A 45,308-nucleotide genomic window follows, 5' to 3' on the forward strand; every position below is an offset into this window, starting at 1 on the left:
GTAAACTAATTCAGTTATAACAAACGAAGTTGTCAACTAAAACCAGTACACATCAATGGCTTAGAGTTTCCATGAATTTCCTGCTTTGGAAACTGTCGTTTCCCGGTGTGGGAACGATCGTTTCCTTTAAAGGTAACTCTCGTTTCTCGGTGAGGGAACGCCCGTTTCCTAACGGGAAACATATCAAGAGAAGGGACCCAATGAAAATCATCTATTATAATGATAATATTATTTAGGCACGGATTGCACGAATTTCACGGTCTTTAATTGAATAGAACCGTGTTAATCCGTGAAATCCGTGCCTAAATGAAAATAAATAGTGTTTTGATTACATATTCGTGCAGTCAATTCTTTATTTATATCCGGCAGCTTTAGCTATCCGTTTCGGAATTTCCGTATTGTCAATCTTCTCACCGAACAGTTGAGAACCGGCACCGATAGCAAATACCGGCACATAACCGGCAGAGTGACCGCCGCTTACCCAGCCTACCATAGATATCTGGTCCATTACTTCTTTAGCGCGTGCAGCCATCGGCTCGCTTTTAGAGTACATGCTTTCGGCAAATACCACTTTATTTCTGACAAAGGATTGTTCGAACTCGTCACGCAGCTTCTTTTCCTGTTCCCAGGAAATAGGGAACTGTTTCCAGAAGCCCATTTCTTCACCCAGGAATTCTTTCATGTCTTCCCAAGTCACTTTGTTGCCTTTTGATTTTCTTAGTTCGCTGATACGTCTGGACAATCCGTCAGCAGAATGTTTTTGATATTGCAATGCTTTCAGGTTCAACGCATATTTGCCTGTACCTAGTACGATACCACCGGTTTCGTGGTCGGCCGTAACAACGATCAGTGTTTCTTTCGGATGTTTCTTGTAGAATTCGTAAGCTACTTTGATAGCGTCATCCATGTCCTTTACTTCATTGAATACGGTAGCGGCGTCATTACCGTGGCAAGCCCAGTCAATCTTTCCACCTTCTACCATTAAGAAGAATCCTTTGTTCTTGCCTTTGGTCAGGAAGTCGATTGCGCTTTCTGTGATTTGGGCGAGAGTCAAGTCGTCGCTTTTACGGTCGATAGCATAAGGCAGGCAGGATGGATCTTTGCCTTCTTCCTGTATCAGGATCATTTTGCCGGCATCCTTGCTTTTGGCTTTATAATCGCTGTAGCCACGTGCTACGGTGTAACCTGCTTCTTCGAAAATAGGGAAGATGTTGGGAGCGTCTTTCTTGTCATACGTCTTGTCCGGTTTCAGAAAACCACCGCCTGCATAGAAGTCAAAGTTTGCTTTTGTCAGGTCGACAGCGATTTCATAATTCATATTACGGTCTGCCTGATGAGCGTAGAAAGCGGCAGGAGTGGCGTGGTCTACGCTGACGGAAGTAGTGACACCTACTTTCTTTCCGGCCTTCTTGGCTTTTTCGGCTACGGTTTCAATCGGGTTTTTGTCTTCTCCTACAGAGATGGCACTGTTGTAGGTCTTCTTTCCGGTAGCCAGTGCAGTACCCGCAGCGGCAGAGTCGGTAACAGAGTTTGTCGCGGAGAAAGTGGTTGCCATCGTTGCTACCGGAAATTGGGTGAACAATAAAGGTTCAACGCCGATGCGCCCGTTTTGCAGTTCTGCCTGATACATCTCTGTACCATTTACCTGATTGACTCCCATTCCGTCTCCGATGAAATAGAATACATACTTTGCCTGCTGACCGTTGGCTGCAACGGAAATAAGGACAAAGAGCAGTGTGTAAATCAACTTTTTCATTCTTTTGTATCTTAATATTAGGGTTAGTGATGGACAAAGGTAATAAAAAACGGTGGAAGTGCCGAAGCAAATCCACCGTTTCTTTAGTTCGCCCAGCACGAACATATTCTAACGGGTGTAAGTCCCTAAAGCGCCCTGACAACGGGAAGTATATAGCCAACGGCAAGGGTGTCCATCGTGAGGTGGAATCTGAAGGAAGCCTGCGGCAAATATCTGGTCTGACGTACAGAAACTTGATATTAAGGCTTAAGGATGTGGATAAGTTTGCTAAACAAAACGAAGTCCTATAGTTGTCCGGAACATCCAAAGTAAATCAAGCAGACATAAGATGGAAAGAATATGTCCATAACTGGGGAGGTCTCACGGGCGAGGAAAAATAAATAAATACAGTCAAGCAGTAATAACGAACCGTGAGAAGTCAGCAGAGGTCATAGTAACCGACAAGGTAAAAAAATCGGCAGTCGGTGAAGGACTGAACTTTTAATCAAACAAGTACCATTTAATACTTTATGAAAGAGTCAATGCGGAAAATCAGTAAAACGAACTGCCCACAAATGGATAGGACAGCATCCGACGAGTATGTGGGAGTGCAGACTTTTATGGAGATAAAAGATGAGCAGCTTGTGGAAGTGCAATTGGAAGAAAACAATCTGTTGGAACTCCTTCTAAGTCCATCGAACTTGAATGCGGCATACCGCCAAGTCGTAAGGAATGGAGGAGTGGGAGGTGTCGATAAGATGGAGACGAGCGAACTGTTGCCATACCTTACCCTCCATAAAGACGAATTGTTGGAAAAGATACGCAGGGGGAAGTATCGTCCGTCCCCTGTGCGCAGGTTAGAAATTCCGAAAGACAACGGTAAAACTCGCCCATTAGGTATCCCGACAGTGGTAGACCGCTTTGTTCAGCAGGCAATCAGCCAAGTGTTGATACCGCTTTACGAACCTCAGTTCAGTGACAACAGCTTCGGCTTCCGCCCTCATCGTAGTGCTCACGATGCACTGCATAAGGTGCAGGAATATGCAGACCAAGGTTATCGCTACTGTATCGGTTTGGATTTGGAAAAGTTCTTTGACCGTGTTAACCACAGCAAACTGATAGAGGTCTTATCCCGAACCGTCAAGGACGGCAGTGTAATATCTTTGATACACAAATACCTTAATGCAGGAGTTGTAGTATCTCACAAATACGCGGAGACTGCCGAGGGCGTCCCCCAAGGTGGTCCATTGAGTCCTATATTGAGCAATATTCTTCTTAATGAGTTGGACCAGGAATTGGAACGCAGGGGGCACCCGTTTGTCCGCTATGCCGATGATTGTCTGATCCTTGTCCATAGTCTTCGGGCAACGGAGCGAGTCCGTGATAGTATTTCCGAGTTTATAGAAAAGAAGTTATTCTTGAAAGTAAACAAAGAGAAGACAGAAGTCGGTTCCATCTGCGGCAAGAAGTATCTTGGACACTCCTTCTACTGAAGAGCCGACCGTAAATGTGGTCTTAATCTTCATAAGAAAAGTCAATCCAAGTTCAAACGCACCATCAAGCACCTGACCAGCCGTAGTAGTGGTCAAGGCTACGCTTGGCTGAAACTCCACCTGACGCAATACATCCGAGGTTGGCTGACATACTATCGTTATGCCGATATGAAAGATTTTATAATCAAAACAGCGAAGTGGTACAATCGTCGTCTTAGAATGTATATATGGAAGAGTTGGAAGCGGGTACGTACACGTTTTGCCAGCTTGCAGAAGTGTGGCATCCCTCGTCGGAAATCTTGGGAATGGGCGAATACCCGTAAAGGCTATTGGCGCATTGCGGATAGTTGGATATTGCATAGAGCAATCACAACAGATAAGCTTGTAATGGCGGGTTATCCGTCAATGATAATTCTTTATACCCAATTGCATCGCAGTTAAGAGAACCGCCGTATGCCGAACGGCACGTACGGTGGTGTGAGAGGTCGGAAAACGAAAGTAGGAGGAAAACTTCTACTTCGTTTTCCTCCTACTCGATTGTCATTTGTATGACATTTATGCTTTTACGCGTCCTACGTAAGAACCGTCACGAGTGTCGATTTCAATTGTTTCACCTTCGCTGATGAACAAAGGCACACGTACTGTTGCACCTGATTCTACGGTAGCAGGTTTCAGTGTGTTGGTGGCTGTATCACCTTTCATTCCCGGTTCTGTATAAGTAACCTTCATCTGAACTTTGATCGGCATGTCTGCATAAAGTACAGTTTCGGTAGAAGCGTCAGAAACAACGTCCAGCACTGCACCTTCGAGCAAGAAGTCTACACCATTGATCAGGTCGTGAGCGATGGGGTGTTGGTCAAAAGTTTCCTGGTTCATGAAGATATAGTCTTCTCCTTCTTTATACAGGAATTGGTATGGACGACGTTCAACGCGTACATCTTCCAGTTTTTCACCGATATTGAAACGGCGTTCGAGAACATAACCGCTTACTACGTCTTTCAGCTTGGTACGCATAAATGTGTTACCTTTACCTGGTTTTACATGCAGGAATTCTATACAGAAATAGAGCTTTCCGTCCATACGGATACAAGTTCCGTTTTTGATGTCTTGAGCATTAATCATACTGCTGTTTTTCTTATTATATTATTGTTATTTAATTGTCTTCGTCGTAATTCGAGTGCAAAAGTAATCTAAATCAGTAAAAAACACAAAAACTTTTGAGCAAAAATGACTTATCGCTTGGTTAATTTAAAAAAAGTCTCTATTTTTGCAGCCCGATTACGTAGAATAATAACATAAAAACAAGATACAGTAATGAAAAGAACATTTCAACCCTCTAACAGAAAGAGAAAGAACAAACACGGTTTCCGTGAGAGAATGGCATCGGCTAATGGTCGTAGAGTATTAGCTGCTCGCCGTGCGAAAGGCAGAAAGAAACTGACTGTTTCTGATGAGTACAACGGACAGAAGTGGTAATCATCACTCAGAAACAAAAAAGGCGGAGTTTTAAACTCCGCCTTTTTTGTTTGCTTCTATTTTCATTAAAGTTGGTTATAACTTCCTTTTTATGATAAAAAGTACAGGACTCTTGGCACAGTAGTTAAATAGAGTATTAAATAATGTTTAATGGAATGCTCTTTGTCACTTTTTAGCTTTCTTTGTCACAGATCATAGACGGAATATATGCGACAGACGGTTGTGCTCAGAGAATCCGGAAGCCGCATCCTAGAATATAAGGTTGTTGAAATCTATAGGAGTGGGGAATATAGTTGCAACAATTGTGGTGATGACAGGTGTCCTTGCATTTATGCAGGGACATTTTCATTGCCCACTATTCCGAAATTCAACTAATTTGTAGTATCTTTGGCGCGGATTAACAGCAAAGCGTATGACAATCAAAGAATTCTTTTCTTTTAAAACAAATAAATATTTCTGGGTGAATATCCTTGTCATGATTGTGGCAGTGGTGCTGATTGTGTTCGGCGTGATGAAATGGCTGGATGTTTATACTCGTCACGGTGAGGCGGTGGTTGTGCCCGATGTAAAAGGGATGACTGTGGATGAAGCTTCAAAAATGTTCCGCAATCACGGATTGGTATGTGTCGTTTCCGATTCTAATTATGTGAAGAATATGGCAGCTGGCATTGTACTTGATGTCAACCCGGGAATCGGACAAAAAGTGAAAGAAGGCCGCACCATTTACCTGACTATCAATACACTGAGTATTCCTTTACGTGCTGTTCCCGATGTGGCGGACAACAGTTCTCTGCGCCAGGCACAGGCGAAAGTGCTTGCTGCCGGATTCAAGCTGACCGAGATTCAGTTGATGAACGGTGAGAAGGACTGGGTGTACGGCATTAAATATCAGGGGCGCTCATTGAATGCGGGAGATAAAGTACCTTTGGGAGCTGCATTGACACTGATGGTAGGAAACGGAGAAAACGAACCGTTGGAAAGCGACTCCATGGAAAATGTTGAAGGGGCAGATGAACCTGTTTCCTCAGAATCCCCTTCAAGTCAGGATGATAGTTGGTTTTAATTGATAAATAACGAAACAGATTCACATGATCGAGGAAGAACTTCCGGATGAACTGGAGAATGATTTGGATGATATAGAACCTGTCGGTGACGAATCCCAGCTTTACGAACATTTTCGGGTGGTCGTAGACAAGGGACAGGCGATGGTCAGAGTCGACAAATATCTGTTCGAACGTATTGTCAATGCTTCGCGCAACCGTATTCAGAAGGCTGCCGAAGATGGATTCGTCATGGCTAACGGTAAGCCGGTGAAGAGCAGCTACAAGGTTAAGCCGCTCGATGTCATTACCGTCATGATGGACCGTCCTCGTTATGAGAACGAGATTATTCCCGAAAATATCCCCCTTAATATCGTTTACGAAGATCCATATGTAATGGTAGTGAACAAGCCTGCGGGACTGGTAGTACATCCGGGACACGGAAACTATCACGGTACGCTTGTCAATGCGTTGGCATGGCACATGAAAGATATTCCTGAATATGATGCCAATGACCCGCACGTCGGCCTGGTCCACCGGATTGATAAAGATACGTCCGGTCTGCTGGTGATTGCCAAGACGCCGGATGCCAAGACCAACCTCGGAATACAATTCTTTAATAAGACGACCAAACGCAGATACCGTGCCCTTGTCTGGGGAAATGTGGAACAGGATGAAGGCACGATTGTAGGCAGTATCGCCCGTAATCCGAAAGACCGGATGCAGATGGCGGTTATGTCCGACCCGTCGATGGGCAAGCACGCGGTCACTCATTATCGGGTGCTTGAACGGCTGGGATATGTCACGCTGGTAGAGTGCATACTCGAAACCGGACGTACTCATCAGATTCGTGTCCACATGAAACATATCGGGCATGTACTTTTCAATGACGAACGCTATGGCGGTCACGAAATTCTGAAAGGTACTCACTTTAGTAAATACAAACAATTTGTAAATAATTGCTTTGACACTTGTCCCCGGCAGGCTCTGCATGCCATGACATTGGGGTTCGTACATCCCGTCACAGGCGAAGAGATGTACTTTACTTCCGAACTTCCGGATGACATGACCCAGCTTATCGAGAAGTGGCGAGGCTATATAAGTAACAGAGAAATAGAATGAAACGCACAATTGCTATCGTAGCCGGAGGTGACACCTCCGAATTTCATGTATCCCTGCGTAGTGCACAGGGAATATATTCCTTCATAGATAAGGAAAAGTACACACTGTACATTGTCGAGATGCAGGGGACCCGTTGGGAAGTACAATTGCCGGATGGTGCAAAAGCACCGGTAGACCGCAATGATTTCAGCTTTATGCTGGGAACGGAAAAGATCAGGTTTGACTTTGCCTATATTACCATTCACGGTACTCCGGGCGAAGACGGCCGTCTTCAGGGATACTTTGACATGATGCACATACCATACTCTTGTTGCGGGGTGCTGGCTGCGGCGATCACCTATGACAAGTTTACCTGCAACCAATACCTGAAAGCCTTCGGAGTGCGTATTGCAGAATCGTTGCTATTGCGTCAGGGACAATCGGTTTCCGACGAAGATGTGATGGAAAAGATCGGTTTGCCTTGTTTCATCAAGCCGAGTCTGGGCGGTTCGAGCTTCGGCGTAACAAAGGTTAAGACGAAAGAACAAATACAGCCGGCCATTGTTAAGGCCTTTGAAGAAGCCCAGGAAGTGCTCGTAGAAGCATTCATGGAAGGAACGGAGCTAACCTGCGGCTGCTATAAAACCAAAGACAAGACCGTCATCTTCCCGCCTACGGAAGTGGTGACACATAATGAGTTCTTTGATTATGATGCAAAATACAATGGTCAGGTAGACGAGATTACTCCTGCACGCATCTCGGACGAACTGACGAATCGCGTGCAAATGCTGACCTCGGCCATTTATGACATATTGGGCTGTTCCGGTATCATCCGTGTGGATTATATTGTGACTGCCGGCGAAAAGATCAATCTGCTGGAAGTGAATACAACTCCGGGGATGACCACTACAAGCTTTATTCCCCAGCAAGTGCGTGCTGCCGGACTGGATATAAAGGATGTGATGACTGATATAATAGAAAATAAATTTTAGGTATTAAGTATTAGGTAATAAGTATTAATTCCATGCGGTTTACAGCGCAGCCTAATACTTAATACTTAATACCTAATACTTATTTATAAACTTCATAGCTTATGGATACTACAGAGTTTGATGAGATTCGTCCTTATAATGATGAGGAACTTCCTCAAATCTTTGAGGAGCTGATTGCTGATCCTGCTTTTCAGAAGGCGGCTACTGATGCGATACCGAACGTCCCCTTTGAACTTTTGGCGCAGAAAATACGTGCCTGTAAGAGCAAGCTGGATTTTCAGGAAACATTCTGTTATGGTATTTTATGGAAAATAGCGGCGGACCATACGGATGGGCTGACTCTGGATCATACGGCTGTGCCGGATAAGAGCAAGGCTTATACATATCTCTCCAATCATCGGGATATTATATTGGATTCGGGCTTCCTCTCTATCTTGCTGATCGATCAGGGGATGGATACGGTTGAGATAGCGATTGGTGACAATCTGCTGGTTTATCCGTGGATCAAGAAGCTGGTGCGTGTCAACAAGTCGTTTATTGTACAACGGGCGCTGACTATGCGGCAGATGCTGGAATCTTCGGCACGGATGTCCCGTTATATGCATTATACCATTAGTGAGAAGAAGCAGTCCATCTGGATTGCCCAGCGCGAAGGACGTGCCAAAGACTCGAACGACCGTACTCAGGACAGCGTGCTGAAGATGCTGGCGATGGGTGGTGAAGGTGACTTGATCGACCGTTTGATGGAGATGAACATCGCTCCTCTTGCCATTTCGTACGAATATGACCCCTGTGACTTTCTGAAAGCGCAGGAGTTTCAGTTGAAAAGAGATATAGAAGGATATAAGAAAACCACTCAGGACGATTTGATCAGTATGCAGACCGGTCTTTTCGGATACAAAGGGAAAGTGCATTTTCAGACGGCTCCCTGTATCAATGACAGGTTGGCGCAGCTGGACCGTTCGTTACCGAAGCAGGAACTGTTCTCCAGCATATCTGCCTGCATCGACCAGAGGATTCATAGTAACTATCGGATCTATTCGGGCAATTACGTTGCCTATGACTTGCTGAAGGGTACATCCGAGTTTGCCGGTCATTACACTCCCGAAGAGAAACAACGATTCGTTACCTATATCGAGCAACAACTGGGCAAAATAAAGATTCCGAATAAAGACGAAGACTTTTTGCGTGGAAAATTGTTATTAATGTATGCCAATCCGTTGGTGAACTATTTAGCTGCTTGCCAATGAATAAAGTAAAGTTACATACACTCTGGCTTTTGGGAATGCTTTTCCTGATGACTGCCTGCGGGGATGATGATTACTATTATCCTTCTGTGAAGTTGGAATTTGTCACAGTGAAGGCTGGGGCGGATGGTCTGATACAGAGTCTGCTTCCTGACAAGGGAGAGCTGTTGACTGTTGCGAAAGACCGTACCGGATCAACCATTTCTCCGAACTCGGCTAGGCGTGTAATCAGTAACTATGAAGTAAATCCGGAGGATGCTACGGCTGTCATATACTCATTGCAGTCGGTGGTGACACCGGAGCCAAAGGGGGCTGACGATCCGGCTTTCGAAGGCGGACTGAAGTATGATCCGGTAGATGTGACCAGCATTTGGCTGGGGCGTGACTATTTGAATATGATTCTGAACGTGAAGATCAATATCAATAGTGGCAAACAGCACGTGTTTGGTATGATAGAAGAGAGCGTTGAGGCGGAAGGGGATGAGACAGTCGTAACCTTGTCTCTGTTTCATGATGCGAATGGGGATGAGGAGAACTATAATCGCCGTGCCTACATTTCTGTTCCTCTGACGAAATATGTGGATGAAGAAAATCCTCATCAAACCATAAGGATAAAATTCAAGTATCATACCACAGATAAAAGTGGTGTGGTGGTAGAATCAAGCAAGTATTGTGATCCGGGATTTGAATATGTTCCGGGCGTGAACTGATTAAGATAGTACATATGTTTAAAATGAATCAATTAGTCGTGGGATTATTTTTATTTCTCTCTTCTCTTTTCTCCTGTCAGCAGAAAGGAGACTTTAAAACGGTGAATGTAGAGGATTTCGATTCTATCATTCAGGATGAAGAAGTGCAGCGTCTGGATGTTCGGACACTGGCTGAATATTCAGAAGGACATATTGCAAAAACGATCAATATAAATGTGATGGATGACTCTTTTGCCTCGATGGCGGATTCATTGTTGCAAAAGAACAAACCGGTTGCGTTGTATTGCCGTAGCGGTAAACGGAGCAAGAAAGCTGCTGCGATCCTTAGTGAAAAAGGATATAAGGTTGTGGAGCTTGGTAAAGGATTCAATGCCTGGCAGGCGGCAGGAAAGGAGATAGAATACTAAGGTTGTTGCTGTACGGCTTTTTTCTATCTATTCTAGAATAAATGGTTGCGCTTTACATAAAATTCTGAAGGGATGCAATCGTTATCGTGCTAGTATACAGTTAAATAGATGTTGCTATATTCTCAATGTATTCTCATGCTTATGAGAAAAAGTTCTCACCGCAATGAGAAAAAATTCTCATACCTATGAGAAAAATTTCTCAAGGGCATGAGAATCTTTTCTCATAGGTGCGAGAATAAAAGCAAGGTTTCATTCACAGATGTTCCGTTTATTCCAATCCCTCAATCAATCTCTTCAAAACCACCGTAGCCGAGATTTCACGGTTGGCAGCTTCGGGGATAACGATAGACTGAGGACTTTCGATTACATCATCCGTAACGATCATATTTCTGCGAACAGGTAGGCAGTGCATAAAGAAAGCATTGTTGGTTACTGCCATCTGTCGGTCGCTGACTGTCCATTCACGGTCTTTGCTTAATATCTGACCGTAATTGTCGCCTGTATAGGCAGCCCAGTTCTTGGCGTATATAAAGTCTGCTCCTTCGAAAGCCTTCATCTGATCATATTCTACTTTGGCATTTCCTACGAATTGCGGCGCCAGCTCATATCCTTCCGGGTGAGTGATAACGAAATCATAGTCAGTGGCATTCATCCACTCTGCAAAGGAGTTGGGAACAGCCTGTGGCAATGGACGGGGATGTGGCGCCCAAGTCATTACGACTTTGGGACGTGCCGTCTTTTTATATTCCTCAATGGTGATTAAATCGGCAAAGCTCTGCAATGGGTGGCGGGTAGCTGCCTCCATCGAGAAGACAGGACGTCCGGAATATTGGATAAATTGATTCAGAATAGTCTCCTGATAGTCAAAATCGCGATCTTCGAAACGGGCAAAGGAACGTACTCCGATGATGTCACAATAACAACCCATCACAGGAATCGCTTCCAGCAGATGTTCCGGTTTGTCACCATCCATGATGACGCCACGTTCTGTTTCCAGTTTCCATGCACCTTGGTTGATGTCCAGCACCATTACATTCATTCCCAGATTAAGAGCAGCTTTCTGTGTGCTGAGGCGGGTACGGAGGCTGGAATTAAAGAAGATCATCATCAATGTCTTGTTTCGTCCCAACTCTACATATTTGAAGCGGTCTTTTTGAATTTCAAATGCTTCTGCAAGGGCTGATTTTAAATCGCCGATGTCCTGTACACAAGTAAATTTCTTCATTTTATCTATCATTAATCGTTATTGTCCAATTGATCATTTGTCGTTTCCTCACTTTACCATCTGGTCTGTCCGTCGCCTTCGATCACCCATTTGTAGGAAGTGATTTCCTCCAGTCCCATCGGACCGCGGGCATGCAGCTTTTGAGTACTGATGCCGATTTCGGCTCCCAGGCCGAATTGTGCACCGTCGGTGAAAGCGGTAGATACGTTGGTATATACGCATGCCGCATCTACTATCTTAGTAAACAAGGCGGCACGCTCTTTGTTTTCGGTCACGATACATTCGCTGTGCCTTGAACTGTTTTCCTGTATATGCCCCAGTGCGTCTTCAAAACTTTTCACCGTTTTGACAGCCATTTTGTAATCCAGAAACTCTGTTCCGAAGCTTTCCGGGGTGGCAGGTTGCAGCAACTCAGCCGGATAATGTCCTTCCAGTGCCTGATAAGCCTGTGTATCTGCATAGATAGTAACCTTGCTTTCTTTCAGTTGATCGCAGAGCGCAGGCAAATCCCCCAGACGTTTCTCATGAATGATGGTGCAGTCGAGCGCATTGCAGACACTGACACGGCGTGTCTTGGCATTATGGATAATATCCGCTCCTTTCCGGGTATCTCCGAACTCATCAAAATAAGTATGGCAGATACCTGCTCCTGTTTCAATGACAGGAATCCGTGCATTCTCGCGCACGAAATTTATCAGATTGCTGCTTCCTCTCGGAATAATCAGGTCTACATAGCCTGTCGCATTCAGTAATGCTGCCGTAGCCTCTCTGTCTGCCGGGAGCAGTTCTACTATATGCGGGTTGACATGAAACTTTTCAAGTACCTTGTGAATGACGCTGATGATGGCACGGTTGGAATCGTCCGCATCACTTCCACCTTTCAGGATGCAGGCATTTCCGCTTTTCAGGCAAAGGGAAAAGACGTCGAAGCTGACATTAGGACGCGCTTCATAGATGATGCCTATTACTCCGAAGGGGACACTGACTTTGGTCAGCTTCATTCCATTGGGGCGGGAGGTTTCCTTTAATATCCTTCCCAGCGGGGAGGGGAGAGTGGCTACATTACGTGTGTCGGCAGCGATGCCTTTCAGCCTCTCTTCCGTCAGTTTTAACCGGTCGTACTTCGGGTTACTCTTGTCCATCCGTGCCAGGTCCTTTTCATTTTCTGACAGGATAAAGGGTGTTTCGGCAATGGCAGCATCAGCGACCGCATTCAGTATCTGATTGATGGTGTCGTCACTCAGCAACGCCAATTCCCGGCTGGCAGCTTGTACAGCAGCGAAAGTTCCGTTTAAATTTGTAGTCATTTGCTCCTTTTTACGTTTTATATTTTTTATTCGATATACAGATAGTCGTAATGTACTACAGGCTTTTTGCCATGTTTGCCCATTGCTTCCCTGGCCTGTGCGGAATCGCAGTTCGCTTTTCCTACACCAACCTGATTGCCCAGGAAGTCCATGATGCGTACAATATCGTCCTTCTCAAATTCGCCTTCGATGTGGGTGATTCCGACCGGAAGAATGCTGGCTGCCTTCTCCGAACTGAGTATATCCGTGGCACATTCGTTAATATGAATTTCCCCTTTGGCGAATCCTTCGCTGTGGGCAATCCATTTCTTTACACTGGATACCGCCTCGGTGGAAGGGATAAAGCGCGTGCAAACCGTATCGTCCGGTTGTTGCAACAAGTCTACGAGAATATTATCCCGTTTTCCGTTGGCGATAATGACTGTAATCCCTTCGTCGGCTACCTTGCGGGCGATATTCGTTTTCGTCAGCATACCGCCACGACCGAAACTCGATTTGGTAGCCTGGATATAGTTGGATAAATCCTTTCCATGCTCGATCTCCCGAATGACAGCGGAGGCAGGATCGGAGGGTGAACCGTTGTAGATTCCGTCTATGTTACTCAGGATAATCAATGCCTGCGCATCCATCATGGAAGCGATCAGTCCGGAAAGCTCGTCATTGTCCGTGAACATAAGCTCGCTGACCGAAATCGTATCATTCTCATTGACGATGGGGATGACGCCGTTTTCGAGCATCACCGTCATACAGTTCTTCTGATTCAGATAATGGCGGCGGGTACTGAAGTTCTCTTTGGTAGTCAGTACCTGACCTACCGCAATGCCGTGTTCACGGAAAAGCTCATAGTAGCGGTTTATTAATTTAGCCTGTCCTACGGCGGAGAATAACTGGCGCTGGTCTACACTGTCGAGCTTTTTCTGCGGGTGTATCTCGCTGCGTCCCGAAGCAACAGCTCCCGAAGAAATAAGAATGATCTCTACTCCGGATTTATTTAATTCTGCTATCTGGTCAACGAGTGCCGACATACGGGTGACGTCCAATGTACCGTCACGGCGTGCCAATACGTTACTGCCTACTTTTACTGCTATTCGTGTAAACTCTTGTTTCATCCTTACTAACGATTTGAAAGCACAAATATAGAGCTTTTTGTCGATATGTTACAAAAACAGGCTGAAAAGAATTATCTTTGCAGCCTGACAGATAAAAGAAAAACAATGAAACATACGAATCCCCAAGTAGAACAAATGACCTCCTTTATCGTGATGGATGTATTGGAGCGTGCAAATGAATTACAGAAACAAGGTGTGGACGTTATCCACCTGGAAGTCGGTGAGCCGGACTTTGACGTTCCGGCTTGTGTGGCGGAAGCTGCTAAGGCTGCCTACGACCGGCACCTCACACATTATACTCACTCTTTGGGGGATCCGGAGTTGCGTCGTGAAATAGCCGCTTTTTATCAGCGTGAATATGGAGTCACTGTCGATCCGGATTGTATTGTCGTCACTTCCGGCTCTTCTCCGTCTATCCTTCTGGTCTTGATGTTGCTTTGTAACTCGGACAGTGAAGTGATTCTCTCCAATCCGGGGTATGCGTGTTATCGTAACTTCGTTTTGGCCGCTCAGGCAAAACCTGTCTTGGTGCCTCTGTCCGAAGAGAATGGTTTGCAATATGATATAGAAGCGATCCGTAAGTGCGTTACTCCGCATACGGCTGGTATTTTTATTAATTCGCCGATGAATCCGACGGGTATGTTGCTGGATGAGAGTTTCCTGAAAAGTGTGGCATCTTTAGGTGTTCCTATTATTTCGGATGAGATTTATCACGGACTTGTATACGAAGGATGTGCGCATAGTATTCTGGAATATACGGATAAGGCTTTTGTCCTGAACGGATTTTCCAAACGATTTGCGATGACAGGGTTGCGTTTAGGTTATCTGATAGCACCGAAATCCTGTATGCGTTCTTTGCAGAAGTTGCAGCAGAATCTGTTTATCTGTGCGTCCAGCATCGCCCAGCAAGCGGGGATTGCCGCATTACGGCAGGCTGACTCGGATGTGGAACGGATGAAGCAGATCTATGATGAACGCCGCCGGTATATGATCAGTCGTCTTCGGGAAATGGGATTCGAGATCAAAGTTGAGCCTCAGGGTGCCTTTTATATTTTCGCTGATGCACGTAAGTTCACTACCGACTCTTATCGCTTTGCATTCGATGTTCTCGAAAATGCGCATGTCGGCATCACTCCCGGTATAGACTTTGGAACGGGAGGCGAAGGATATGTCCGTTTCTCCTATGCGAATTCGCTGGAGAGTATCCGGGAAGGACTGGACCGTATCAGTCAGTATCTTTCTCGTTGCGGCTTCTGATCAGTTCAGTAGCGGCTTCGTACTGGTCTTCAGTGACCAGAACAGATACAGATGGAGCAATATAGGGGGCTAATGTCCCCATGATACCATCTTTAATGACGCAGCGGATGTCATTACTTTCCAACAATCCCTTGATAATTTCTGCTTCCCATGGAGAACCGGAGAATACTTCTATGGCCCTGCTATAATCTTCTTCTTTCATAATCTTATGCTATTTGAGGTTATGTATACAAATATAACAAAAAAGAAGGAAAGATTGATCTGCTTTCCCATATTTATTCGAGAGAAATTCTTTTTACGTCGATTTGCTGGTTCAGGAAGGAAGAGGCCGATTCGACAAACTTCTCTTCCGCTTCTGTGGTGTAAAACAGACAACTGCCGTTTTGGGTACATTTAGCATTCATCTCCGGATGTCTGCTCAGGTAGTCCTTCAGACTTTCGGCTACATATTCTCCTTGTGCGACAATGCGGATATGCTTCGGAGTGTATTTTTGTATCTTAGGGAGCAAGATAGGATAATGCGTACAGCCCAGAATCATCGTGTCAATTTCAGGATCTTTGGATAGCAACTGGTCAATGTATTTCCGGATGAAATAATCGGCCCCTTCGTTCTGTGATTCATTATTTTCCACTAGCGGTACCCACATGGGGCATGCTATTCCGCTCACTTGAATATCCGGGAATAGCTTATGTATCTCTAATGGATACGATTCGGACTTGATGGTACCTGCTGTTGCCAGTACTCCGATATGACGGCTTTGAGTAATGTCGCCTATACACTCAACGGTAGGGCGGATAACTCCGAGTACACGGCGTTCAGGGTCAATGCCGGGCAAGTCATTCATTTGTATGCTGCGCAATGCTTTGGCAGAGGCTGTATTGCAGGCCAAGATAACGAGATGACATCCCATTTCAAACAATTTATTGACTGCCTGCAAAGTGAATTCGTATACGATTTCAAAAGAACGTGTGCCGTAAGGAGTGCGTGCATTGTCTCCCAGATAGATATAATCATATTCCGGCAGCGCCTCTCTTATCTTGTTGAGGATAGTCAGCCCACCGTATCCGGAATCGAAAACTCCGATTGGCCCGGGTGTATGAGATAGATGTTGCTTCATGACGAGTGCGATTTTATATACGCAAAGTTACATGAAAAAAGGGAAAGAGAAAGAAGTATGATCTTCTTTTCTCTTTCCCTTTCGGTATTTTATAGCTTATAGCTTCTTATTTGATGCCGAGCTGTGTCTTTACCTTAGGAGTCAGATTAATACTTTGTGACTCATTAACGTAAGCAACCGGTGTTCTTGCAAGGTCGAAGATGTAGATTACGCCTTCGGCAGCACCTACAGCTTTAATTGCGTCGTCCAACTTTTTGTAGATAGGAGCCATTGCGTCAGCCTGAGCTTTTTGCATCTGCTGTTGAGCTTCCTGTTGGAACTGCTCTTGTCTTTGCATCATATCCTGCAGTTCTTTTTGTCTTCTCTCAGCGATGTTAGCAGGAAGAGAGTCCTTAGCGATAGCTTGCTGGAATTCCTGATATTTCTTGTTGAATTCTTCCTGAGTTCTTTGTAATTCGCTGGTCAGTTGTTTGTCTAGTGCTTCAATATCAGATTGTGCCTTAGCAAATTCAGGCATTGCTGAAACGATTTCTTGGGCATTAATATGACCGAATTTCAGATTTTGTGCAAATACACCCATTGGGAGTGCAAGCATCAATACAAGTGCAATTTTTTTTAGCATAGTTCTATAATTTATTTGAATGATTTTTAGTTATTTTCGATGCAAATGTATGAAATTAATTTGAATATCCTAATTTTCTCAGCACTTCATCACTAATATCAATACGTGGATTGGCAAAAATGATGCCTGCAGCAGAGGCTCTGTCGAGTACAAGGTCGTATCCGTGTAGTTGCGACAGTTCCTTTACAGCACCATATATTTCATCCTGAATAGGATTAATCAGCTTCTCCTGCATCTTAGCCAATTCGCCTTCCGGACCGAAGTATTTGCGCTTCAGTTCGGCAGCGGATTTCTCTTTCGCTACAATTTCATCTTCCTTCTTAGTCTTCTGAGCCGCAGAGAGAGTAGAGGACTGAGCTTGATAGTCCTGGAACATCTTCTGTGCTTCCTTGGCAATTACCTCCACTTCGCTTTGATATTTCTTCGTAGCTTCCTGCAATTGCTCATTAGCGCTTTGATATGCCGGAATATTTTTCAGAATATATTCCGTATCGATCAATGCAAATTTTTGTGCACTAGCTGCCATACTGATGGCAAACAGTAACATAATGGATAGAACAGACTTTCTCATGACGTTTAGTTTTTAGTTTTATATTAGAATTCTTGTCCTAAGATAAAGTGGAACTGGCTGCCGCCGTATTCCTTACTACCATTTATCTTGTCGAAACCGTAACCCCAGTCGATACCCATCATACCAATCATTGGTAAGAAGATACGAACACCGACACCTGCAGAACGTTTCAAATCAAACGGATTGAATTTTGAGATATCATGCCATGCGTTACCAGCCTCCAAGAAACCTAACACATAAATGTTAGTACTTGTTTCCAGCATCAACGGATATCTTAATTCGATGCCGAGGCGTGCATAAGCATACCCTTCTTTTCCATATGGTGTCAATGAACTGTTTTCATAACCACGCAATGCAATACTTTCTGTTGCATAACTTGAGTAACCAGTCATACCGTCACCACCTACGTCGAATGTACCGAATGGCGATTTCTTATATTTGTTATAGTGCCCTAACAACCCAAATTCTGTACGTGTCATCAATACCAGACACTTAGGATGTGCGATATAATCCATCAACGGAGTATATGTTTTGGCTTTAAATTTCCATTTGTGGTATTCAACCCATCTATGAAGTTTATTCATATTATCTTGGGTAATACCCCTATCATCTGTTGGATCGTAGAAATAACCTTTATAGTCTTTACCATCAAACAATGAGTACGGAGGAGTAAGCTGAACTGACAGCGAGAAGTCCGAACCTGTACGTGGGAAGATCGGGTTGTCAATAGAGTTACGTGCCAAAGTCAGTGAAAGGCTGAGGTCATTACATTTACCGTTGGTTACCGGGAAATACTGCCAGTCTTTCAGGTTGTAGCGTTGGTAAGCTAGCTCTGCAGACAAAGTAAAGTAGTCATCCGGCCATTTCAGACGCTTACCCCAACCTAGAGAAAGTCCCCACATCTTGATAGACTTGTCGGGGTCATAGTAGTTCTCATAGTTGTTGTAATTGCCATAGTTGTACATACCATAGCCACCATAACCGCTATACATACTATTGTAATAGTTGTTGAAATAGCTCGAGTTGTAGTAACGGCTGCTGATGTCAGTCTGAACTGAGAAGAAAGCCGATACGGAAAGTGAGTTCGGGCGTTTACCTCCAAACCAAGGATCGAAGAATGAGATACTATATGACTGATAGTATTTAGCATTCGTCTGACCGCTGATGGTCAATGTCTGTCCGTCACCTTGCGGCAGGATACCACGGTAGTTTTCACCCGGACGCAGCAAGTTGGCAACAGAGAAGTTGGTAAATTTCAGACTCAGCTTACCGATGATACCTGTTTGTCCCCAACCGGCAGAGAATTCTACCTGGTCATTGGCTTTAGATGTCAAAGGCAGACCTATATCAACTGTTCCGTTTACAGGGTCCGGCTGAATATCCGGCTGCAGTTTTTCAGGGTCAAAGTGTCCCATCTGCTGGATTTCACGTAATGAACGCATCAGGTCATCCTTGCTGAACAGCTGTCCCGGACGAATACGAAGCTCACGACGAACTACGTTTTCATACAGACGGTCGTTACCGCTGATGTTGATCTTGTTAATCGTAGCCTGACGGCCTTCATAGATTCTCATTTCGAGGTCGATGGAGTCACCGACGATATTTACTTCTACCGGATCAAGATTGTAGAACAAATAACCGTTATTGTAATATAAGTTACCGATTGCGTCGTCATCTGTAGAGGTACGTTCTCCCAGCAACTTCTGGTTGTAAACATCACCCTTCTTCATGCGGAGCAGGAAGTTCAGCTGTTCCGAAGGATACAGTGTGTTACCTACCCATGTTACATTACGAAGGTAATATTTCTGACCTTCGTCTATATCCATATATACATCTACCGTCTTTTCGTCGTATTGTGCTACACTGTCCTTTACGATCATTGCATCACGATATCCCAGCTCGTTATACTTATCTATGATCAGCTGCTTATCTGCTTCAAAGTTTTCCGGAACAAATTTCTTGGTGCGGAACAGATTCAGAAGTTTGCCTTTTTCATTGGTCTTCTTCATTACTTTCTTCAGCTTGGATGTTTTGATGGCCGAGTTTCCGGTGATATGGATAGCGTGCACTTTAATCTTTTCCTTCTTGTCGATATCAATGTCAACAATCACCTGATTTTCGTTAGATGGATCGTCCTTTTGCGCGATAATCACTTCTGCATTCTTAAAGCCTTTATCGTCAAAATAACGTTTGATCAATGTCTTTGCACGGTCAACGGTATTCGGAGTGATCTGCATACCTTTTACCATACCCAGTTTGCTTTCAAGGTCTGTACGTTCTGACTTCTTCACACCATGATAGCGTACATCCGCAATACGGGGACGTTGTGTCAGACTGATTTTTAACCAAATCTTGTTGCCTTCTATCTTTTCGGCAGTAATCTGTACGTTAGAGAACAAACCATGTTTCCAGTAGCGCTTGATTGCTCCGGTAATCTCATCACCCGGCACGGTAATCGTCTGTCCAACGGACAGTCCGGATAATCCGATTAACACATAGTCTTCATAATTCTTCACGCCTTCAACCTTGATGTCTGCTATCTCATACTTTTTAGGCGTTCCTGAGTATAAGATGACTGGCTTAGAGTCTTCGTCAGTGTTGGTATTCTGCGTAAAGCCCGTGGCTGCAAAGCAGAACAGGCCGATAAACGTTACGAATATAAAGGAAATACGATAATGCATTTATGTTATAATTTGAAGTTTCGAATTATGTTAGCTGATTTGTTCACTCGTTTTGCCGAACCGGCGCTCTCTTTGCTGATACTCATAAATGGCTTTACAGAATTCTTCTTTATCGAAGTCCGGCCAGAATGTATCACAAAAATAAAGCTCCGAATAAGCACATTGCCATAGCAGGTAGTTGCTTAGTCGGATTTCTCCTCCCGTGCGGATCAGTAAATCCGGATCGGGCATAAAGTTTGTGGTCAGATGAGCAGTTATGTATTCATCTGTTATTTGTTCGGGAGATATTTCTCCCGTTTTTGCAAGCGTTGCAATCTGTCGGACTGCTTCAGTCATTTCCCAGCGGGAAGAGTAGCTGAGTGCCAGTACCAGGCAGGTTCCTGTATTATTAGCTGTGTGTTCTATACATCTTGACAGACCTTCCTGCACTTCTACAGGTAATTTCTTAATATCACCAATAATGCGGAAACGAATATTGTTCTTCATCAACGTTTCTTCTTCGATAGAATCCAGCAATAGATTCATTAAAGCTGCTACTTCTTCCTGCGGACGATTCCAATTCTCGGTGGAGAAAGTATATAAAGTCAGATATTTAACCCCCAGACGTGCAGCATCCTCGATAATTTTATGTACCGTTTCTGCGCCTGCATGGTGACCGTAAGTTCGTTCTTTTCCCCGCTGTTTAGCCCATCTCCCATTCCCATCCATAATGATGGCTATGTGCTGGGGAATCCGATTTTTGTCTATTTTCTCTATATAGGACATGTTTTGATTATAAGGTTCGTATTTAACTACTTCTTATTACTGTATTAGAAATCCGAGTTTATTAACTCTACCACGCCAGATTTTGTCAATACCTTGACCACCTACCATCCATATATAATGGTTTCTGTCAACTACCATCGTGTAGTTTGCTTCTTTTCCCTTGAAGCTGAACTCGGAATAAGGATATTGTATTACTCCTCCTTCAAGTTTCACCGGAGGAAGAATTCCGGGAAGCATGAACATTCTGTCTACCCCTTTCCATACAAGTAATGTCGGGGAGGTATAGAATTTCTGGAATCCCTTAGCATCATCTTTAGTTTCTTTTCCACAAATGTAAAATGCGTCGTTATAATGTATAATAGACGGGTCTACTAATTTCGGACAGTTGTTATTTGATGGAATCTCCATTGGAATCCAGGCTTTGCCATCTTCTGAAGCCCAAACGACTGTAGCTGTGTCTTTTTTTGAATCTAATCCTTGAGTATTACCCACAACGATTGCATTCAATGTTCCGCTTTCAGTTGCATATACATCGGCTGACAGATTGTTTGTCGGGAACTCAGCAGGAACTACTTCTGTGCTTGTCGTTATATTCCAACCAGTCTCCTTCTGTTCTGCAAAGCTAAAGTATTTCTTGTTATCTTTCTCGATTACGCTGGCTATACCGTTAACGTTTTTATGATTACTGCCATCACTATTAGAGAAACTGGTGATCAAATTAGTAACTGTCGCTCCATCTGGAGTGAGGACATTATCTTCTGTCCAAGTCAAGCCGTCATTGGAATTATATATTTTCTTATTTTCTGTGAGTAAATACAACTTGTCTGCAAAGCGGATAATAGATGTAACGTCAGCACCTTCAGGAAGGTCGGCATTCTTTGAATCCCAACTTTGACCATAGTTCAAACGATCACTAGGAGAGCCTGCCGGTATCGTCGTACTATATACTTTATCACTATTTTGGGTAAACAGTAAAATGTTGTCCCCTAGCGTCACAAGCTTCTGTTTTTGTGCAGTAATTCCTGCTGGATTCTCAGCTATAGGTTTATCTCCCCAACTGAGTGAATCGGGAACCATCGTATGCATCCGTATATTAACTTTATACTCATTCTGAACCTCCATATTCGGTGCCCATACCTTCAGTACCAGAAAGTTGTTTTTCTCGGTTGCATTTACATACTTAGTCAGGTCAATAGAGTCGTTAATATTAACGATTGAATCCTGATCGTTCTGATCTTTCATCGTCACGATACCGGATGCTGTTGTCAGCGTCTTGATCAGAATACTATTAATGATCGTGTCAGCATTGACAGGCAGTGAATCCACATTATATATTAAACGACTAACTTGGTCAATTGTGAATTTATAGTTTACCCCATAACCTATAGTGTCAAGTTCAAATGCGCGTATAGTCGCATCCGGACTATAATTGACTTCGTTATCATTGTCAAGGCAAGACGTAATAACGAATGACACCATGAAAAAACTCGCAATGATTGATAAAAACTTTATTCTCATTTGAAAGATTGTGTTTATTTACAAGTTGCAAAAATAGGAACATTTTTTCCGATATAGAACATTAAGGGGAAGTTTTATATAAAATTATAGATAATAACGCTGTTTTTATCGACGTAGAACCCCTTGAATAGAACTATTTTAGCTATTTCTCGAAAACATAATGCCAAATCTGTCTGTCGAAGTGTTTTTCAGTCGAATAACTAAAATTATCGCTTATTTCAGGTGCTTTAACACCGGAATTCAGCTTGCACGGACATTTCTCAATATATACTTCATCCCATAGTTCGGCATCAATAAATGATTGGAGCAGCTGACTTCCTCCCTCTACCAGTAAGGACTGTATTTTTTGTTGATATAGCACTTTCATGATCTGTGGCAGAATATCCTGTGTGAATTCAATCGTGCGGTATGTGACGTTCTTCTTGTCCGGATGTTTTTCTGCTGTAAATACGATGGTGGGTACTTCTCCGTCAAACAGACGCAGGCTGTGGGGAAGAGACAATGCACGGTCCAAAACGATGCGTACCGGATTCCGGCCGTACCAGTTGCGGACTGTCAGCGACGGATTGTCCAACAATGCTGTCCGCCTGCCTACCATGATTGCATCAGTTTCCGCTCTCTTTTTATGTACAAGCATGGAAGTAAGAGGGGAGGACAGTACTACGGGATTGCCGTCTGTTCGTTCTACATCAATGAAATGATCAGCCGATTCTGCCCATTTTAGTGTGATAAAGGGGCGGTGCAGCGTATTGAAAGTAATGAAGCGCCGGATCAGATACCTGCATTCTTTCTCCAGTACGCCTACTGTCACTTCTCTTCCGGCGTCCCGCAACTTCTGAATTCCTCGTCCGGCGACCTGTGAGAACGGGTCTTGACAGCCAATTACAATACGGGGAATCTGCTTCTCGATAATCAAGTCGGCACAAGGAGGCGTCTTTCCGTAGTGTGAGCAAGGTTCCAGGCTGACATAAATGGTGGAACGGCTTAATAAAGACTTGTCTTTGACGGAACGAATCGCGTTTACTTCGGCATGCGCCTCTCCGCAGCGGATGTGATATCCTTCGCCGATAATACGTCCGTCACATACGATAACGGCTCCTACCATCGGGTTCGGAGCAACATTGCACAGTCCGTTTTTTGCCAGCTCAATGCAACGTCTCATGTATTTTTCTTCTTCCATTTTGGTGCTCTTCGCTATATTATTCTTACTTTTGCACTCCGAAATCGTAAAATATGAACCGCATCACTACTTACATCCGTCAGTCACTACAGGATATTTATCCGCCGGAAGAGGTCAAAGCTCTTTCGATGTTGATCTGTTGCGACATGTTGGGGGTGGATGCGCTTGATATTTACATGGGCAAAGATATAATTTTATCTGCATGCAAACAGCGTGAATTAGAAAACATTATATTCCGTTTGCAGAAAAATGAGCCAATACAGTACATACGGGGATATGCTGAGTTCTGTGGAAGGAACTTCCGGGTAGCTCCCGGCGTGCTGATCCCTCGTCCGGAGACGGCCGAACTGGTGGCCCTGATTGTGAAGGAGAATCCGGATGCACGTCGCCTATTAGATATAGGTACGGGAAGCGGATGTATCGCCATCTCTTTGGATAAAAATCTGCCGGATGCGAAAGTGGATGCCTGGGACATTTCGGAAGAAGCGTTGGCTATTGCCCGTAAAAATAATGAAGAGCTGGATGCTCAGGTCACCTTCCGTCGACAGGATGTTTTTTCTGCTGACGGAATGCAAGGGACATCTTACGATATAATTGTCAGTAATCCGCCCTACGTGACGGAAACTGAAAAAACAGAGATGGAGGCCAATGTACTTGACTGGGAGCCGGGACTTGCCCTGTTTGTTCCCGATGAAGACCCTCTGCGTTTCTATCGCCAGATTGCGGAACTGGGACGAAAACTACTCCGTCCGGGCGGCAAACTCTATTTTGAAATCAATCAGGCATACGGACAAGACATGATACGCATGATAGAAATGAACCAATATCGGGACGTTCGTGTTATAAAAGACATATTTGGAAAAGATAGAATACTTACAGCTAACCGATGAGTGCACAATTAACAGATGAAGAGGCGTTGAATCGTGTTGCCTCTTATTGCTCCGCTGCAGAACATTGCCGGGCAGAAGTAAATGAGAAATTACAGCGTTGGGGAATAGCCTATGAGACCATAGCGCGTATCCTTGAACGGCTGGAAACCGAAAAGTATATTGATGACGAGCGCTATTGCCGTGCTTTTGTGAACGATAAGTTTCGTTTTGCCAAATGGGGTAAGATGAAAATCGCACAGGGACTCTACATGAAGAAGATTCCTTCCGATGTGGCATGGCGTCATCTGAACGAAATTGATGAAGAGGAATATCTCTCCATCCTGCGTGACTTGCTGGCTTCCAAACGGAAAAGCATTCATGCGAAAGATGATTATGAACTGAACGGAAAACTGATGCGATTTGCGGTGAGCCGTGGTTTTGAACTCAAAGATATACGCCGTTGTATCGAAATTCCGGAGGAAGAGGAACAATTCAGTTAAAAAATAAACGGATTCTTCTTTCTATTCTCGTTCAATTTCTGTACTTTTGCGGCAAATAATTAATAGTTAGTTTAGTTATGAAAAACTTAGAGAGACTATTTGCGGAGAAACTTTTGAAGATTAAGGCTATTAAACTTCAACCCGCTAACCCTTTTACATGGGCTTCTGGATGGAAATCCCCCTTTTACTGTGACAACCGTAAAACTCTGTCCTATCCTTCTCTTCGTAATTTTGTGAAGATTGAAATTACACGTCTGATATTGGAACGATTCGGACAGGTGGATGCGATTGCAGGTGTGGCTACAGGTGCTATCCCGCAGGGAGCATTAGTGGCTGACGCGTTGAATCTGCCGTTCGTGTATGTTCGTTCTACCCCGAAAGACCACGGATTGGAAAACCTGATTGAAGGAGAACTTCGTCCGGGTATGAAAGTCGTAGTGGTTGAAGATTTGATTTCTACAGGTGGTAGTAGTTTGAAGGCTGTGGAAGCAATTCGTCGCGATGGTTGTGAAGTGATCGGTATGGTAGCTGCTTATACGTATGGTTTTCCCGTTGCTGAGGAAGCATTCAAGAATGCCAAAGTACCTTTGGTGACGTTGACCAATTACGAAGCAGTGCTTGATGTAGCACTTCGTACCGGTTATATCGAAGAAGAAGATATTGCGACATTGAACGATTGGCGTAAAGACCCGGCTCATTGGGATGCAGGGAAATAATATTGTATTATTTGATCGGAAATTTTAGTAAGAAAGAACCATTCGGACAATATCTGTTCGGATAGTTCTTTCTTTGATTTTATACGAATAAAGAATTATGGCTAATTTTGAAAGTAGTGTAAAGGTAATACCTTACAGTCAGGAACGTGTGTATGCCAAGCTATCGGACTTGAGCAATCTGGAATCGGTAAAAGACCGTTTACCGGAAGATAAAATACAGGACTTGAGTTTTGATTCGGATACACTGAGCTTTAGCGTTTCGCCTATCGGCCAGCTGACCTTGCAGATTGTTGAGCGTGAACCTTGCAAATGTATTAAACTGGCAACTACCAACTCTCCGCTACCTTTTAATATGTGGATTCAGCTAGTTTCAACAGCAGAGGAAGAGTGCAAGTTGAAAGTGACTATCAGTATGGATATCAATCCGTTTATGAAAGCGATGGTACAGAAACCTCTTCAGGATGGTCTGGAGAAGATGGTTGAGATGCTGTCGATGATTAACTATTAAACAGGTAATAAGTAATAAATAATAGGTAATACCCGCGGAGTATCAACGTAACTACGATTATTACTTACTACTTATTACCTAATACTTAAATATTATGGCGCAGAAACTTTGGGAAAAATCCGTGCAGGTAAATAAAGACATCGAACGTTTTACGGTGGGACGTGATCGTGAGATGGATCTTTATCTGGCTAAACATGATGTACTCGGTTCTATGGCTCATATTACGATGCTCGAAAGTATCGGTCTGTTGACCAAGGAAGAACTGGAACAGTTGTTGGCTGAGTTGAAGACTATTTATGCTTCGGTCGAAAGAGGTGAGTTTATAATAGAAGAAGGAGTAGAGGATGTGCATTCGCAGGTAGAATTGATGCTGACCCGCCGTTTGGGAGATGTCGGTAAGAAGATTCACAGTGGTCGTTCACGGAATGATCAGGTTTTGCTGGACCTCAAACTCTTTACCCGTACACAGATTCGCGAGATCGCGGAAGCGGTGGAACAACTCTTTCATGTGTTGATTCTTCAGAGTGAGCGATATAAAAATGTCCTGATGCCGGGATATACCCATTTGCAGATTGCGATGCCTTCATCCTTTGGATTGTGGTTCGGTGCTTATGCCGAAAGCCTGGTGGATGATATGCAGTTCCTACAAGCGGCTTTCAGGATGTGCAATCGCAATCCTTTGGGCTCTGCAGCAGGATATGGCTCCTCTTTCCCGTTGAACCGGACGATGACAACCGATTTGTTAGGTTTTGATTCGCTGAATTATAATGTCGTTTATGCACAGATGGGACGTGGCAAGTTGGAGCGTAATGTTGCTTTTGCATTGGCTACCATTGCCGGAACGATCTCCAAGCTGGCTTTTGATGCTTGTATGTTCAATAGTCAGAACTTCGGTTTCGTGAAGCTGCCGGATGATTGTACTACCGGTTCGAGCATCATGCCTCATAAGAAGAATCCGGATGTGTTCGAACTGACACGTGCTAAATGTAATAAACTGCAGTCTCTTCCTCAGCAGATAATGATGATAGCAAACAATCTGCCATCCGGTTACTTCCGTGACTTACAGATTATTAAAGAGGTTTTCCTTCCCGCTTTTCAGGAACTGAAGGACTGCTTGCAGATGACGACTTATATCATGAATGAGATTAAGGTGAATGAACATATCCTTGATGATGATAAATATCTGTTTATTTTCAGTGTCGAGGAAGTGAATCGACTGGCTCGTGAAGGTATGCCTTTCCGTGATGCGTATAAGAAAGTCGGTCTTGATATAGAAGCCGGAAAATTTACTCATGACAAACAGGTGCATCATACACACGAAGGAAGTATCGGTAATCTTTGTAATGATGAAATCTCCGCATTAATGCAACAAGTGGTCGATGGCTTCAATTTCTGTGGAATGGAGCAGGCTGAGAAAGCATTATTAGGGCGATAAAATATTTTCTGCCAAACTTTTTTGATCGAAAGTTTGGCAGAAACAAGGAAACTCATTATCTTTGCACCCGTTGAAAAAATGCGGAAATAGCTCAGTTGGTAGAGCATAACCTTGCCAAGGTTAGGGTCGCGAGTTCGAGTCTCGTTTTCCGCTCTCTTTGAAAGGATGCTCGAATGGTGGAATGGTAGACACGAAGGACTTAAAATCCTTTGGCCATTGCGGCTGTGCGGGTTCAAGTCCCGCTTCGAGTACGAGTATTCCTGATTAAAGGCTCTGTAAATCATTGATTTACGGAGCTTTTTGTGTGTTTCTACCGCCATATGCCCTGCTGATAAAGGGGCAATTACAACCTCACCGAATATATTTGATAATTATTGTCATTGAATTTATTTTTAATGTTAAAAAAGTATGTGATAGATCTACTGAGATTTAATTTCATACCTTGATATATTATTTAGATAGTATGTTGATATTTTGTTTGGTGAATACCTTCATATATGCTGGTTGTTTTACAATATTTCTTATGCATTAAATAGATGTTAAATCCAGTCTTTTCCTTCGAACTATCTTTTTTTGTGTGATGTTGTTTATTTTGAGAACGTTTTGATACAATGTAAAAGATATTGCGCAATTGAACAGGGTGAATAGTATCTTATTATAAATCGGGAGTAAACTCTTTTGGGAATGTTTTTGTGTTTTCCATGTTTTTACGTTTTTCTCCCTGCTGTAAGTGTGGAGGAGGATGCAAGGGAGTTTACATAATTCAATATATTATGGACTTACATTCAGGATTGCCCTATTGGGTTGTTAAAAATTCATTGTTAGATTACTTTCATCCCTTGGAGGATGATTTTTCAACAGATATTGTAGTTGTGGGGTCTGGTATAACGGGTGCTTTGATGGTACACGAGCTTTGTAGTGCCGGTTTAAGATGTTGCATGGTTGACAAACGAAGCATTGCAACTGGAAGTTCCATTGCAAGTACCGCTTTACTGCAATATGAAATTGATGTTCCTCTTTGTGAAATGGCAGAAATTATTGGAGAGGATAATGCTGTTTCTGCATATCGCGCATCTTTGGCATCAATTGCTGATATTGAAAAGGTATTAAAGGAAACAGGAGTAGATGCTGATTTTGAAAAACGACCAAGTCTTTTTTATGCTAGTATTCCAAAGGATATAGAATTAATTGAAAAAGAATATGTGATACGAAAGAAGCACAATTTGCCGGTTCGTTTGCTGGGAAAAGAGGAGATAAAAAAACTGTATAATATAGAGGTTCCAGGCAATGCACTGTTAAACCGAGTATCGGCGCAGATGGATGCTTACAAAGCGACTACTGGTCTTTTGCTCTACCATATGAAAAAAGATGGACTGGAAATTTTTACTCATACCGGTGTAACAGAATGTGTTGAAATGCCTGAAGGATATATTATAGAAACAGATAGAGGGCATAAAATAGAGTGTAAATATGTGATCATCGCAGCCGGATTTGAAGCAGGGAAGTTTTTATCTCGGGAAATTATGGATTTGACTTCAACTTATGCACTTGTGTCGCATCCGGTAGATTCTAAAGATTTGTGGCCTGAACAGTGTTTAATTTGGGAAACAGCTGAGCCATATTTGTATATACGGACTACAAGGGGAAATCGTATCATTGTCGGTGGTGAAGATGAAAAGTTCAGTGATCCGGAGCGCCGTGATGCGTTACTCAGAAAGAAAACTCTTGTATTAGAAAAGAAATTTAGGAGATTATTTCCAAGTATTCCTTTTAAAACAGAAATGGCGTGGTGTGGCACTTTTAGTACAACAAAAGATGGGCTACCCTTTATCGGTAATTGTCCAGATAAGGACAGGATGTTTTTTGATTTGGGATATGGTGGCAACGGCATAACCTTTAGTATGATTGGAGCACAGATTATCTGCAAGAAGTTGCAAGGTATAGATGATGAACGCGGTAGGATTTTCGGTTATGAGAGAATTGAAAATATTGGTAATTTGCAGAGAGTAAAAGTCAATAGTAACTCAAATCTCCTTCTTGAAGGAGGGAAATTTTGGGAGAGTTGCTATTGACTTTTGCTGTACTCTCCCATGTTTAGAATTATATTCATATAAATATTGCTTTCTGATGTAGCTAATATTTTTGAACTCCAGTACCCAGCCATTGCGGCATTCGTGCCTTGCCGTAGAAATAATAGAACAGCAATCCTATCCAGCTGGTAAGAACGATTAAGATAATAGCTATCAGCCGTCTTTCTATTGGTGCATGGATACGCCATATTTCCAGTGCGGCTTTGATAGTCAGTACTAATCCAACAATCCATATTACAAATCCAACCATAGCTTATTAATATGTAAGAAGTTACTATTTATAGAATGATATACGATTAAGAATCAGTCAAGTTTTTTACTTACATCTTTTTTCACTTCGTTATATCCTTCCTTGATTTCTTTCTTGGTTTTCTCTGCGCTGTTTTGAACGTCTTTTTTGGTGTCTTTCCACGCATCTTTTACGGCATCAGCACCATCTTCGATTTTATCGGATACTTTGTCCACTGCATCATTGACGTTTTCTTTCACTTTTTCAACTTGTTGTTTCGCTTTATCCTGTTCTTTTTTATTACGACAGGACGTGAAGGATATTATAGTTGTAACTACAAAAATTGCAAATAATAATTTTTTCATATTCTTTTAAATTAAAATTGTAAAGTCACTTTGAGAATAAATTGGTGGATTCTTCAGGCAGATTCCTGTCTGCCTGAAGAATGACACAAACTTAACGATTCTGAATGCCTATTTCTTTTCAGTTTTTTTGCTTGAAGTCGAAGACTTGCACTCTTTAGCTTGGGCGGTCTTTTTAGTGCCCTTTGCCTCTTCCTGTTTCTTTTCAGTTTTCTTGTTCATAATTCAAAAGTTTTAGTTAATAATTTAGGTTTATTCAGAAACACTCTAGTGTTCTTAATTGGTTTACTAGAATCTGTTTCATTTTTTTGCATCAGCAGCTATTGTATGCATTTTGCCTTTAAGGTCATCTGCCTTTTCAGCTAGGTCGAAAGTTTTGTCTGCAACTTTATCGGCTACGGCAGCACCTGTATCCAATACTTTTTCCTTTGCAGTATCTAACATTTCTTCGGCTTGCCCACTTATTTTATGAAAGGCATCACATACTTTTTTCTTTAGTTTTTTGGCTTTAGAAGTTCGTGAAAAACGATAAACGAGGGCGCCAATGACCGATCCTATACCAAGACCGAGCCATAAATCAGAAGTTCTATTTTCCATAATTAAGTTGGTTTTAGATAGTTAAAAATAGAGTTTGGTAATAAGTAAGAAACTGTATGTAAGTTAAGTTCTTAAAGTCACATACTTATTAGTGGGTTTATATGTAAATATATAGATATATAATTAGTATTTTATAAAGGAAAAATATTTTGCTTGTTGAATGGAAAAATATTTATTCATATCGCTAGAATATTCTTCTTTACAGTCAGCTTGTTTGCTGTCTCATACTTGATAAACAATAAATTATTGTTCCTATGATAGAGCTGACTATTAATCTGATCCATAAATTTGAACTTATACTTTTCATGGCTGTAGATTTTATTGATGAAACAATATTTAAAACTCATTTTTTTAGAAAAATATGTAGGTTTCCTCTATTACACTTCCCCGATTTATTATATTACTTTTGTTATATCATCCGAAATGTACTTAAGCTCCTACTGTATGAAAAAAACACGGGATTAAAAAAAATAGTTCGAAGTTTCAAAATGGAATTAACATCATTTTTTATTTTATGGAAAATTGAAAAGAGGCTTATGGATTTTAAATGCATAATCGAAGGAATAAATATATGATTGAAATTGTCCTAATAATAAGATGATCCCTGTTCGTGTATATTTATGATCTGATGCTGGAAAATCGTACAAAAAATGACTAATATAATTTTGAAAGAACACTTATCTATTTCCGATGTTTTTATTGGGGAGTATTTGGGGTATTATGCGGTATTTCCGATAGATGAGATAGTTGTGTTTTTTAAGTTTCTGTTTTTAACATATAATTATTAATTTATTCAGTTGCTGTTTAAATAATATTTTCATATTTTTGCAAATATATTTTTGAGTGTTTTGTGAAAGGAATGAAGATAATTGTAAAAAATAGAAAACTTTTAGTGTTTATAGTTCTTCTCATTAGTAGTGCTGTGAGCAAGGGGCAGATTTATAAGTACATAGGGTTGGAAGACGGTTTGAACAACCAGAAAATCTACCATATTCAAAAAGACCGACGCGGATATATGTGGTTTTTGACTCAGGAGGGGGTAGATCGTTATGACGGTAAACACATCAAGCATTATACTTTCTCGGATGACAGTATGAAGCTGGACTCACGGATAGCTTTGAACTGGCTTTATATGGATCAGGAAGATGTATTATGGGTAATCGGGCAGAAAGGACGTATTTTCAGGTATGATTCACAACATGATAAATTTGAATTGGCTTATGTACACCCTGAATTGATCCGAAATAAGTTTCAAGCATTTCTTGATTATGGTTATCTGGACAAGAATGATCATATTTGGCTATGTTACAAAGATACAATTACCTGGTATAATATTCGTACTGGAACAACACAACATATGCCAAAGCCTGTCGATGGTGCAATATCTACTATTGAGCAGGCTGATGGCGGTCATTTTTTTATCGGTACGGGAAGCGGTTTGTTTTGTGTCGGGATAGAAAAGGGAGAACTGAAACAAATTCCTGATGAAGTAGTAAAAAGCATCGTTACACCTGTTCACGAACTGTATTACCATACTGTGTCAAAGCAATTATTTGTGGGTAGTTATAAAGAAGGGATACTTATATATGATATTGGTAAACCCCAAAAAATCACTCCTTGTTATGCACCAAACAATGTGGAAGTTAATCAGATTGTTGCTCTGAACGCTGATGAGTTGTTGATAGCTACGGGTGGAAAAGGAGTATATAAGCTGAATGTAAATACTTGTAAGAGTGAACCTTATATAACGGCTGACTATAGCAGTTATAATGGAATGAACGGAAACAATATCAATGATATCTATGTGGATGAGGAGGAGCGTATTTGGCTTGCCAATTATCCTACTGGTATTACCATTCGTAACAATCGTTATGGAAGATATGATTTGATAAAGCATTCTCTTGGCAATAACCGGTCGTTAGTGAATGATCAGGTGCATGATGTGATAGAAGATAGTGACGGTGACCTTTGGTTTGCAACTAGTAATGGAATTAGTTTTTATCAGACCGATACAAGAGAATGGCGTTCTTTTTTTAGTTCTTTTGATCCGGTGCCGGATGATGAGAATCATATCTTCTTGGCGTTGTGTGAAGTCTCTCCTGGTGTGATATGGGCTGGTGGTTTTACGTCTGGAATTTATAAGATAGAAAAGAAGAAAGGGTTTAAAATAAGCTATCTTTCGCCTGCGGCCATTGCAGGAATACGTCCTGACCAATATATTTATGACATTAAAAAGGATTCGAGCGGTGATGTATGGTCCGGTGGATATTATCATTTGAAACGCATTAATCTTGAGACTAAAAATGTTCGTTTGTATCCGGGAGTAAGTTCCATCACCACCATTCTGGAGAAAAATGCCCGTCAAATGTGGATTGGTACAAGAATGGGACTCTATCAGCTTGACAAGCAATCCGGTGTTTACCGGTATATTGACTTGCCTGTTGAATCTCCTTATATATGTGCATTATACCAGAGAGAAGATGGTATCCTGTATATTGGTACTCGTGGAGCAGGTCTTCTTGTTTATGATATCAATAAAAAGAAGTTTATTCATCAGTACCGAACTGATAATTGTGCACTGATTTCTGATAATATTTATACGATTATTCCGCGTCAGGATGAAAATCTCCTGATGGGTACGGAAAATGGTATTACGATTTATTCACCTAAAGATCATTTTTTCCGTAACTGGACACGGGAGCAGGGACTGATGAGCGTAAATTTTAATGCCGGTTCTGCCACAACTTACAGTAACAGTACGCTTGTCTTTGGTGGCAATGATGGTGCTGTTAAGTTTCCGACAGACATAGAAATACCTGAGCCATATTATTCGCGTTTGTTATTACGGGATTTTATGATAGCTTATCATCCTGTCTATCCTGGTGATGACGGATCTCCCTTGAAGAAGGATATTAACGAGACTGATTGTCTGGAATTGGCCTACGGTCAAAATACTTTTTCGCTTGATGTGGCTTCCATAAATTATGATTATCCTTCTAATATTCTTTATTCATGGAAAATCGACGGTTATCATAAAGAGTGGACCCGTCCGAGTCAAGATAATCGGATTGTTGTTAGAAATCTGCCTCCTGGCAGTTATACGTTACAAATTCGTACTGTATCTAATGAGGAGAAGTATAAAACTTATGAAACAAGGAGTATTCAGATCATTATTACCCCTCCGGTGTGGGCCAGTATGTGGGCAATGGTGGGGTATGCAATTCTGGTGGTCTTGATTATGATTATCATATTCCGTGTTATCATGTTGCATAAACAAAAGAAGATTTCTGATGAGAAGACACGTTTTTTTATTAATACTGCTCATGATATACGTACGCCGCTGACATTGATAAAAGCACCGCTGGAAGAAGTTGTTGAAAACCATATGGTGGCAGAGAAGGCATTACCCCATATGAATATGGCCCTAAAGAATGTGAATACATTGCTTCAGCTGACAACCAACTTGATAAACTTTGAACGGATCGACGTATATTCGTCTACTCTTTATGTTTCTGAGTATGAATTGAATTCTTATATGAATGATGTTTGTGCTACTTTCCGCAAATATGCTGAGATGAAGCGTGTCAGATTTGTTTATGAGAGTAATTTTGATTATTTGAATGTGTGGTTTGATAGTGACAAAATGGGGTCTATCTTGAAGAATATTTTGTCAAATGCGTTGAAGTACACGCCAGAGAATGGTAGCGTGTGTATTTGTGCTTGCGAGGAAGGGAATACTTGGAGTATTGAGGTAAAGGATACAGGAATTGGTATTCCTTCATCTGAACAGAAGAAATTATTCAGAAATTGTTTCCGGGGTAGTAATGTAGTCAATTTGAAAGTGACCGGAAGTGGGATTGGATTGATGCTGGTATATAAACTGGTTAAGTTGCATAAAGGAAAGATCCATATTCAAAGTGTTGAACATCAGGGAACATGCGTGCAAATTACTTTCCCGAAGGGAAATACCCATTTGCATAAAGCAAAGTTTATCTCTCCAAAAACGCCGAATGAACGTATGGATGCTGTTGTACTGGGGGGAACTTCTGACTTGCCGGTCTTGGAGGCACCTCAGATAAAAACCTCTTTACAGCGTATTCTGGTAGTGGAAGATAATGATGATTTGCGTAATTATCTTGTGGATATGCTTATGGCAGGGTATAATATCCAGTCCTGTTCCAATGGCAAAGATGCGCTTGTCATTATAAAGGAGTTTAATCCAGATCTTGTTATATCCGATATAATGATGCCTGAGATGAGTGGAGACGAACTGTGCTCAGCTATCAAAACGAGTGTGGAAATGTCTCACATTCCAGTCATATTGCTGACTGCGTTAGGGGATGAGAAAAATATACTCGGAGGACTGGAAATCGGAGCAGATGCCTATATAACCAAGCCATTCAGTGTGGGTATACTAAAGGTGACTATTAAAAACATATTGGCAAATCGTGAATTGCTCCGTCAGGTCTATAATAGTATCGAAAATAAAGAAAAGCATTTACCTGTCAATTGTACTAATACTTTGGACTGGAAATTCATAGCTTCAGTCAAGGAATGTATAGAGAAGAATATGGGAGATTTGGACTTTGGGGTAGATGTACTCAGTAATCAGCATCATATGAGTCGAACAAGTTTCTATAATAAACTGAAAGCGCTGACCGGTTATGCTCCGGCTGACTACATCCGGATGATCCGTTTGCAACGTGCAGCACAATTATTAAAGCAGAAAGAATATACAATAACGGAGATTGCTGAAATTGTCGGGTTTTCGGATGCGAAGTATTTCAGGGAGGTATTTAAGAAGTATTATAATGTCAGTCCAAGTAAGTTTGTGAATTCGGATCAGGAATAGAGTAGACGAGATATCGTTTTATACCATTGTTGTTTCTTATAAACTTTTGGAGAGGATTATAGGACGCTAAATTCGAAAAAGAAGAAGATGTCAAAAGCAAGATAAATGTATCATCCTGCTTTTGACATCTTCTTTTTTTAATAGATTATTTATAATAACTTGTTGGAGCCGAGTATGATCAGCATTGTATATCCCAAGATAAGTCCTATAATTCCCATAATGATACCTACCTTTTCCATATCTTTTTGCTGAATCATTCCTGTGGCATGTGCCAGGGCATTAGGTGGTGTACTAATTGGTAATATCATTGCCAGCGATGATCCGATGGCGACTCCAATTAATAAAGTCTCTACACCTCCCAACGATGACAGGTTTTCACGCATGCTGATTCCGGCAATGGCGAGAATAGGGACGAGTAATGCTGCAGTGGCTGTGTGTGAAATAAAGTTGGCCATAGCATAGCAAATCAGTCCGGAACCGACAATCATCAGTACAGGGGGCCATGTGCTGAATGGGATGGCTTCGATCATATGCTTTGCCAGTCCGGTCTCTTGCAAGGCTACGCCCAATGCGAAGCCGCCGGCTACCATCCAGAGTACACTCCAGCTGATCTCTTCCAGGTCACGTTTGGTAATAACGCCTGTTATACAAAAAACAGCTACCGGAATCATTGCCACTACATTGGAGTTTACTCCTGTAAATTTGTCGAACATCCACAATAGAACCGTTATAGCAAAGGTGATATAAACCACAATGGAGCGCCAGTCTTTCTTTGCTTCACCTTCAATTTGCAGTTCGATGCTCTTTTGTTTGAATGGAAACAGTCGTAAGAGGATAAACCAGGCTATAAACAGTACAATAATAGTGTAAGGCAACATAAAGCTCATCCATTCTCCAAAACCGATATTCAGATTTAATCCTTCCGGATCATTCAAATACTTTAAAGCAATGGCGTTAGGTGGTGTACCGATAGGAGTTCCCATACCACCTACATTGGCAGCAACGGGAATGGCCATAGCCAATCCGATTTTCCCTTTTCCATCTGCCGGGAGTGCTTTTAATACGGGAGTAAGGAAGGTAAGCATCATGGCCGCCGTAGCCGTATTACTAAGAAACATGGAAAAGACAGCTGTAACGAGGATGAATCCCAATAGCACATATCGTGATTGTGTTCCGAAAGGTCTCAGCATAACTCGTGCCAACAATACATCCAGTCCACTTTTGGTTGCTGCGATGGCAAGAATAAATCCACCTATAAACAGCATGATGATAGGATCGGCAAAGCAATGCAGGATAGACTTATATTTGACTGTCTGTCCCAATTCCTCCGCAGGAGTATTTTGGGTTAAGAACCATAAACTACTGTCGGAAACGGTAAGTAATAATAGTACAACAATAAGAACGGAAGTGGTCCATGCCGGGACAGCTTCGAACACCCACATGAGTGTGGCGAAAATGAAAATGGAAATAAGTCTTTGTTCTATAACGGTCAACCCTTCTATTCCAAAAGTATCAATGGGAAGGAACCATAAAATAAGAGAGAGGGTAATAGCTATGGTTAACTTTATACATCGGGCCACTGTCTGATTCTTTGCTAACCGTTTAGCTTTCTTTAAGTCCTGATAAGCTTCTACTAGGTGGAAGCCGTGAAAAATCTTGTACATAATATTAGAATGAGATAAAATTAAAAAACGTTTGCAAAAATAACTTTTTATTTTGTATTTAGTTAGTCTGACGTTAAAGATTTCTTTTATTCAACATATTTATTAAAATTTTATGCAGATGACTTGCTGTATTGAAAAAAGTAGTATTTTTGCCGCCGCTTTTGGAAAATGCATTTATAAAGTTTCCAATATTCAGTATTATTTTAATCAAAAAAACATGAATTATTCTTGCAGAAAAACCATCGTTCCTATTATAATAGGAACATTACTTTCAGGCGCCTGCTCGAACGATGAACCAACCGGGGGAAAAGGCCATCAACAAACTTATTCAGTGGTATTAAAAGGAATTACGGTAGCAGGAGAAGAATCTTCTGAAGAGCTCAAAGATGTATCGGTTTTCCAGTTTAGTGACGGGAATTTATATAAAGAGGAACAGCTGACTCCCGGGCAAGGCGGACAGTCGGAGATTTCTGCGGTCAGCGGATCTCGACTTTATTTTCTGACCGGACTGGAGATTCCTGCCGGAGAGAAAGCTAAAAGTGAAGAAGAATTTCGTAATACGATTATCGGTGAAGGATTGCATGATAATTCTGCGCCGGATTTCATGGCGGCTGTAGTCGAATTGGAGAGCGGAGTAGTGACACGCAGCAATGCGGAGGTCAATGTAATTATGAAACGCGGTGTGGCGCGCATTGATTTGAACACAACAGCCGACAGCAAAACGCAGATAAAGGAAGTCATCGTAGAGAATGCTCCTGCCGAGACTTTACCATTCCTCGAAAATGTCCGGGCGTCGGATAAAACGGTGAGCTATCGGAAGGAGTTCTCTTCTGCATTCGATGGCAAGCAAGAGGGGGTATTCCGTCTGTTCGAAAGCACACGTCCTGTCAATATCATCTTGCGTGGAACCTATGGTGAAGTCCCTATCAGGTTAAAAGTCGAATTACCAGTTGTCGAACGCAATAAAGTATATGAATTGGCAGTGCTCAATGTGGGAGCTGAAGTGACAGGCGTTTTTGAGATCAAACCGTGGGAAGAAGGGGAAACTATTGTCGGAAAGCCTGATACGAACCAACGTCTTTTGCTTAATGCGTCGAAATCCAGGATTCCGGAAGGGGTGAAGGTAGACTATGAGAATAATATACTGGAAGTGCCTGCTACAGGTGCTGATGACATGACGCTGGCGTTCGTTACAGACACTCGTATCGATATTTCTTCTACAGAAGGTGCCGGTAGCGGAACAAGTGTAGGCAATATGTCCGTGTCGGAAGAGGCGGAAGGTATCGTGTCGTCATTTAATGTATCGGTTGCAGCGCAAGGCAGCGGTCGCCTGGGCTATACGGTTTTGGTGCATTTGAAAAATGCCTTGTTGAGTGGAACATATGATTACGTGGAGATACGTGTGGCTCCGAGTGACAAACAGATTGAAACTGTGGAAATCGCAGGAAATGTATGGATGGCATTTAATGCGCGTAGCCACGATCTGGAAGATCAGATTTATCCGTTGGACGGGGCTACGGTCGAAGATATGTATCATAAAAGTTGGATTAACATGGTGGGTGGTCTGTTCCAATTTGGACGTTTATATATGTACGTGCCTTGGCAGGGGTATAATCCTTCCAACAATTTAGGTAACCAGACAGCTGATGCACCTTGGGTGAATGATACACATATGCCTTGCCCTGAAGGATACCGGATACCGGCTGGTAACGAATGGCAGTCTCTGCTTCCTGCAGACCAAGAGATTCCGGGTAGATATAAGGCAGGAAATGGAGAAACAATTGCCGCTACACTTCACATTGGAGAAGGAACACTGATAACTCCGTCCAGTGGTGTGACGGGAACACAGCATTATGTGAAGTTTACTTCGGAAGACACCGGTCGCAGCCTTATTATTCCTTTGGCTGGCTCGAAGGGAGATAAGTCGTCATCCAATAATCCGGCTTTCGGGAAAAGAGCTGTGTTGTGGACAAACGAACGTAACGGTCTTCCGGGCGGTTATGCATGGGCTTACTGGTTGCCGTTCGAAGGAGCCGAGTCAACCGTTATTAAGAAACAGCGGTTACAGATGGAAGCATTTGCATCCGTACGTTGTGTAAAGAAATAGAGGAGGCTGTTTATGAAGATGCTAAGAATCATAATGATATTACTGGGCGCATTATTGCTTGCCAACTGTTCGGGTGATTTTGAACAGGAGACCGGCATTGTTCCTTCCCATTCCGGACAAGTGTCGTTTTTGTTTGGGTTGCAGCAAGATGATGCGTCCGTGGTGCAGACACGCGGAAGCAAACCGGAGCAGATCACTCGTATGTGGTATGCTATTGCCAATGAACGTGGAGAGATTATTAAGCCCTTATATCAGAAGCTGGAAGAAAACTTCTCAAAATTGACTATCGAAGGATTGAGTATGGGGGATTATACAGTCGTTTTTCTGGCTACTACGAGCGAGGAAGAAGATGAGGCTGTTAAAGAACCCGAAAAACTGTCCGATGACTGGTTGATAAATCATGCGGAAAATGCGCCGTTAGATGCGGTTTACTTTTATAAGAAAATAGAATTGCATATCGGCAGAGATCAGGCTTCGGTGTCGCATACAGTGGTCTTGGAGCGTTCTGTAGGGAGAGTGGATGTCGATTTGAATGTATCGTCCGATTATATGTGGAGATTCATTCGTAAAATCGATATAACTTTCGACGATGCCGAAGGAATATATGCGACTCTTGGTGCAGACGGGAAATATTCCGGAACCAGAAAGATAGAATCTTATGACATTACCGGGAAATACTCGTTTTACTCATTGCCCGGCACAAAAGCATTATCCGGATTTGTGACGATTGAGTCCGATCGCAGTGATGGAACTCAGTTTGTCCGTAAATACCGTTTCACGGATTGTAAGATTGAGGCAGGCCGTGTATCTCATATTAGTATTGATTATCTGCATCCGGAAAATCAGGATGGTTCACTTTATGTTCGCAAGGAGGACTTCTTTCGGTTTCGCACGGATACGATGTTTTTGGCCAGTGAGCCACGTGAGGTCTTTTATGACAGTCGCCGTCGTTCTTTTTATGCGAATGCTCCGTTGCAGGTTTCCATTTCAGACGAACATCAGTTGCTTGTCAAGTTCTTTTCTCCTGTAGGTATTCAGGATGTGAAGATTATGTGCCGTTTTAATAAATTTAGCATGGAGTTCTTCGAACTGGCACATTTCGAGCAGATTTATCCGTTTATGGAAGCGTCATTCCCCTTGCCGGTTGTAGATTCGGAACGGACATTCACTACAAGTAGTGGACGAAAGATAGTGGTGCCTGCACAGCCCGGACTTTCCAATGACGATGTGACGCTTGTTATTCGTACAGAAGACCCGTTTATGAAGAAAATAGAACAGATAGACAGTCGTTGGTTTATACGTTTTTCTTCTTATTCGGCTGACAATGGCCATGCGTATTGGCGTCATATGAATCCGTTATTGTGCCGTCATGGAGTGGCGTTGGCTGTCAATATGGCTTTCATGTTCTCTTCCGAAGAGTTTAATATGGAAATGAACAAATACGAAGGTTTGTTGAAAGACAATGGAGGAAATCCGATCAATCTGGATGCGTTGCGTCAAAGAATCCGTAATCATGGCGGGCTTGTGCTGGGTTGTGTTGCCGGTGTCGGCGGATTAGGTGGAGGCAATACATACGGCTTGGCTAATTATTGTTATACCGGTGTTTATTTTGATGCGACTCCTCCGGATGCCCATCCGCATAATTATCCCCGTCAGGCCATGTTTCATGAATACGGGCATTGCCTTGGGTATAACCATAGCAGTACGATGACATATGGTGACCAATGGACGGTGTTGTGTGCAACGGTTTTTGTGAACATGGGAAAGAATGGCAAATTGCCGGTATGTTCGAAAGAGATAATAGCACAGTTACCGATGTAATCTGAAATCTTTTTCCTTCTTGCTTATTGCAAGTACAAGAAAAGCCCCGAACCATCACGGTCCAGGGCTTTTTTCATCATTATAAACATGTATATAAGCAATACTAAATTTAAACACGTAAGACATCACGCATACAAACGACGCTAACTGCCCATTATGGGCTGTCAACATTTGCAAATATATATATTTATAGATTAAGAAAGAATATCGCATCGTCACGAGTGAATATTCTGAGTAAAATGATATTAAATCAGTAGTAATTTCAAATGGTTCCGCCATCACAACGAAACGACATTTGTAATAATTTCAATATTAAACATGTCTAACTTTGTACTTTGACAAACTTTCAATTATGACTAAGACTGCAAAGATATGGCTTTTTTAATAAATATGCAATAATTATAATGTCGTAAATTCACTTCTGTCATTCGTAAGGGGGAGGCTGTTGAGCGGATATTAAATCGGAAAAATTGTCTGTCGTTGATAAATGTGAGATTTATAGGTATATGGATTGTGATAGGATTTTGTATGAAAAGATGATTGGTTTAGTGCAGGGCTATATATCTGCTTACTCTTCTCGTTTATAATTTGAATATTAATATTGGGACTTCTATTTTTCTTGTTTTTGGGGGGTGTATAAATAATACATTAAAAATGGAACATAGAATGCCAAGAATGGCACTTGTGGTAGTTGTTTTAAATCTTTTACTTTGCGTGATTTTATGTGATAAAAAAGAATTTATAATTAACTATGAAGATTATGAAGAAAAGATTGTTGTATTTGTTTATGCTTATTAGTTCGGTGAGTCTATTTATGAGTTGTAGTGACGATGACGATGTGAAATATCCGGTTGACAGTGAACTTGCAGGTGCATATAAAGGAACGATGGATGTATATTATGTGGGAGTATCTACTCCTATTGTTTCTGATATGGTTCAGAAGGTTTATATCTCAAAGGCTTCGGATACTGCTGTAAAACTGGAACTGAGAAACTTTACTATTACCGTAGCAGGTGCTGAGCTTCTTATTGGTGACATTACTGTGGATAATTGTGCTTTGGCAAAAAGTGGTGATGCTTATAAGTTCTCCGGCAATCAGACATTAAGTCTTGTTGTGGGATCATGCAATACATCCGTTTTGGGTACAGTTGGTAAGAATGCTGTAGATATGGTTATTGATGTAGATGTAGAAGGCGGAATGAAAGTTAAGGTCAATTATAAAGGTACTAAACTGTCAGGAAGTGAAAACACGGAGGCTAAAATAACCGATTTTACTATTGATGACGAAGTTATAACAGTAGCACCGGTTATTGATGATGCAAAGAGTGCCATTACGTTTAAAGTTAATGATGAGGCTACTGAGGAAGACTTGAAAGCCTTGGTACCAGTCATTGCTGTTTCAGAAAAGGCTACCGTAACTCCGGCAAGTGGTGTTGCTCAGGACTTCTCCGGAGGAAAAAGTGTTGTTTATACTGTAGTTGCTGAAGATGGAACATCAAGAAAGTATACTGCTTCTATTGAAGGTGTTCAGAATATCATGAAATATTCTTTGGATGAATGGTCTGAATTTGATGCAGGTAATAGTTATGAAAATTATTGGACTCCGGAGCCTGCAGGATTCCTGGCTACTTCCAATGGTGGTGCCAAAATGTTGAATGGATCATCTTCGGCAGTAAAAGTAGGCTATCCTGTGATGGAAGAATCTGAAGGATTTAGTGGTAAGGCTGCCAAATTGGTGACATTGGATTCTAGAGCACATGCTTTAGGCAGTATGGCACCTATCACTTCCGGCTCTTTATTTACGGGTACGTTCAGTCTTAATATGCTTGCTCCTTTGAAATCAACCAAATTTGGTATTGCTTATGACAAGGAGCCTAAATTATTAAAAGGCGTATATAAATATAAAGCAGGAACGAACTATATAGATGGTTCTGTCAAACCAGCGCAGGAGGGGCTTAACATTATCGACGAATGTTCTATTGCTGCGGTATTGTACGAGGCAAAAGATGCAGCCGGCAAAGATGTGACACTCACAGGAGTAGATATTAATACTTCAGAATATCGTGTGGCAGAAGCTCGCTTGAAAGATGGTACGGATAAAGATGAATGGACTACATTTGAACTTGCATTTGAGTATTTGCCGGAGAAATCTTATGATAGTACTAAAGAGTATAAGTTAGCCATTATATGTTCTTCCAGTAAGGAAGGTGATAAGTTCAAAGGCGCAGCTAACAGTACGCTGATCGTTGATGAATTGGAGGTTATTGGCGAGTAATGAGATGTATAGCTAGAATAATAGGTTAGTTATATGAAAATTTGAAAACTATAATATCTTGAATATCGAAAAAGGGGGGACTTGAAATCCCTCCTTTTTGGGTATATATTTGTTGAGTATGCTGTAAATATGAACCTTAAAAAGTAGATAAAAACAGCTTTTTTGCAATATGATCTTAAAAATAGATCATAAAATACAAAGAATGGACCTTGTGATAATTAATATAAATATGTTACTTTGTACCCGATTTTGCGATCAAATAGATTATTAACTAAATAAGAGAATTATGAAAAAGAGTTTGTTGTATTTGTTTATGTTTGTTTGTTCAGTCAGCTTGTTTTCAAGTTGTGGTGATGACGATGATGTTAAATACCCTGTTGATAGTGAGTTAGCTGGTGCATATAAAGGAAAGATGGATGTATATTATGTAGGTGTAAGTACTCCTATTGCTTCTGATATGGTTCAGAAAGTTTATATATCAAAAGCTTCTGATACTGCAATTAAGTTGGAATTAAAGAATTTTGTTATAAATGTAGCAGGTACTGATATTACTATCGGTGATATTGCTGTGGATAATTGCGCTTTAAAACAGGATGGTGAAGCTTTCCAGTTTTCAGGAAGTCAAACTTTAGAATTGGTTGTTGGTTCATGTAATACTTCTGTTTCAGGTACGATCGGTAATGGAACCATTGATATGGTTATTAATGTTGATGTAGCTGGCGGAGGAATGAAAGTGAAAGTTAATTATAGGGGTAGTAGATTATCTGGTAATGAAAGTGTAGAAGCTAAAATAACCAGTTTTACCTTTGATAGTGAATTGGTAACAAGCCAACCAGTGATTGATGAGGAGAATAAAACTATAACATTTAAGGTTAGTGAGGATGCTACTCCTGAAGAACTGAAAACTTTAGCTCCTACTATTACAGTTTCTGATAAAGCAACTGTTACTCCCGGCTCTGGTGTAGCTCAAAATTTTGCAGGAAATGTTGTTTATACAGTTGTTGCTGAAGATGGAACTACTAATCAATATACTGTTTCTATCGCTGCTAAGACAAGTGTTTTGAAGTTTTCATTTGAAGAATGGGAAAATGTTCCAGGTAGTCCTTGGGCTAATGAATATGATAAACCTCTTCCTACAGATGTGCTTGCAACTAGTGCTGAGGGCGCTGCCATGCTGAAACTTATGGGAGTTACAACTATGCCTGTTTACAAGACAGATGATAAGAAAGAAGGTGAGTATGCCATAAAGCTAGTGACTATGGATACAAGTGCTAAAGCTAATGCTTTAGTTCCGGCGATTACTTCAGGATCTGTATTTACTGGTAAATTCGATATGGATTTTCTTGAACAGGGGAAATTATATTGCACAAGATTTGGTGTTTTATATGATAAAAAACCAGTCGTTTTCAAGGGATGGTATAAGTATACTCCTGGGGAGAAGTTTATTGATGGTACAGATGTTAATAATATTGTAGAGGTTAAGGATCGGATAGATGAGTGTGCTATTCAAGCTGTATTATATAAAGTTGATACTGATGATGAAGTTCTGACTGGTTTTGATATCAACACTTCAGAGAAACGTGTCGCTGTGGCTGCTTTATCTGATAAAACTGCTAAAGTAGATTATACTTACTTCGAAATACCTTTTGAATTTTTGAAAGATTATGAAGAAGGGTAAGCCCCCGATAAAGTACCCGTTGTCTTTGTATCTTTAAGTCTCGATCTTTGC

General features: G+C 41.8%; 36 protein-coding genes, 2 tRNA genes and 2 pseudogenes. 23 read left to right on the forward strand and 17 right to left on the reverse strand.

What is annotated here, in order from left to right; translation table 11 throughout:
* Positions 1–352: 352 nt before the first annotated feature.
* On the reverse strand, positions 353–1,756 hold the full coding sequence (locus KTR07_RS22380) for an alkaline phosphatase (protein WP_008766999.1): 1,404 nt from the start codon (positions 1,754–1,756) through the stop codon (positions 353–355).
* Positions 1,757–2,265: 509 nt separating this feature from the next.
* Between KTR07_RS22380 and ltrA the strand changes: the two are divergent.
* A pseudogene (ltrA, locus tag KTR07_RS22385) lies at positions 2,266–3,669 on the forward strand (group II intron reverse transcriptase/maturase).
* 114 nt (positions 3,670–3,783) lie between these two features.
* Here the strand turns inward: ltrA and efp are convergent.
* The gene (gene efp, locus KTR07_RS22390) at positions 3,784–4,350 is read right to left on the reverse strand and encodes an elongation factor P (RefSeq protein ID WP_008766998.1); all 567 of its coding nucleotides are present in this window, start codon (positions 4,348–4,350) and stop codon (positions 3,784–3,786) included.
* A 192-nt stretch (positions 4,351–4,542) separates the two neighbouring features.
* Between efp and rpmH the strand changes: the two genes are divergently transcribed.
* From rpmH to KTR07_RS22425, 7 genes are all read left to right on the forward strand, one after another.
* Positions 4,543–4,704, forward strand: coding sequence for a 50S ribosomal protein L34 (gene rpmH, locus KTR07_RS22395; RefSeq protein WP_005678985.1), 162 nt, complete (start codon positions 4,543–4,545; stop codon positions 4,702–4,704).
* 412 nt (positions 4,705–5,116) lie between these two features.
* Entirely contained in the window at positions 5,117–5,767 is a 651-nt protein-coding gene (locus tag KTR07_RS22400) for a PASTA domain-containing protein (protein ID WP_008766997.1), read from the forward strand.
* A 25-nt stretch (positions 5,768–5,792) separates the two neighbouring features.
* Positions 5,793–6,866 (forward strand): RluA family pseudouridine synthase, encoded by a 1,074-nt coding sequence (locus tag KTR07_RS22405; RefSeq protein WP_080974011.1) that lies wholly within the window; start codon positions 5,793–5,795, stop codon positions 6,864–6,866.
* Positions 6,863–7,837 carry a D-alanine--D-alanine ligase gene (locus KTR07_RS22410; protein ID WP_008762649.1) on the forward strand — a complete coding sequence of 325 codons (975 nt, stop codon included), beginning with the start codon at positions 6,863–6,865 and terminating at the stop codon, positions 7,835–7,837. The genes KTR07_RS22405 and KTR07_RS22410 overlap by 4 nt, the downstream gene beginning before the upstream one ends.
* Positions 7,838–7,938: 101 nt before the next feature.
* A complete protein-coding gene (locus KTR07_RS22415) occupies positions 7,939–9,087 on the forward strand; it encodes a hypothetical protein (protein WP_008762650.1) in 1,149 nt (382 codons plus the stop codon).
* The gene (locus KTR07_RS22420) at positions 9,084–9,794 is read left to right on the forward strand and encodes a NigD-like protein (RefSeq protein WP_008766996.1); all 711 of its coding nucleotides are present in this window, start codon (positions 9,084–9,086) and stop codon (positions 9,792–9,794) included. Before KTR07_RS22415 ends, KTR07_RS22420 begins: the two co-directional genes overlap by 4 nt.
* A gap of 14 nt (positions 9,795–9,808) precedes the next feature.
* Positions 9,809–10,201: a rhodanese-like domain-containing protein gene (locus KTR07_RS22425; protein ID WP_008762652.1), complete on the forward strand. Its 393-nt coding sequence runs from the start codon at positions 9,809–9,811 to the stop codon at positions 10,199–10,201.
* Positions 10,202–10,469: 268 nt separating this feature from the next.
* Here the strand turns inward: KTR07_RS22425 and KTR07_RS22430 are convergent, their stop codons facing one another.
* Genes KTR07_RS22430 through proB form a run of 3 tightly spaced genes read right to left on the reverse strand, consistent with a single transcriptional unit; the run spans position 10,470 to position 13,842 of the window.
* Positions 10,470–11,426: an acetylornithine carbamoyltransferase gene (locus tag KTR07_RS22430; protein ID WP_008762653.1), complete on the reverse strand. Its 957-nt coding sequence runs from the start codon at positions 11,424–11,426 to the stop codon at positions 10,470–10,472.
* Between the two features lie 53 nt (positions 11,427–11,479).
* Positions 11,480–12,733, reverse strand: coding sequence for a glutamate-5-semialdehyde dehydrogenase (locus KTR07_RS22435; RefSeq protein WP_022472033.1), 1,254 nt, complete (start codon positions 12,731–12,733; stop codon positions 11,480–11,482).
* Positions 12,734–12,759: 26 nt separating this feature from the next.
* A complete protein-coding gene (gene proB / locus KTR07_RS22440) occupies positions 12,760–13,842 on the reverse strand; it encodes a glutamate 5-kinase (protein WP_011108944.1) in 1,083 nt (360 codons plus the stop codon).
* 105 nt (positions 13,843–13,947) lie between these two features.
* Here proB and KTR07_RS22445 point away from each other — a divergent pair, with 105 nt between their 5' ends.
* Complete coding sequence (locus KTR07_RS22445; RefSeq protein WP_113747941.1) at positions 13,948–15,099, forward strand: pyridoxal phosphate-dependent aminotransferase; 1,152 nt, start codon at positions 13,948–13,950, stop codon at positions 15,097–15,099.
* Here KTR07_RS22445 and KTR07_RS22450 read toward each other — a convergent pair.
* The 8 genes from KTR07_RS22450 to ribD form a co-directional block, all read right to left on the reverse strand.
* Positions 15,068–15,301: a DUF2007-related protein gene (locus tag KTR07_RS22450; protein ID WP_008766993.1), complete on the reverse strand. Its 234-nt coding sequence runs from the start codon at positions 15,299–15,301 to the stop codon at positions 15,068–15,070. The two genes, KTR07_RS22445 and KTR07_RS22450, sit on opposite strands and share 32 nt — an antisense overlap.
* A 73-nt stretch (positions 15,302–15,374) precedes the next feature.
* Positions 15,375–16,217, reverse strand: coding sequence for a glutamate racemase (murI, locus tag KTR07_RS22455; protein ID WP_008766992.1), 843 nt, complete (start codon positions 16,215–16,217; stop codon positions 15,375–15,377).
* Between the two features lie 106 nt (positions 16,218–16,323).
* Complete coding sequence (locus KTR07_RS22460; protein WP_008762659.1) at positions 16,324–16,839, reverse strand: OmpH family outer membrane protein; 516 nt, start codon at positions 16,837–16,839, stop codon at positions 16,324–16,326.
* A 55-nt stretch (positions 16,840–16,894) separates the two neighbouring features.
* Positions 16,895–17,410: an OmpH family outer membrane protein gene (locus KTR07_RS22465; RefSeq protein WP_008766991.1), complete on the reverse strand. Its 516-nt coding sequence runs from the start codon at positions 17,408–17,410 to the stop codon at positions 16,895–16,897.
* A gap of 23 nt (positions 17,411–17,433) precedes the next feature.
* Complete coding sequence (locus KTR07_RS22470; protein ID WP_113747907.1) at positions 17,434–20,091, reverse strand: outer membrane protein assembly factor; 2,658 nt, start codon at positions 20,089–20,091, stop codon at positions 17,434–17,436.
* 30 nt (positions 20,092–20,121) lie between these two features.
* The gene (locus KTR07_RS22475; protein WP_113747908.1) at positions 20,122–20,856 is read right to left on the reverse strand and encodes an isoprenyl transferase; all 735 of its coding nucleotides are present in this window, start codon (positions 20,854–20,856) and stop codon (positions 20,122–20,124) included.
* A gap of 36 nt (positions 20,857–20,892) precedes the next feature.
* On the reverse strand, positions 20,893–22,374 hold the full coding sequence (locus KTR07_RS22480) for a DUF6242 domain-containing protein (protein ID WP_117860408.1): 1,482 nt from the start codon (positions 22,372–22,374) through the stop codon (positions 20,893–20,895).
* A 142-nt stretch (positions 22,375–22,516) separates the two neighbouring features.
* Entirely contained in the window at positions 22,517–23,554 is a 1,038-nt protein-coding gene (ribD, locus tag KTR07_RS22485) for a bifunctional diaminohydroxyphosphoribosylaminopyrimidine deaminase/5-amino-6-(5-phosphoribosylamino)uracil reductase RibD (protein WP_165938074.1), read from the reverse strand.
* Between the two features lie 53 nt (positions 23,555–23,607).
* Here ribD and prmC point away from each other — a divergent pair, with 53 nt between their 5' ends.
* The 8 genes and pseudogenes from prmC to KTR07_RS22525 form a co-directional block, all read left to right on the forward strand.
* On the forward strand, positions 23,608–24,444 hold the full coding sequence (prmC, locus tag KTR07_RS22490; RefSeq protein ID WP_113747910.1) for a peptide chain release factor N(5)-glutamine methyltransferase: 837 nt from the start codon (positions 23,608–23,610) through the stop codon (positions 24,442–24,444).
* Complete coding sequence (locus KTR07_RS22495) at positions 24,441–24,923, forward strand: regulatory protein RecX (RefSeq protein WP_008762666.1); 483 nt, start codon at positions 24,441–24,443, stop codon at positions 24,921–24,923. Before prmC ends, KTR07_RS22495 begins: the two co-directional genes overlap by 4 nt.
* A 77-nt stretch (positions 24,924–25,000) precedes the next feature.
* The gene (gene pyrE / locus KTR07_RS22500) at positions 25,001–25,639 is read left to right on the forward strand and encodes an orotate phosphoribosyltransferase (protein ID WP_008762667.1); all 639 of its coding nucleotides are present in this window, start codon (positions 25,001–25,003) and stop codon (positions 25,637–25,639) included.
* A 97-nt stretch (positions 25,640–25,736) separates the two neighbouring features.
* Positions 25,737–26,147, forward strand: coding sequence for an SRPBCC family protein (locus KTR07_RS22505; RefSeq protein ID WP_008762668.1), 411 nt, complete (start codon positions 25,737–25,739; stop codon positions 26,145–26,147).
* Between the two features lie 94 nt (positions 26,148–26,241).
* Complete coding sequence (argH, locus tag KTR07_RS22510) at positions 26,242–27,582, forward strand: argininosuccinate lyase (protein ID WP_008766984.1); 1,341 nt, start codon at positions 26,242–26,244, stop codon at positions 27,580–27,582.
* Positions 27,583–27,662: 80 nt separating this feature from the next.
* Positions 27,663–27,735, forward strand: a tRNA-Gly gene (locus KTR07_RS22515).
* 14 nt (positions 27,736–27,749) lie between these two features.
* Positions 27,750–27,833, forward strand: a tRNA-Leu gene (locus KTR07_RS22520).
* A gap of 522 nt (positions 27,834–28,355) precedes the next feature.
* Positions 28,356–29,567, forward strand: a pseudogene (locus tag KTR07_RS22525) (NAD(P)/FAD-dependent oxidoreductase); the annotation flags it as partial.
* A gap of 148 nt (positions 29,568–29,715) precedes the next feature.
* On the opposite strand, the gene KTR07_RS22530 reads toward KTR07_RS22525, so the two are convergent.
* From KTR07_RS22530 to KTR07_RS22540, 3 genes are all read right to left on the reverse strand, one after another.
* On the reverse strand, positions 29,716–29,922 hold the full coding sequence (locus tag KTR07_RS22530; RefSeq protein ID WP_008766982.1) for a hypothetical protein: 207 nt from the start codon (positions 29,920–29,922) through the stop codon (positions 29,716–29,718).
* Between the two features lie 53 nt (positions 29,923–29,975).
* The gene (locus KTR07_RS22535; RefSeq protein WP_008766981.1) at positions 29,976–30,266 is read right to left on the reverse strand and encodes a hypothetical protein; all 291 of its coding nucleotides are present in this window, start codon (positions 30,264–30,266) and stop codon (positions 29,976–29,978) included.
* Positions 30,267–30,563: 297 nt separating this feature from the next.
* Positions 30,564–30,860, reverse strand: coding sequence for a YtxH domain-containing protein (locus tag KTR07_RS22540; RefSeq protein ID WP_008762673.1), 297 nt, complete (start codon positions 30,858–30,860; stop codon positions 30,564–30,566).
* A gap of 859 nt (positions 30,861–31,719) precedes the next feature.
* On the opposite strand from KTR07_RS22540, the gene KTR07_RS22545 reads away from it, so the two are divergent.
* Positions 31,720–35,712, forward strand: a complete 3,993-nt coding sequence (locus KTR07_RS22545; RefSeq protein WP_118214357.1) for a response regulator — start codon at positions 31,720–31,722, stop codon at positions 35,710–35,712.
* A 149-nt stretch (positions 35,713–35,861) separates the two neighbouring features.
* Here KTR07_RS22545 and KTR07_RS22550 read toward each other — a convergent pair whose 3' ends face one another.
* The gene (locus KTR07_RS22550) at positions 35,862–37,376 is read right to left on the reverse strand and encodes an SLC13 family permease (protein WP_008762675.1); all 1,515 of its coding nucleotides are present in this window, start codon (positions 37,374–37,376) and stop codon (positions 35,862–35,864) included.
* A 217-nt stretch (positions 37,377–37,593) separates the two neighbouring features.
* Here KTR07_RS22550 and KTR07_RS22555 point away from each other — a divergent pair, with 217 nt between their 5' ends.
* The 5 genes from KTR07_RS22555 to KTR07_RS22575 all read left to right on the forward strand — a co-directional run bounded on the left by KTR07_RS22555 (position 37,594) and on the right by KTR07_RS22575 (position 45,257).
* The gene (locus KTR07_RS22555; RefSeq protein ID WP_217315510.1) at positions 37,594–39,483 is read left to right on the forward strand and encodes a fibrobacter succinogenes major paralogous domain-containing protein; all 1,890 of its coding nucleotides are present in this window, start codon (positions 37,594–37,596) and stop codon (positions 39,481–39,483) included.
* Positions 39,484–39,495: 12 nt separating this feature from the next.
* Positions 39,496–41,304: a hypothetical protein gene (locus KTR07_RS22560; protein WP_117981094.1), complete on the forward strand. Its 1,809-nt coding sequence runs from the start codon at positions 39,496–39,498 to the stop codon at positions 41,302–41,304.
* Positions 41,305–41,958: 654 nt separating this feature from the next.
* On the forward strand, positions 41,959–42,102 hold the full coding sequence (locus tag KTR07_RS22565; protein ID WP_172685137.1) for a hypothetical protein: 144 nt from the start codon (positions 41,959–41,961) through the stop codon (positions 42,100–42,102).
* Entirely contained in the window at positions 42,065–43,579 is a 1,515-nt protein-coding gene (locus tag KTR07_RS22570) for a PCMD domain-containing protein (protein ID WP_117981093.1), read from the forward strand. Before KTR07_RS22565 ends, KTR07_RS22570 begins: the two co-directional genes overlap by 38 nt.
* Positions 43,580–43,865: 286 nt before the next feature.
* Entirely contained in the window at positions 43,866–45,257 is a 1,392-nt protein-coding gene (locus KTR07_RS22575; RefSeq protein ID WP_217315511.1) for a PCMD domain-containing protein, read from the forward strand.
* Positions 45,258–45,308: the final 51 nt, after the last annotated feature.

The sequence above is a fragment of the Bacteroides sp. MSK.20.82 genome, from assembly GCF_019052485.1.
Classification (GTDB): domain Bacteria; phylum Bacteroidota; class Bacteroidia; order Bacteroidales; family Bacteroidaceae; genus Bacteroides; species Bacteroides thetaiotaomicron.

What these genes read in the sequence shown, in the direction of transcription:
- KTR07_RS22380 (WP_008766999.1), bottom strand. Translation starts at nt 1,756, where the DNA reads ATGAAAAAGTTGATTTACACACTGCTCTTTGTCCTTATTTCCGTTGCA.
- efp (WP_008766998.1), bottom strand. Translation starts at nt 4,350, where the DNA reads ATGATTAATGCTCAAGACATCAAAAACGGAACTTGTATCCGTATGGAC.
- rpmH (WP_005678985.1), top strand. Translation starts at nt 4,543, where the DNA reads ATGAAAAGAACATTTCAACCCTCTAACAGAAAGAGAAAGAACAAACAC.
- KTR07_RS22400 (WP_008766997.1), top strand. Translation starts at nt 5,117, where the DNA reads ATGACAATCAAAGAATTCTTTTCTTTTAAAACAAATAAATATTTCTGG.
- KTR07_RS22405 (WP_080974011.1), top strand. Translation starts at nt 5,793, where the DNA reads ATGATCGAGGAAGAACTTCCGGATGAACTGGAGAATGATTTGGATGAT.
- KTR07_RS22410 (WP_008762649.1), top strand. Translation starts at nt 6,863, where the DNA reads ATGAAACGCACAATTGCTATCGTAGCCGGAGGTGACACCTCCGAATTT.
- KTR07_RS22415 (WP_008762650.1), top strand. Translation starts at nt 7,939, where the DNA reads ATGGATACTACAGAGTTTGATGAGATTCGTCCTTATAATGATGAGGAA.
- KTR07_RS22420 (WP_008766996.1), top strand. Translation starts at nt 9,084, where the DNA reads ATGAATAAAGTAAAGTTACATACACTCTGGCTTTTGGGAATGCTTTTC.
- KTR07_RS22425 (WP_008762652.1), top strand. Translation starts at nt 9,809, where the DNA reads ATGTTTAAAATGAATCAATTAGTCGTGGGATTATTTTTATTTCTCTCT.
- KTR07_RS22430 (WP_008762653.1), bottom strand. Translation starts at nt 11,426, where the DNA reads ATGAAGAAATTTACTTGTGTACAGGACATCGGCGATTTAAAATCAGCC.
- KTR07_RS22435 (WP_022472033.1), bottom strand. Translation starts at nt 12,733, where the DNA reads ATGACTACAAATTTAAACGGAACTTTCGCTGCTGTACAAGCTGCCAGC.
- proB (WP_011108944.1), bottom strand. Translation starts at nt 13,842, where the DNA reads ATGAAACAAGAGTTTACACGAATAGCAGTAAAAGTAGGCAGTAACGTA.
- KTR07_RS22445 (WP_113747941.1), top strand. Translation starts at nt 13,948, where the DNA reads ATGAAACATACGAATCCCCAAGTAGAACAAATGACCTCCTTTATCGTG.
- KTR07_RS22450 (WP_008766993.1), bottom strand. Translation starts at nt 15,301, where the DNA reads ATGAAAGAAGAAGATTATAGCAGGGCCATAGAAGTATTCTCCGGTTCT.
- murI (WP_008766992.1), bottom strand. Translation starts at nt 16,217, where the DNA reads ATGAAGCAACATCTATCTCATACACCCGGGCCAATCGGAGTTTTCGAT.
- KTR07_RS22460 (WP_008762659.1), bottom strand. Translation starts at nt 16,839, where the DNA reads ATGCTAAAAAAAATTGCACTTGTATTGATGCTTGCACTCCCAATGGGT.
- KTR07_RS22465 (WP_008766991.1), bottom strand. Translation starts at nt 17,410, where the DNA reads ATGAGAAAGTCTGTTCTATCCATTATGTTACTGTTTGCCATCAGTATG.
- KTR07_RS22470 (WP_113747907.1), bottom strand. Translation starts at nt 20,091, where the DNA reads ATGCATTATCGTATTTCCTTTATATTCGTAACGTTTATCGGCCTGTTC.
- KTR07_RS22475 (WP_113747908.1), bottom strand. Translation starts at nt 20,856, where the DNA reads ATGTCCTATATAGAGAAAATAGACAAAAATCGGATTCCCCAGCACATA.
- KTR07_RS22480 (WP_117860408.1), bottom strand. Translation starts at nt 22,374, where the DNA reads ATGAGAATAAAGTTTTTATCAATCATTGCGAGTTTTTTCATGGTGTCA.
- ribD (WP_165938074.1), bottom strand. Translation starts at nt 23,554, where the DNA reads ATGGAAGAAGAAAAATACATGAGACGTTGCATTGAGCTGGCAAAAAAC.
- prmC (WP_113747910.1), top strand. Translation starts at nt 23,608, where the DNA reads ATGAACCGCATCACTACTTACATCCGTCAGTCACTACAGGATATTTAT.
- KTR07_RS22495 (WP_008762666.1), top strand. Translation starts at nt 24,441, where the DNA reads ATGAGTGCACAATTAACAGATGAAGAGGCGTTGAATCGTGTTGCCTCT.
- pyrE (WP_008762667.1), top strand. Translation starts at nt 25,001, where the DNA reads ATGAAAAACTTAGAGAGACTATTTGCGGAGAAACTTTTGAAGATTAAG.
- KTR07_RS22505 (WP_008762668.1), top strand. Translation starts at nt 25,737, where the DNA reads ATGGCTAATTTTGAAAGTAGTGTAAAGGTAATACCTTACAGTCAGGAA.
- argH (WP_008766984.1), top strand. Translation starts at nt 26,242, where the DNA reads ATGGCGCAGAAACTTTGGGAAAAATCCGTGCAGGTAAATAAAGACATC.
- KTR07_RS22530 (WP_008766982.1), bottom strand. Translation starts at nt 29,922, where the DNA reads ATGGTTGGATTTGTAATATGGATTGTTGGATTAGTACTGACTATCAAA.
- KTR07_RS22535 (WP_008766981.1), bottom strand. Translation starts at nt 30,266, where the DNA reads ATGAAAAAATTATTATTTGCAATTTTTGTAGTTACAACTATAATATCC.
- KTR07_RS22540 (WP_008762673.1), bottom strand. Translation starts at nt 30,860, where the DNA reads ATGGAAAATAGAACTTCTGATTTATGGCTCGGTCTTGGTATAGGATCG.
- KTR07_RS22545 (WP_118214357.1), top strand. Translation starts at nt 31,720, where the DNA reads ATGAAGATAATTGTAAAAAATAGAAAACTTTTAGTGTTTATAGTTCTT.
- KTR07_RS22550 (WP_008762675.1), bottom strand. Translation starts at nt 37,376, where the DNA reads ATGTACAAGATTTTTCACGGCTTCCACCTAGTAGAAGCTTATCAGGAC.
- KTR07_RS22555 (WP_217315510.1), top strand. Translation starts at nt 37,594, where the DNA reads ATGAATTATTCTTGCAGAAAAACCATCGTTCCTATTATAATAGGAACA.
- KTR07_RS22560 (WP_117981094.1), top strand. Translation starts at nt 39,496, where the DNA reads ATGAAGATGCTAAGAATCATAATGATATTACTGGGCGCATTATTGCTT.
- KTR07_RS22565 (WP_172685137.1), top strand. Translation starts at nt 41,959, where the DNA reads ATGGAACATAGAATGCCAAGAATGGCACTTGTGGTAGTTGTTTTAAAT.
- KTR07_RS22570 (WP_117981093.1), top strand. Translation starts at nt 42,065, where the DNA reads ATGAAGAAAAGATTGTTGTATTTGTTTATGCTTATTAGTTCGGTGAGT.
- KTR07_RS22575 (WP_217315511.1), top strand. Translation starts at nt 43,866, where the DNA reads ATGAAAAAGAGTTTGTTGTATTTGTTTATGTTTGTTTGTTCAGTCAGC.